The organism is Thiobacillus denitrificans, from assembly GCF_001530125.1.
Classification (GTDB): Bacteria; Pseudomonadota; Gammaproteobacteria; order Burkholderiales; family Thiobacillaceae; genus Thiobacillus; species Thiobacillus denitrificans_C.
Window position 1 is genome coordinate 146,047 of record NZ_LDUG01000048.1, and the last position, 56,582, is coordinate 202,628.

The 56,582-nt window shown below is 63.6% G+C and carries 53 protein-coding genes (1 of these 53 running past the window's edge); 25 read left to right on the forward strand and 28 right to left on the reverse strand.

Annotation, left to right across the window (positions count from 1 at the left end; all coding sequences use genetic code 11):
- The 9 genes from rseP to ABW22_RS14795 form a co-directional block, all read left to right on the forward strand.
- A partial coding sequence (rseP, locus tag ABW22_RS14755) for an RIP metalloprotease RseP (protein ID WP_059758414.1) occupies window positions 1-1,322 on the forward strand: 1,322 nt, incomplete at its 5' end.
- An 8-nt stretch (window positions 1,323-1,330) separates the two neighbouring features.
- Window positions 1,331-3,628, forward strand: coding sequence for an outer membrane protein assembly factor BamA (gene bamA, locus ABW22_RS14760; RefSeq protein WP_059758417.1), 2,298 nt, complete (start codon window positions 1,331-1,333; stop codon window positions 3,626-3,628).
- A 24-nt stretch (window positions 3,629-3,652) separates the two neighbouring features.
- The gene (locus ABW22_RS14765; RefSeq protein ID WP_059758420.1) at window positions 3,653-4,156 is read left to right on the forward strand and encodes an OmpH family outer membrane protein; all 504 of its coding nucleotides are present in this window, start codon (window positions 3,653-3,655) and stop codon (window positions 4,154-4,156) included.
- 46 nt (window positions 4,157-4,202) lie between these two features.
- Entirely contained in the window at window positions 4,203-5,234 is a 1,032-nt protein-coding gene (gene lpxD / locus ABW22_RS14770; protein ID WP_059758424.1) for a UDP-3-O-(3-hydroxymyristoyl)glucosamine N-acyltransferase, read from the forward strand.
- A 5-nt stretch (window positions 5,235-5,239) separates the two neighbouring features.
- Window positions 5,240-5,677 carry a 3-hydroxyacyl-ACP dehydratase FabZ gene (gene fabZ / locus ABW22_RS14775; protein ID WP_193393316.1) on the forward strand — a complete coding sequence of 146 codons (438 nt, stop codon included), beginning with the start codon at window positions 5,240-5,242 and terminating at the stop codon, window positions 5,675-5,677.
- Window position 5,678: 1 nt separating this feature from the next.
- Window positions 5,679-6,455, forward strand: a complete 777-nt coding sequence (lpxA, locus tag ABW22_RS14780) for an acyl-ACP--UDP-N-acetylglucosamine O-acyltransferase (RefSeq protein WP_082708916.1) — start codon at window positions 5,679-5,681, stop codon at window positions 6,453-6,455.
- Window positions 6,455-7,582: a lipid-A-disaccharide synthase gene (lpxB, locus tag ABW22_RS14785; RefSeq protein ID WP_059758430.1), complete on the forward strand. Its 1,128-nt coding sequence runs from the start codon at window positions 6,455-6,457 to the stop codon at window positions 7,580-7,582. The genes lpxA and lpxB overlap by 1 nt, the downstream gene beginning before the upstream one ends.
- Window positions 7,579-8,193, forward strand: coding sequence for a ribonuclease HII (rnhB, locus tag ABW22_RS14790; protein WP_059758433.1), 615 nt, complete (start codon window positions 7,579-7,581; stop codon window positions 8,191-8,193). Before lpxB ends, rnhB begins: the two co-directional genes overlap by 4 nt.
- An 18-nt stretch (window positions 8,194-8,211) precedes the next feature.
- Window positions 8,212-8,664, forward strand: a complete 453-nt coding sequence (locus tag ABW22_RS14795) for a CopD family protein (protein WP_059758435.1) — start codon at window positions 8,212-8,214, stop codon at window positions 8,662-8,664.
- Window positions 8,665-8,811: 147 nt separating this feature from the next.
- Here the strand turns inward: ABW22_RS14795 and ABW22_RS14800 are convergent, their stop codons facing one another.
- Window positions 8,812-9,207, reverse strand: a complete 396-nt coding sequence (locus ABW22_RS14800; protein ID WP_059758438.1) for a thioredoxin family protein — start codon at window positions 9,205-9,207, stop codon at window positions 8,812-8,814.
- Between ABW22_RS14800 and ABW22_RS14805 the strand changes: the two genes are divergently transcribed.
- Complete coding sequence (locus tag ABW22_RS14805; protein WP_059758440.1) at window positions 9,206-10,207, forward strand: sodium:calcium antiporter; 1,002 nt, start codon at window positions 9,206-9,208, stop codon at window positions 10,205-10,207. The two genes, ABW22_RS14800 and ABW22_RS14805, sit on opposite strands and share 2 nt — an antisense overlap.
- Window positions 10,208-10,217: 10 nt before the next feature.
- Here ABW22_RS14805 and ABW22_RS14810 read toward each other — a convergent pair whose 3' ends face one another.
- Window positions 10,218-11,315, reverse strand: a complete 1,098-nt coding sequence (locus ABW22_RS14810; protein ID WP_419184929.1) for a GNAT family N-acetyltransferase — start codon at window positions 11,313-11,315, stop codon at window positions 10,218-10,220.
- Window positions 11,316-11,414: 99 nt separating this feature from the next.
- Between ABW22_RS14810 and sucC the strand changes: the two genes are divergently transcribed.
- The 4 genes from sucC to ABW22_RS14830 all read left to right on the forward strand — a co-directional run bounded on the left by sucC (window position 11,415) and on the right by ABW22_RS14830 (window position 15,510).
- A complete protein-coding gene (gene sucC, locus ABW22_RS14815) occupies window positions 11,415-12,575 on the forward strand; it encodes an ADP-forming succinate--CoA ligase subunit beta (protein WP_059758448.1) in 1,161 nt (386 codons plus the stop codon).
- A gap of 85 nt (window positions 12,576-12,660) precedes the next feature.
- Window positions 12,661-13,536 (forward strand): succinate--CoA ligase subunit alpha, encoded by an 876-nt coding sequence (gene sucD, locus ABW22_RS14820; protein WP_059758453.1) that lies wholly within the window; start codon window positions 12,661-12,663, stop codon window positions 13,534-13,536.
- Between the two features lie 10 nt (window positions 13,537-13,546).
- Window positions 13,547-15,175, forward strand: a complete 1,629-nt coding sequence (locus ABW22_RS14825; protein WP_059758456.1) for an NAD+ synthase — start codon at window positions 13,547-13,549, stop codon at window positions 15,173-15,175.
- On the forward strand, window positions 15,172-15,510 hold the full coding sequence (locus ABW22_RS14830) for a P-II family nitrogen regulator (protein ID WP_059758461.1): 339 nt from the start codon (window positions 15,172-15,174) through the stop codon (window positions 15,508-15,510). The genes ABW22_RS14825 and ABW22_RS14830 overlap by 4 nt, the downstream gene beginning before the upstream one ends.
- Window positions 15,511-15,555: 45 nt before the next feature.
- On the opposite strand, the gene gtfA is transcribed toward ABW22_RS14830, so the two are convergent.
- Window positions 15,556-16,998, reverse strand: coding sequence for a sucrose phosphorylase (gene gtfA, locus ABW22_RS14835; RefSeq protein WP_059758466.1), 1,443 nt, complete (start codon window positions 16,996-16,998; stop codon window positions 15,556-15,558).
- A 435-nt stretch (window positions 16,999-17,433) separates the two neighbouring features.
- On the reverse strand, window positions 17,434-18,279 hold the full coding sequence (locus ABW22_RS14840) for an outer membrane protein assembly factor BamD (RefSeq protein WP_237763365.1): 846 nt from the start codon (window positions 18,277-18,279) through the stop codon (window positions 17,434-17,436).
- 19 nt (window positions 18,280-18,298) lie between these two features.
- Between ABW22_RS14840 and rluD the strand changes: the two genes are divergently transcribed.
- Together rluD and pgeF are read left to right on the forward strand one after the other, a co-directional pair.
- Window positions 18,299-19,255 carry a 23S rRNA pseudouridine(1911/1915/1917) synthase RluD gene (gene rluD / locus ABW22_RS14845; RefSeq protein ID WP_237763366.1) on the forward strand — a complete coding sequence of 319 codons (957 nt, stop codon included), beginning with the start codon at window positions 18,299-18,301 and terminating at the stop codon, window positions 19,253-19,255.
- 49 nt (window positions 19,256-19,304) lie between these two features.
- On the forward strand, window positions 19,305-19,982 hold the full coding sequence (pgeF, locus tag ABW22_RS14850) for a peptidoglycan editing factor PgeF (RefSeq protein WP_082708918.1): 678 nt from the start codon (window positions 19,305-19,307) through the stop codon (window positions 19,980-19,982).
- Between the two features lie 135 nt (window positions 19,983-20,117).
- Here pgeF and ABW22_RS14855 read toward each other — a convergent pair whose 3' ends face one another.
- Genes ABW22_RS14855 through nadC form a run of 3 tightly spaced genes read right to left on the reverse strand, consistent with a single transcriptional unit; the run spans window position 20,118 to window position 22,287 of the window.
- Window positions 20,118-20,978: a DNA ligase gene (locus tag ABW22_RS14855; protein WP_059758476.1), complete on the reverse strand. Its 861-nt coding sequence runs from the start codon at window positions 20,976-20,978 to the stop codon at window positions 20,118-20,120.
- Window positions 20,966-21,448 (reverse strand): GNAT family N-acetyltransferase, encoded by a 483-nt coding sequence (locus tag ABW22_RS14860; RefSeq protein WP_059758480.1) that lies wholly within the window; start codon window positions 21,446-21,448, stop codon window positions 20,966-20,968. The genes ABW22_RS14855 and ABW22_RS14860 overlap by 13 nt, the downstream gene beginning before the upstream one ends.
- The gene (gene nadC / locus ABW22_RS14865) at window positions 21,445-22,287 is read right to left on the reverse strand and encodes a carboxylating nicotinate-nucleotide diphosphorylase (RefSeq protein ID WP_059758483.1); all 843 of its coding nucleotides are present in this window, start codon (window positions 22,285-22,287) and stop codon (window positions 21,445-21,447) included. The genes ABW22_RS14860 and nadC overlap by 4 nt, the downstream gene beginning before the upstream one ends.
- A gap of 474 nt (window positions 22,288-22,761) precedes the next feature.
- On the opposite strand from nadC, the gene clpB reads away from it, so the two are divergent.
- Window positions 22,762-25,353 carry an ATP-dependent chaperone ClpB gene (gene clpB, locus ABW22_RS14870; RefSeq protein WP_059758486.1) on the forward strand — a complete coding sequence of 864 codons (2,592 nt, stop codon included), beginning with the start codon at window positions 22,762-22,764 and terminating at the stop codon, window positions 25,351-25,353.
- 106 nt (window positions 25,354-25,459) lie between these two features.
- Here the strand turns inward: clpB and ABW22_RS14875 are convergent, their stop codons facing one another.
- The 4 genes from ABW22_RS14875 to pdhA are packed head-to-tail and all read right to left on the reverse strand — an operon-like array spanning window position 25,460 to window position 30,884.
- Window positions 25,460-28,459: an FAD-dependent oxidoreductase gene (locus tag ABW22_RS14875; RefSeq protein ID WP_059758489.1), complete on the reverse strand. Its 3,000-nt coding sequence runs from the start codon at window positions 28,457-28,459 to the stop codon at window positions 25,460-25,462.
- A gap of 26 nt (window positions 28,460-28,485) precedes the next feature.
- Window positions 28,486-28,857, reverse strand: a complete 372-nt coding sequence (locus ABW22_RS14880) for a four helix bundle protein (protein ID WP_082708934.1) — start codon at window positions 28,855-28,857, stop codon at window positions 28,486-28,488.
- Window positions 28,858-28,889: 32 nt separating this feature from the next.
- Window positions 28,890-29,873, reverse strand: coding sequence for an alpha-ketoacid dehydrogenase subunit beta (locus tag ABW22_RS14885; protein WP_059758497.1), 984 nt, complete (start codon window positions 29,871-29,873; stop codon window positions 28,890-28,892).
- Between the two features lie 9 nt (window positions 29,874-29,882).
- The gene (gene pdhA, locus ABW22_RS14890) at window positions 29,883-30,884 is read right to left on the reverse strand and encodes a pyruvate dehydrogenase (acetyl-transferring) E1 component subunit alpha (protein WP_059758501.1); all 1,002 of its coding nucleotides are present in this window, start codon (window positions 30,882-30,884) and stop codon (window positions 29,883-29,885) included.
- A gap of 113 nt (window positions 30,885-30,997) precedes the next feature.
- On the opposite strand from pdhA, the gene ABW22_RS14895 reads away from it, so the two are divergent.
- The 4 genes from ABW22_RS14895 to ABW22_RS14905 all read left to right on the forward strand — a co-directional run bounded on the left by ABW22_RS14895 (window position 30,998) and on the right by ABW22_RS14905 (window position 35,178).
- Complete coding sequence (locus tag ABW22_RS14895) at window positions 30,998-32,479, forward strand: M17 family metallopeptidase (RefSeq protein ID WP_059758504.1); 1,482 nt, start codon at window positions 30,998-31,000, stop codon at window positions 32,477-32,479.
- A gap of 102 nt (window positions 32,480-32,581) precedes the next feature.
- On the forward strand, window positions 32,582-32,713 hold the full coding sequence (locus ABW22_RS18280; protein ID WP_269083913.1) for a hypothetical protein: 132 nt from the start codon (window positions 32,582-32,584) through the stop codon (window positions 32,711-32,713).
- 636 nt (window positions 32,714-33,349) lie between these two features.
- The gene (locus tag ABW22_RS14900) at window positions 33,350-34,405 is read left to right on the forward strand and encodes a hypothetical protein (protein WP_059758507.1); all 1,056 of its coding nucleotides are present in this window, start codon (window positions 33,350-33,352) and stop codon (window positions 34,403-34,405) included.
- 140 nt (window positions 34,406-34,545) lie between these two features.
- The gene (locus tag ABW22_RS14905; protein ID WP_059758512.1) at window positions 34,546-35,178 is read left to right on the forward strand and encodes an RluA family pseudouridine synthase; all 633 of its coding nucleotides are present in this window, start codon (window positions 34,546-34,548) and stop codon (window positions 35,176-35,178) included.
- Window positions 35,179-35,187: 9 nt separating this feature from the next.
- On the opposite strand, the gene ABW22_RS14910 is transcribed toward ABW22_RS14905, so the two are convergent.
- The 8 genes from ABW22_RS14910 to tal form a co-directional block, all read right to left on the reverse strand.
- Window positions 35,188-35,694 (reverse strand): DsrE family protein, encoded by a 507-nt coding sequence (locus ABW22_RS14910; RefSeq protein ID WP_237763367.1) that lies wholly within the window; start codon window positions 35,692-35,694, stop codon window positions 35,188-35,190.
- 97 nt (window positions 35,695-35,791) lie between these two features.
- Window positions 35,792-37,105: a phenylacetate--CoA ligase family protein gene (locus ABW22_RS14915; protein ID WP_059758523.1), complete on the reverse strand. Its 1,314-nt coding sequence runs from the start codon at window positions 37,103-37,105 to the stop codon at window positions 35,792-35,794.
- Entirely contained in the window at window positions 37,102-38,850 is a 1,749-nt protein-coding gene (locus tag ABW22_RS14920; protein ID WP_059758527.1) for a hypothetical protein, read from the reverse strand. The genes ABW22_RS14915 and ABW22_RS14920 overlap by 4 nt, the downstream gene beginning before the upstream one ends.
- Window positions 38,819-40,480, reverse strand: a complete 1,662-nt coding sequence (locus tag ABW22_RS14925; protein ID WP_059758532.1) for a thiamine pyrophosphate-binding protein — start codon at window positions 40,478-40,480, stop codon at window positions 38,819-38,821. Before ABW22_RS14925 ends, ABW22_RS14920 begins: the two co-directional genes overlap by 32 nt.
- Window positions 40,481-40,650: 170 nt before the next feature.
- Window positions 40,651-41,244, reverse strand: a complete 594-nt coding sequence (locus ABW22_RS14930) for a CBS domain-containing protein (RefSeq protein WP_059758535.1) — start codon at window positions 41,242-41,244, stop codon at window positions 40,651-40,653.
- Window positions 41,245-41,422: 178 nt separating this feature from the next.
- Window positions 41,423-42,259 carry an S-formylglutathione hydrolase gene (fghA, locus tag ABW22_RS14935; RefSeq protein WP_193393314.1) on the reverse strand — a complete coding sequence of 279 codons (837 nt, stop codon included), beginning with the start codon at window positions 42,257-42,259 and terminating at the stop codon, window positions 41,423-41,425.
- A gap of 8 nt (window positions 42,260-42,267) precedes the next feature.
- Entirely contained in the window at window positions 42,268-43,377 is a 1,110-nt protein-coding gene (locus ABW22_RS14940) for an S-(hydroxymethyl)glutathione dehydrogenase/class III alcohol dehydrogenase (RefSeq protein WP_059758542.1), read from the reverse strand.
- A gap of 95 nt (window positions 43,378-43,472) precedes the next feature.
- A complete protein-coding gene (gene tal / locus ABW22_RS14945) occupies window positions 43,473-44,552 on the reverse strand; it encodes a transaldolase (protein ID WP_059758545.1) in 1,080 nt (359 codons plus the stop codon).
- Between the two features lie 154 nt (window positions 44,553-44,706).
- Between tal and aroC the strand changes: the two genes are divergently transcribed.
- A complete protein-coding gene (gene aroC / locus ABW22_RS14950) occupies window positions 44,707-45,798 on the forward strand; it encodes a chorismate synthase (protein ID WP_059758548.1) in 1,092 nt (363 codons plus the stop codon).
- A 60-nt stretch (window positions 45,799-45,858) separates the two neighbouring features.
- On the opposite strand, the gene ABW22_RS14955 is transcribed toward aroC, so the two are convergent.
- A complete protein-coding gene (locus ABW22_RS14955) occupies window positions 45,859-46,809 on the reverse strand; it encodes a transporter (protein WP_157648669.1) in 951 nt (316 codons plus the stop codon).
- 191 nt (window positions 46,810-47,000) lie between these two features.
- Between ABW22_RS14955 and ABW22_RS14960 the strand changes: the two genes are divergently transcribed.
- From ABW22_RS14960 to ABW22_RS18145, 3 genes are all read left to right on the forward strand, one after another.
- On the forward strand, window positions 47,001-48,497 hold the full coding sequence (locus ABW22_RS14960; RefSeq protein ID WP_059758556.1) for a phospholipase D-like domain-containing protein: 1,497 nt from the start codon (window positions 47,001-47,003) through the stop codon (window positions 48,495-48,497).
- Window positions 48,498-48,640: 143 nt separating this feature from the next.
- Window positions 48,641-49,399, forward strand: a complete 759-nt coding sequence (locus tag ABW22_RS18140; RefSeq protein WP_237763368.1) for a hypothetical protein — start codon at window positions 48,641-48,643, stop codon at window positions 49,397-49,399.
- Between the two features lie 48 nt (window positions 49,400-49,447).
- On the forward strand, window positions 49,448-50,365 hold the full coding sequence (locus ABW22_RS18145; RefSeq protein ID WP_237763369.1) for an adenylate/guanylate cyclase domain-containing protein: 918 nt from the start codon (window positions 49,448-49,450) through the stop codon (window positions 50,363-50,365).
- A gap of 314 nt (window positions 50,366-50,679) precedes the next feature.
- On the opposite strand, the gene ABW22_RS14970 is transcribed toward ABW22_RS18145, so the two are convergent.
- The 8 genes from ABW22_RS14970 to ABW22_RS15005 form a co-directional block, all read right to left on the reverse strand.
- A complete protein-coding gene (locus ABW22_RS14970; RefSeq protein WP_082708920.1) occupies window positions 50,680-51,249 on the reverse strand; it encodes a hypothetical protein in 570 nt (189 codons plus the stop codon).
- 60 nt (window positions 51,250-51,309) lie between these two features.
- Window positions 51,310-51,618: a HigA family addiction module antitoxin gene (locus ABW22_RS14975; protein WP_059758560.1), complete on the reverse strand. Its 309-nt coding sequence runs from the start codon at window positions 51,616-51,618 to the stop codon at window positions 51,310-51,312.
- A gap of 12 nt (window positions 51,619-51,630) precedes the next feature.
- Window positions 51,631-51,909 (reverse strand): type II toxin-antitoxin system RelE/ParE family toxin, encoded by a 279-nt coding sequence (locus ABW22_RS14980; RefSeq protein WP_059758564.1) that lies wholly within the window; start codon window positions 51,907-51,909, stop codon window positions 51,631-51,633.
- An 83-nt stretch (window positions 51,910-51,992) separates the two neighbouring features.
- A complete protein-coding gene (locus ABW22_RS14985) occupies window positions 51,993-52,298 on the reverse strand; it encodes an addiction module antidote protein (protein ID WP_059758666.1) in 306 nt (101 codons plus the stop codon).
- A gap of 21 nt (window positions 52,299-52,319) precedes the next feature.
- Window positions 52,320-52,616: a hypothetical protein gene (locus ABW22_RS14990; protein WP_059758567.1), complete on the reverse strand. Its 297-nt coding sequence runs from the start codon at window positions 52,614-52,616 to the stop codon at window positions 52,320-52,322.
- 128 nt (window positions 52,617-52,744) lie between these two features.
- Window positions 52,745-53,908, reverse strand: coding sequence for an MFS transporter (locus tag ABW22_RS14995; RefSeq protein WP_059758569.1), 1,164 nt, complete (start codon window positions 53,906-53,908; stop codon window positions 52,745-52,747).
- A gap of 124 nt (window positions 53,909-54,032) precedes the next feature.
- Window positions 54,033-54,956 carry a mitochondrial fission ELM1 family protein gene (locus ABW22_RS15000; RefSeq protein ID WP_237763370.1) on the reverse strand — a complete coding sequence of 308 codons (924 nt, stop codon included), beginning with the start codon at window positions 54,954-54,956 and terminating at the stop codon, window positions 54,033-54,035.
- Between the two features lie 664 nt (window positions 54,957-55,620).
- Window positions 55,621-56,582: the 3' portion of an NAD(P)/FAD-dependent oxidoreductase gene (locus ABW22_RS15005; RefSeq protein WP_059758575.1), read on the reverse strand. It continues 310 nt past the right edge of the window; the window shows 962 of its 1,272 coding nt (coding positions 311-1,272); its start codon lies off the right edge, out of view; it ends in the stop codon at window positions 55,621-55,623.

Here is a 56,582-nt window from a genome sequence, read left to right on the forward strand (position 1 = left end):
TGGTTGCTATCGGCATTCTGGTGGTAGTGCACGAATTCGGCCACTACCTCGCCGCAAGGCTGGCCGGCGTCAAGGTGCTGCGTTTTTCGGTCGGTTTCGGCAAACCCTTGCTCAGCCGCCGCTTTGGCCGCGACCTGACCGAGTGGATGCTGTCCGCGCTGCCGTTAGGCGGCTACGTCAAGATGCTCGACGAGCGCGAAGGCGAGGTCCCGGCGGCGGAGGCGCACCGCAGCTTCAACCGCGCCACCGTGTGGCGCCGCATCGGCATCGTCTCGGCAGGGCCAATCGCCAATTTTCTGCTCGCTATCGTGTTTTACTGGGCGCTGTTCCTGCACGGCCTTCCGGCGATGAAGCCGATGATCGGCGAGCCGCCCGCCAACACCCCTGCGGCGCAGGCTGGCCTGGTGGCGGGCGACGAAATCCGCCGCGTCAATGGCAACGACACGCCGTCGTTCCAGGATTTGCGACTGAATCTGTTGCGTGCGGGGGTGGCGGGTGACGCGCTTACGCTGGAACTGGCGGATGGCCGCAGCGTGCAGCTCGATGCCGCGCCGATGCAGACCGAGAACCTGGAACACGACATCCTGCGTCCTCTGGGCATCGTACGCTACGATCCGGTGCTCGACCCGGTGATCGGCAAGGTGTTGCCGGACGGTGCGGCCGCGCGCGCAGGTTTTCAGCCCGGCGACCGGCTGATCGCCGCCAACGGCACCCCGCTGGCGAGCTGGCAGGACTGGGTGCAGCGGGTTCGCCAGCACCCGGCCAAGCCCTTGCGCATCGAATATGAGCGACAGGGGCAGCATGGTGAGTTGACCGTCGTTCCCGAAGCGGTGGACGAAGCCGGCCAGCGCGTCGGCAAGATCGGCGCTGGTCCCCAAATTGATGAGGCGATGCTGGCCACGCTGATGACCGAAGTGCGCTACGGTCCGATCGATGCGCTGTGGCACGGCGCGGTCAAGACCTGGGACATGAGCGTGTTCACGCTGGAGATGATGGGGCGTATGGTGCTGGGTCAGGTGTCGTGGAAAAACCTGTCCGGTCCGCTGACCATTGCCGATTACGCAGGCCAGAGTGCCGCCCTCGGCTGGATCAGTTTTGTCGGCTTTCTGGCGCTGGTGAGCGTGAGTCTGGGGGTGCTCAATCTGCTGCCCATCCCGCTGCTGGATGGAGGGCACCTCATGTATTATGTGGCCGAAGTTTTCACCGGTCGCCCGGTGTCCGAACGCACCATGGAAATCGGCAGCCGAATCGGCATGATTCTCCTGCTGCTGCTGATGTCGTTTGCCCTGTTCAACGATTTGCAACGCCTGATAGGCGGATGAATACAACCATGACCCTGAGCCGTTTGACGCTTGCCCTTGCTGCCCTCTTCGCCGCGCAACCCGTGTTCGCCGAGGAGCCCTTCGTCGTCAAGGATATCCGGGTCGAGGGCATCCAGCGCACCGAGGCGGGCACGGTTTTCAGCTACCTGCCGGTCAAGGTCGGCGATGTGATGACCGACGAGAAAACCGCGGCGGCGATCAAGGCGCTCTACGCCACCGGATTTTTCAAGGATGTGCGGCTGGAAGCGCGCGACGGCGTGGTGATCGTCACGGTTGAAGAGCGCCCCTCGATCGCCACGATCACCCTGTCCGGCATCAAGGAGTTTTCTGCGGACGACCTGAAGGCCGGCCTCAAGCAGACCGGCCTGGCCGAAGGCCGCGTGCTCGACCGCGCCATGCTGGACAAGGCCGAACAGGAGCTGCAGCGGCAGTATTTCAACCGCGGCAAGTACGCGGTGGAAATCAAGTCCACCCTGACGCCGCTGGAGCGCAACCGGGTCGCCGTGCAGTTCGACGTGGTGGAAGGCGACAGCGCCAAGATCCAGCAGATCAACATCGTCGGCAACCAGGCCTTCAAGGAGAAGACCCTGCTGAAAGCGTTCGGCTCCACCACGCCGGGCTGGCTGACCTGGTACACCAAGAGCGACCAGTATTCCAAATCTCGTCTGGCGGGCGATATCGAGGCCCTGCGCTCGTTCTACCTCAATCGCGGCTATCTCGAATTCAATGTCGACTCCACCCAGGTGTCGATTTCGCCCGACAAGCAGGGCATCTACATCACCGTCAACGTCACCGAAGGCCCGCAATACAAGGTGTCTGACGTCAAACTGGCGGGGCAGATGCTGGTGCCGGAAGCGGAACTGCAGAAACTCATCACCATCAAGCCAGGCGAGGTGTTCGTGCGCGACCGCCTGACCGAGACCACGAAAAAAATCGGCGACCGCCTCGGCAACGACGGCTATGCGTTTGCCAACGTCAATGCGGTGCCAGAGCTCGACAAGGAAAAGGCCACGGTCGCCTTCACCCTGTTCATCGATCCTGGTCGTCGCGTCTACGTGAACCGCATCAACGTTGCGGGCAACACCAAGACCCAGGATGAAGTGGTGCGCCGCGAAATACGCCAAATGGAAGGCGCGTATTACGATGCCGAAAAGATCAACCGCTCGCGCGACCGCCTGAACCGGCTGGGCTATTTCAACGAAGTCAACATCGAAACGCCCGCTGTTTCAGGGACTACCGATCAGGTCGACGTCAACGTGAGCGTGGCCGAGAAATCGACCGGCAACATCATGCTGGGTGCCGGTTTCTCGTCGTCCGAAGGCCTGGTGCTGTCGGGTTCGGTGTCGCAGAGCAACGTGTTCGGCACCGGCAACCGGCTATCGGCGCAAATCAACTCGGGCAGCGTCAACACCGTGTATTCGCTGTCGTACACCAACCCCTACTACACCCTCGACGGCATCAGCCTGGGCTATGACCTGTACCGGCGCGATGTCGATGCCTCCTCACTTGACAACGTCGCCGATTACAAGACCTCCACCTATGGTGCGGGTATGCGCTTCGGCCTGCCGATCAACGAACGCGACTTCATCTCGTTCGGACTGACCTACGAGCAGACTTCGCTCACCACCACGGCAACCAGTGGTGTGCAATACGATTTCGTCCAGGAATTTGGCGAAGACAACGATACATTGCGTTTGGATACTTCCTGGGCGCGCGATACCCGTAATAGTTTCCTGTTCCCGACCAAGGGCGTGTTCCAGCGGGTGGCGGCGGAAATTGGCACCCCAGCCGGCAGTCTCCAATACTACAAACTGTCCTTCCAGCACCAGCAGTTCTTCCCGCTGAGCAATAACTTCACCCTCATGTTGAACGGTGAAGCAGGAATCGGCGATGGCCTGTCGGGCAAGCCATTGCCGTTCTTCAAGAACTTCTACGCTGGCGGTACCAGCTCAGTTCGGGGCTTCAAGAATGGCACGCTGGGGCCAAAAGATGTCAACAGCGACGCGCTCGGCGGCGACAAGCGCGTGATCGCCAACGCGGAACTCTTCTTCCCCCTGCCGGGACTCAAGGATGACCAATCGCTGCGTATGTCGGCCTTTATCGATGCGGGTGCCACCTTTGGCCCTAGAGATAATGATGGCCTGTACAAAACATTTGCCTTCGGGGATTTGCGCTATTCGGCAGGGGTGGCGATTTTGTGGGTGTCGCCGCTCGGCCCGCTCAAATTCAGTTTGGCGCAACCGATTGTCAAGAAGGATGGCGACAAGACCGAAGTGTTCCAATTCACCCTGGGCAGTACGTTCTAGGGTTAGCCGTAACCGGAGTATGTGATGATGAAATTCAAGCAGCTAGTCGTTTCCCTGATTCTGGCGTCCGCCTTTGCGGCCGTCCCCGCCCTGGCCAACACCAAGATCGGTTTCGTCAACACCGAGCGCCTGTTGCGCGAAGCGCCGTTGTCGGTCGCCGCACAGAAAAAGCTCGAGCGCGAATTCGCCGCGCGCGATCAGGAATTGCAGAAACTCGCCAAGCAGGCGCGTGATCTGCAGGCGCAGCTCGACAAGGACGGCGTGACCATGTCGGACAGCGAGCGCAAGACGAAGGAACGCGACCTTGGCAATCTCAACCGCGACCTGCAGCGCCAGGGCCGCGAATTCCGCGAAGACCTCAACCTGCGCCGCAATGAAGAGCTGGGGCAGATACAGGAGCGCGCGCGCAAGGCGATTCAGGACATTGCCCGCGCTGAAAAATTCGACCTGGTCGTCGAGCAGGCAGTCTACGTCGATCCCAAGACCGACATCACCGATCGGGTGATGAAGGCACTCGGCGGAAAATAAGCCCGCCGTCAAAACACAACTCGATTGCAGAAAATAAACCGATCCGATGGCCGCAACCCTGACTGAGCTGGTCGCCCGCTTTGGCGGAGAGCTCGTGGGCGATGGCGCGCGGACGGTAAGCCAGGTGGCCCCGCTGGATCGCGCCACGCCTGACGAGATCGGTTTTATCTCGCAGGGCAAGTATCTGTCCCAACTGGCCGATACGCACGCCGGCGCGGTGATTCTGCCGGAGGACGCGCGCGACGCCACCGATCTGCCGCGCATCCTCACCTCCAATCCCTACCTGTATTTCGCGCGCGTGTCGGCCCTGCTCAATCCGCCGCCGCGACCGCCTGCGGGGGTTCATCCCGCGGCGACGGTCGCGCCGGATGCGGAGATCGCCGCCGACGCCAGCATCGCCGCTGGCGCGGTGGTCGGCAGCGGCGCGGTGATCGGCGCCCGCACGGTGATCGGCCCCAACTGCGTTGTCGGCGACCATGTCCGCATCGGCATCGACTGCCTGCTGCACGCCAATGTCACCCTGTATCACCGCTGCGAAGTGGGCGACCGTGCCATCCTGCATTCCGGCTGCGTCATCGGCGCCGACGGCTTCGGCTTTGCGCCGAACGAGGGCTGTTGGGAGAAAATCCCGCAGATCGGCCGCGTGCTGATCGGCGACGATGTCGAGGTCGGTGCCTGCACCACCATCGACCGCGGTGCGCTGGAAGACACGGTGATCGAGGAAGGCGTCAAGCTCGACAACCTGATCCAGGTCGCGCACAACGTGGTGATCGGTGCGCATACCGTGATTGCCGCCTGCACCGGCATCGCCGGCAGCGCCAAAATCGGACGCCACTGCATGATCGGCGGGGCGGCGATGATCTTCGGCCACATCGAGATCGCCGACGGCACCCGCATCTCGACCAACACGCTGATCACCAAGTCGCTACCGAAGGCAGGCACCTACACCTCGGCGCCGCCGTTCACCGAACACGAGGTCTGGCAGAAAAATGCCGTCCACATGCGCAACCTCGACAAGCTGGTGAACCGCATCAAGCAGCTTGAAAAACGAATCAACGAACTGGAAAGCAAATTATGAGCGTGATGGACATCGAGCAGGTCATGCAGTACCTGCCGCACCGCTACCCCTTTCTGCTGATCGACAAGGTCATCGAACTCGAACTCGGCAAGACCATCACCGCGATCAAGAACGTCACCATCAACGAGCCGTTTTTCCCCGGCCATTTTCCCGTCTCACCGGTGATGCCGGGCGTGCTGATTCTGGAAGCGATGGCGCAGGCGGCGGCGATCCTGTCGTTCAAGACCAAGAACTACACGCCGGAGGATATCGGCATCGTCTATTTCGCCGGCATCGACGGCGCGCGTTTCAAGAAGCCGGTCAAACCGGGCGATCAGCTGGTGCTCAAGGTCGATATCGTGCGCGAAATGCGCGGCATCTGGAAATACACCGCACGCGCCGAAGTGGATGGCGCGCTGGTCGCCGAGGCGGAACTCATGGCAACCCTGCGCGACAAGCCCTGACATGGCGTTGATCCATCCCACCGCGCTGGTCGCCGCGGGTGCCCGGCTTGCCGACAACGTCGAGATCGGGCCTTACACGATCATCGGCGAACACGTCGAGATTGGTGCCGGCACCACGGTCGGCGCCCACGCCGTCATCACCGGCCACACCAAAATCGGCGCGCACAACCAGATATTCCATTTCGTCTCGCTCGGCGAGGCGCCGCAGGACAAGAAATATGCCGGCGAGCCCACCCGGCTGGAAATCGGCAACCACAATGTGATCCGCGAATTCTGCACCTTCAACACCGGCACCGTGCAGGACCGCGGCGTCACCACTATCGGCAATCACAACTGGATCATGGCCTACGTTCACATCGCGCACGATTGCGTGGTGGGCGACCATACGATCTTTGCCAACAACGCATCGCTGGCGGGTCACGCCGAAGTGGGCGACTGGGCGATTCTGGGCGGCTTCACCGGCGTGCACCAGTTCTGCAAGATCGGCGCCCACGTGATGACCGGCATCTCCAGCGTCGTGTTCAAGGATATCCCGCCCTTCATCATGGCCTCCGGCCAGCCTGCAGCGCCGCATGGCCTCAACAGCGAAGGCCTCAAGCGGCGCGGGTTTTCCGCCGAGGCGCTGGCCGCCCTGAAGCGCGCCTACAAGATTCTCTATCGCGAAGGCAACACGCTGGCCGAAGCCCAGGCCAAGCTCGCGCCCGAGGCGGCGCAGCACGCCGAAATACAGCAGCTGCTCGATTTCATCGCGCGCGCCGAGCGCGGCATCATCCGGTGATGGACCTCGGTGTGGTCGCCGGCGAAGCGTCCGGCGACCTCCTCGGCGCGCACTTCATTGCCGCGCTGAAACAGCGGCATCCCGGTTTGCGCGCTGCCGGCATCGCCGGCCCACGCATGGTCGAAGCCGGCGTCGAAGCGGTCTATCCGAGCGATAAACTGGCCGTCAACGGTTACGTCGAGGTGCTGCGCCACCTGCCCGAACTGCTGTGGATCCGCTCGCGCATCACCCGCTACTTCCTGCGCGAGCGGCCGCGCGTTTTTGTCGGCATCGATGCGCCGGATTTCAACTTCACCCTGGAAGCGAAGCTCAAGCAGGCCGGCATTCCAACCGTGCATTTCGTCAGCCCGTCGATCTGGGCGTGGCGTCCCGAACGCATCCACCGCATCAGGCAGGCGGTGTCGCACATGCTGGTGGTGTTTCCGTTCGAGGCGCAGATCTATCGCGACGCGGGCATCCCCGTCACCTACGTCGGCCATCCATTGGCAGACGTGATTCCTTTGCAACCCGATACCGCTGCAGCACGAATGACTTTGGGCCTGGCAGCCGGCCCGGTGATCGCACTGCTGCCGGGCAGCCGGCTCTCTGAAGTGACGCGTCATGCGCGGCTGATGCTCGACGCGGCGGTGCGCATTCGCCAGCGCCATCCCGACGCGCAGTTCGTGCTGCCCGCCGCGAACGCGGCGGCTGCCCGGCTGGTCCGGCAGGCAATGCAGGGACTCGATCTGCCGCTGCGGGTTCTGGATGGCCAGTCGCACACCGCGCTGGCGGCTTGCGACGTGGCGCTGGTGGCCTCCGGCACCGCCACGCTCGAAGCCGCGCTGTTCAAGAAACCCATGGTGATCACCTATCGCGTGCCTGCGCTCACCGCGTACCTGATGCGGAAAAAGGCGCTGTTGCCGTGGATCGGGCTGCCGAATATCCTGGCGCGCGACTTCGTGGTGCCGGAACGGGTGCAGGAAGCCGCCACCCCCGAGAACCTGGCAAATGATGCACTGGCCTGGCTGGACGATGCGCCGCGCCGGGAAGCTGTCATCGAAACCTTTCGCGCCATGCACTTGAGCTTGCGGCAGGATGCCAGCGCCCGTATTGCCAAGGCGCTTGAGCCCTATCTGGAGCGCGCATGACGCTTCGCCCGCCTGTCATCCTGCATGTCGGCCCATGGGGGCTGTGCGGCGTCGACGAGGCCGGCCGCGGTCCGCTGGCGGGGCCGGTGATGGCAGCGGCAGTCATGCTCGACCCCGCTCAGCCGATCGATGGCCTACGCGACTCCAAGAAACTTTCCGCCGCCGCGCGCGAGCGCCTGGCCGGCGAGATTCGCCTGCGCGCCGCTGCCTGGTGTGTGGCCGAGGCCAGCGTCGCCGAAATCGACCGGCTGAACATTCTGCACGCCACCATGCTGGCGATGCAGCGCGCCGTGGCTGGGCTGGGACGTGCGCCGGACGAAGTCTGGGTGGACGGCAACCGCTGCCCCGACTGGGCGTGGCGCTCGCAGGCGGTGGTCAAGGGCGACGACAAGGTGGCCGCGATCGCCGCCGCCTCGATTCTGGCCAAGACCGTGCGCGACCAGTTCATGGGCACGTTGCACGATGAATATCCGGCCTACGGATTTGCCCGCCACATGGGTTACGGCACAGCCGCGCATCTGGCGGCCTTGCAGGAACACGGCGCCTGCCCCCAGCATCGGCGCAGCTTCGGCCCGGTTAAACTCGTTCTCGATCAAGCCACCTTATTCTGAAATCAGAAAGGAAACTCCATGGCCCTGTCTTTGTTTCTGCATGTATTGGGGGTCGTCGTCTGGGTCGGCGGCATGTTCTTCGCCTACATGGCGCTGCGCCCGGTGGCCGCCAGCGTGCTCGAACCGCCGCTGCGGCTCACCCTGTGGGCCGGCGTGTTCGGTAAGTTTTTCCCCTGGGTGTGGGCGTCGGTGGCGCTGATTCTGCTGACCGGCCTGCACATGCTGGTGAAAGTCGGCGGCATGGCCGCGTCGCACTACGCCATGGCCATGCTGGTGCTGGGCGTGGTGATGATGCTGATTTTCGCGCACGTGTTCTTCGCGCCCTACACGAAACTCAAGCGCGCGGTCGGCGAGCAGAACTGGAAAGCCGGCGGCGCCGCGCTGGCGCAGATTCGCATGCTGATCGGCATCAACCTCAGTCTGGGCCTGCTAACCATTGCCGTGGTGTTCCTTGGACGGGGGCTTGTTTAAGCCATACGCCCCCGTTCTTGCTTGGTGTGATGTGGATCGGAACGAATTCGCGGCGAGGGCGCCGCTCCTACAAGCGACCTTGTAGGAGGCCCGCCCTCGGGCCGATTGGTTTGTCAGTGCGATATACAAGGTACACGGCAAGAATCTTCAGGGCTCCTCCTGCGGCGGCGCTGCCAGCAGGCTTTGAACAGCCTGCCTGATGGCGTCCGGCCGCGCCTCGCACTGCAGTTCGGCATGGAAGTGGCCATCTCGAAAGAGGTATACCGTCGGCAGATGAAAGATGTCGAAGCAGCGCGCCACCCCGGTGGCTTCGCTGACATCGACCTCAAACAGCGCGTGAGCCAAACCGGATAGCGCATCCGGCAGCAGGCGTTTCCACGCCCGGCATGCCCCGCAGTGTGGCGCGCTGAACAGCACCACGGCGATGCCGGAAGACGCGGCGAGACGGGCATGAAAGTCGCCCTCGGTCAGGCGTGAAAAAGCGGGTAGGACGGCGGCATCCGGGCTGCTAGAATCGCGGCTTTCCTCCTGGCTGGCGCTCATGCTGTTTCTCGAACTCTTCGGTTTTCTGCTGCTCATCCTGGTGGCGGCGGAAATCTTTGTCAACGCGCTCGAACACCTGGGCGAAAAACTCAACATCTCGGAAGGCGTGACCGGTTCGCTGTTCGCCGCGGTCGGCACCGCTATGCCGGAAACCCTGGTGCCGCTGCTGGCGATCTTTGCCGGCACCGGCAATACAGCGGTCAACCAGGAAATCGGCGTCGGCGCGATTCTCGGCGCGCCGCTGATGCTGTCGACGCTGACGCTGTTCCTGATGAGCGTGGCGGTGGTGAAGCGTCGCGGCCTGCTGGGCCACTTCACCCCGGAGAAGACCGGCCTCAAGCGCGACCTGGACTTCTTCCTGATGGCGTTCCTGCTGGCGTTTGTCGCCATGTTCATCCCGCATGGCGAAGGCTGGGTACGTGCGGGCATCGCCTTTGTCATGGTGACGATCTACTTTGTCTACGTCATGCTGACCCTGCGCGCGTCGGCCGGGCTGGTGGAAGGCGGCCACGCCACCGAGGCGGGCTCGCCGATGCTGCTGACCCGCCTGGGTGTGCCGCAGAATCTGTTTTTCATCCTGGTGCAACTGGCACTGGGCCTGGCGCTGCTAATCACCGGCGCCAAGGGCTTTATCCACGGCGTGGAAGCCGCTGCGCCCATCATCGGCATTTCCGCGCTGCTGCTGTCGCTTTTGATCATCCCGATCGCGACCGAGCTGCCGGAAAAGGTGAATTCGATTTTGTGGATCCGCAAACGCAAGGACACCCTGGCTTTCGGCAACATCACCGGCGCGATGGTATTCCAGGGCACGCTGTTGCCCGCCATCGGCATTTCGCTGACGCCGTGGGCGCCGCAAAAGGAAGTGCTGCTGGGCGTGCTGATCACGCTGATCGCAGCATTCTGGCTGCGCTGGGCGGCGTTGAACGGTGGCCTGCGCGTGTGGCACCTGCTCGTCAACGGCGCCTTGTATGTAACCTATCTGACCGCCGTTCTGGTCTGAGCGATACCCCTTAGCCGGGCGGCTCGCGGCGGAACGGCCCGTCGAGTTCGTCCATGTAGTGGCTGATGGCGTCCGTTTCGCGTTCTAGGAAGCGGTCGACCGCCTCGCGGAATTCGGTGTTTTCCAGCCAGTGCCAGGAATGCGTGGCGGTCGGAACCAGCCCGCGCGCGAGCTTGTGTTCGCCCTGTGCGCCACCTTCGAATACCTTCAGGCCGTGGACGATCGCGTATTCGATGCCCTGCTGATAGCAGGTCTCGAAGTGCAGGCCGGGCACGTATTCCAGCGTGCCCCAGTGGCGGCCATACAGCCGCTGGACATCCTTGATGCAGAACGAGCAGGCGATCGGCCCACGGTCTTTTTCGGCCACGATCAGCACCAGACTGTCCGGCATCGTCTCGCGCAGCGCCGCGAAGAAGGCGCGGTTGAGGTGCGGTTCGCTGCGGTGGCGGGCGTAGGTGTCGGCGTAGCAGCGGTAGAAATGGTCCCAGTCGGCGTCGGTGCTCTCCGCGCCTTCCACCCAGCGAAATGTCACCCCAAGCTTGTGCAGCTTCTTCCTTTCCTGGCGGATCTTCTTGCGCTTGTCGTGCGTCATCGCCGCGAGAAAATCGTCGAAGCTGCCATAGCCCGCGTTGTTCCAGTGGAACTGGAAGCCGCTGCGGTGCAAGAGAGGTGTGGCCTCGAGCGCAGCATGGTCGGGCTCGGTGGGGAACAGGATGTGGAACGACGAGCAGTTCAAGTCGCGGGTGAGCTTCAACGCGGACTGGATCAGCGTGGCGCGGTCGGCGTCGTTTTTCGCCAGCAGGCGCGGGCCGGGCACCGGCGAAAACGGCACACAGCACACCAGCTTGGGGTAATAGGCAAGGCCGTGGCGGCGGTAGGCGTCGGCCCACGCCCAGTCGAACACGAACTCGCCCCAGGAGTGGTGCTTGACGTAGAGCGGCATTGCGGCGTCGAGCCGGCCGCTCCTGAACAGCGCCAGATGCACAGGCTCCCAGCCGATGTGGGCGCCAACGCAATCGGTGGCTTCTAGCGCATGCAGAAAGGCGTGCTGCAGGAAGGGCGAATCGCCGGCCAGGGCGTCCCAGGCATCCGGATCAAGGTCCGCCATGCGCGTAACGACGCGGACAACTGTTTCTGCGTCTTCGGCTTCCGTCGCGGGGGGCTTTGCTTCAAAATGCACGTTTTGGCGAGTTTCCATCGAAAAACAATGAACCTGCATGAATATCAGGCCAAACAAATATTACGGTCGGGCAACATTACCACGCCGCGCGGCATCGCCGCAGCGAGTGCCGATGCCGCAGTAGAGGCCGCCGGCGAACTGGGCGGCGACGCCTGGGTGGTGAAGGCGCAGATTCACGCCGGTGGGCGCGGCAAGGTGGGCGGGGTCAAGGTCGTCAAGCGCCTCGACGACGTGCGCGCCATGGCCGAATCACTGCTCGGCAAGCCGCTGCTGACCAATCAGAACGCGCCTGACGGCCAGCCGGTGAACCTGGTGCTGGTGGAAGAGACGCTGCCGATCGCCCGCGAGTTGTACCTGTCGCTGCTGGTCGACCGCGAAACCGAACGCGTCGCCATCGTGGCGTCCGCCGCAGGCGGCATGGATATCGAGGACGTGGCCCACGCCACCCCGGAAAAGGTCCTGACCGAAACCTGCGACCCGCTGCTGGGCGTGCAGGATTTCCAGTGCCGTGCGCTGGCCTTCGCGTTGGAACTGAAGGGCGAGGCGTACAAGGATTTCTGCCACCTGCTGCCGCAGCTGTATCGCGTGTTCATCGCCAACGATCTCTCCCTGCTCGAAATCAACCCGCTGGTGGTGACTGCCGACAACCGCGTGCTGCCGCTCGACTGCAAGATGAGCGTCGACGACAACGCGCTGTATCGCCGCAAGGCCCTGAGTGAGCTGCGCGACGACAGCCAGATCGACGCAAAGGAAGCGGCAGCCAACGCGGTCAACGTCAACTACGTCGCGCTTTCCGGCAACATCGGTTGCATGGTCAATGGCGCCGGCCTCGCGATGGCGACGATGGATCTCATTCAATTGGAGGGCGGCACGCCCGCCAACTTCCTCGACGTCGGCGGCGGCGCCACCCCCGAAACGGTGGCGCAGGGCTTCAAGATTATCCTGCTCGACCCCAATGTGCGCGCAGTGCTGATCAATATTTTCGGCGGCATCGTTCGCTGCGACGTGATCGCCGCGGGCATCATCCAGGCGGTGAAGGAAGTCGGCGTGAAGGTGCCGGTGGTGGTGCGGCTGGAGGGTACCAATGCCGAGCTGGGCCGCAAGCTGCTGGCCGAATCGGGGCTGGCGATCATTGCGGCGGCGAGCCTTACCGATGCCGCCAAACAGGCTGTGGTGGCGGCGCAATGAACAAAACAATTAACCACAGAGGCACAGAGACACAGAGTTTTTCTTTGGGTTTCTCCGTACCTCTGTGTCTCTGTGGTGAAGATTTATGAGCATTCTGGTTAACAAAGACACCCGCGTCATCTGCCAGGGCTTCACCGGTAAGCAGGGCAGCTTCCATTCCGAACAAGCGATCGCCTACGGCACGCGGATGGTCGGCGGCGTCACCCCCGGCAAGGGCGGGCAGACGAACCTTGGCCTTCCCGTATTCAACACCGTGCGCGACGCAGTGCGCCAGACCGGCGCCAGCGCGACGATGATCTATGTGCCGGCCGCGTTTGCCGCCGACTCGATTCTGGAAGCGGCCGATGCCGGCATCGAGGTGATCGTCTGCATCACCGAAGGCATCCCGGTGCTCGACATGCTGAACGTCAAGGCTGCGCTGCGTGCCAACGGCGCCATGCTGATCGGCCCCAACTGTCCCGGCATCATCACCTCGGGCGAATGCAAGATCGGCATCATGCCCGGCGTCATCCACCAGAAAGGCAAGATCGGCATCGTCTCGCGCTCAGGCACGCTGACCTACGAAGCGGTGCACCAGACCACGCAGTTGGGGCTGGGGCAGTCGACCTGCGTCGGCATCGGCGGCGACCCGATCAAGGGGCTGGATTTCATCGATTGCCTTGAAATGTTCGAGGACGACCCGCAGACCGAAGCGGTGATCCTCGTCGGCGAAATTGGCGGCAGCCGCGAGGAGGAAGCCGCCGAATACATCCGCTCGAGCATGAGGAAACCCGTCGCCGCCTACATCGCCGGGCGCACCGCGCCCAAGGGCAAGCGCATGGGGCACGCGGGCGCGATCATCGCCGGCTCTGCCGGAACGGCTGATGCAAAAATTCGCGCGCTGGAGGTGGCGGGGGTGGTCGTCGCGCAAAGCCCGGCAGGGCTGGGCGAAGCGGTGCAGCAGGCGCTGGCGGCGCGATGAAGCCCATCCGATGAAACTCGGCATCGCCCAACTCAATCTCACCGTCGGCGACATCGCCGGCAACGCGGCCAAACTTTTGGCCGCGGCGAACGAAGCACACGCCGCCGGTGCGGCCCTGCTGCTCACCCCCGAGATGTCGATCTGCGGCTACCCGGCCGAGGACCTGGTGCTGCGAAGCGATTTCACCGCGGCATGTGCAGCGGCGGTTGAGAAATTGGCAGCGGGGGCGCCGCCCGAACTCGCGCTGATCGTCGGCTATCCTGAGCGTAGCGACGACGGACTGTTCAATGCCGCGGCGCTCCTGCGCGGCGGCCGGGTCGAGACGGTGTACCGCAAGCATCACCTGCCGAACTACTCCGTGTTCGACGAGCAGCGCGTGTTCGACCGTGGCGACGCGTCCTGCGTGTTTGCCTGCGGCGGCCTGAATTTTGGCCTCAACATCTGCGGCGATATCTGGGAACCGGGGCCGGCGACGCGCGCGCTGGAAGCCGGCGCCGACTGGCTGCTGGTGCCGAACGCCTCGCCCTATCACCTCAACAAGGCGCGCGAGCGCCTTGCAGTGGCGCGCTCGCGGCTGGTCGAAGCCGGCCTGCCAATCATTTACGCCAACCTGGTGGGTGGGCAGGATGAACTGGTGTTCGACGGCGCGTCGTTTGCGTTGAATACCGACGGCGAGGTCGTGGCACAGTGCCCGGCCTGGCAGGAAGGGCTGTTCTATCTCGAACTTGCCGGCGACACCTGCAGCGGCTCGCAGCATGCCCTGCCGGGCGAGGAGGCCGCCGTCTACGATGCACTGGTGCTGGCGGTGCGCGATTATTTTGGCAAGAACGGTTTCAAGGGTGTGCATCTGGGCCTGTCGGGCGGCATCGATTCGGCGTTGACGCTGGCGATTGCGGCCGATGCGATCGGACCGGACAAGGTACACGCGGTGATGATGCCGTCGGATTACACCGCCTCCATCAGCGTCGAGGATTCGCGCGACATGGTCAAAAGGCTCGGTGTGCGCTACTCCGAAATCGCCATCAAACCGATATTCGATTCCTTCGTGGCGCAGCTGGCGGGCGAGTTTGCGGGCCTGGCGGCCGACACCACCGAAGAGAACCTGCAGGCGCGTACGCGCGGCACGCTCTTGATGGCGCTGTCCAACAAGTTCGGCACACTGGTGCTGACCACCGGCAACAAAAGCGAGATGGCGGCCGGCTACGCCACGCTCTACGGTGACATGGCGGGCGGCTTCGCCGTGCTGAAGGACGTGGCGAAAACGCGGGTGTATCGGCTGGCAAATTATCGCAACAGTCTATCTGCGGTGGATGGATTTCAAGTCATTCCGCAGCGCATCATCGACCGCCCACCGTCGGCTGAACTGCGGCCCGACCAGACCGATCAGGACAGCCTGCCACCGTACGACGTGCTCGATGCCATTCTGGAAGCCTATGTCGAGCGCGACCTGTCGGCGCGCGACATTGTTGCGCAGGGGTTCGATGCCGCTATCGTGCGCCGGGTGATCCGCATGGTCGACCTTGCCGAGTACAAGCGCCGTCAGGCGCCGCCCGGTCCGCGCATCACGCCGCGCAATTTCGGCAAAGACCGGCGCTACCCGATTACCTCGAAATACCGACCCGAAGGAGACCTGCCATGAAGAAAATCGAAGCCATCATCAAACCGTTCAAGCTCGACGAAGTGCGTGAAGCCTTGTCAGAAATTGGCGTGACCGGCCTGACCGTCACCGAGGTCAAGGGCTTCGGCCGCCAGAAAGGCCACACCGAGCTGTATCGCGGCGCCGAATACGTGGTGGATTTTCTGCCCAAGGTGAAGCTGGAAGTGGTCGTCGCCGCCAGCCTGCTGGAACGCGCGATGGAGGCGATCATCTCTGCCGCGCGCACCGGCAAGATCGGCGACGGCAAGATTTTCGTCAGTGACATGGAACAGGTGGTGCGCATCCGCACCGGCGAATCGGGCGAGGCCGCGATTTAATCCGGAAGCGGGCCGGGCATGCCCGCCCCCGCTCTTCCGGCCGATTCACCAGCGCATGGTTAGCCAGCGCTTGGACTTGACGTCGACGTAGCCGACGGTTGCCTTCTTGAAATTGAGGTCGACGAACAGTTCGCAGCGAAACTCGCCGTGACGCCAGCACATGGCCACGCTGCTGTCGTTGGAATACATCAGGTGGAAGACGCCATCGAAAGCGGGGTAGCTGCAACGGAATTCCATCAGTTTGAGCAGCCGCCGCACCACCGGCGCCTTGACCGCCTCGTCGACCTCATCGAGGGTGTAGTGGTGGCGGTTGATGTCGCGCAACTCGCCGGTGGCTTCCATGAGTTCGATATCGTTGCAACCCGCCAGCAGGCCGACGTAGTAGACCTGCGGAATCCCCGGCGCGAAGAACTGGATCGCGCGCGCGGCGATATAGGCGTCGTCGCTGCGCTTGAGCGCGTCGTAATAAGTGCAGGTGAGCTGGTAGATCGCCCCCACGCTGTGCACGTTGGCGGCCGAGCGGCGCAGGATGGGATCGGCACTGCGCTGGCTGACGTTGTCGACCACCGCCTGGATTTCCGCCTTGGGCAGGATGCCTTCCACGTCCGGGATGCAGATGCCGTCGTGCGTGTCGAGCACGGTGAGCTGGTTGCGCGGGCACATGCGCAGCCACTGCTTGAGGTAAACGCTGTTGGCATCGAGCAGCGAGTAGAGCAGCAGTGGCGCGAGCGCGAAGCCATACGGATGCATGCCGTGCAGCGCGATGGCGTACTGGAAGCTGGAATGGTCGTGCACTTCCGGCAGCGTTTCGGCGCCGTTTTCGCGCGCCACGCCGTCGATCCACTTGAGGAGGTCGTAGACGTCCGGCTCGACGAGGAAGCAGCTGGTGCCGATCTTCTTGGTGGTGTAGCCGAAGGCATCGAGGCGAAACAGCTTCACCCCGCGCGCGGCGAGGAACTTGATGGTGTCCTCCATCAACGCATAGGTCTTGGGTGAGTTGAAGTTGAGATCGATCTGGTGTTCGGTGAAGGTGCACCAGACGCGGCCGGTGGTGCCGTCGGCGAAGGTCACCTCGCGGAAAGGCTCCTTTTCCTTGCGGATGTGGATGCGCGCCAGGTCGTCAGGTGAAATGGGGCCCAGCTGATCAACGTGCACGAACAGGTCGGCGTGCTCCGAATCGTAGCCCTTGGCGATGAAGTCCTTGAACTCCTCGGACTCGTCGGAGATGTGGTTCAGTGTCAGGTCCAGGCACAGATCGAAGCGGCTGGAGATTTTCTCGATGTCGGCCCAGGTGCCGTACTTGGGATCGATCTCCTTGTGGCTGAGCGGCGAGAAACCGCCATCGGCATTCGACGGGTAGGGCGGCAGGATGTGCACGCCGCCGATCACGCGCGAGAAGTGCCTGTCGATGATGGTGTACAGGTCTGCGAGATTGTTCCCCATGCGGTCGGGGTAGGCGATCAGCTGGATCTGGTTGCGTAGCGTCATTGGTTTTGATGTGTTCCTGATTGGAAACCTGTGGCCGGAAGCGCCAGGCAAGCTTGGCAGTGGTCCATTGGTCCGCGTTTGAGCCGGAATGTTCCGATGCCGCACCAATGCGTCCACGCTGGAAAATCCGGCAGCGGATTCGATGGGCCTGGAAAGTGTGCGTACGGTAGGGTAACCCACTCAACCCGAGACCGCCTGACGGCATCCGGCAGAAGAGCGGCTGCCGTGGTCTCCCGGCACGTCGCACGTCGCCGCCCGGCGCGGTCTGCAGATCAACGATGCACACGGTGCGGCGGCGGCAGGCTCGCGCAGTTGGGCTGATGCGCGAGCGCATCAGCACTGCGAAAATATTACGAAGAATCGAATGCGAACCCAGCTCGCCAAGAGCTGGTTCCTATTGAAGCGGCAGCAGGATTCGGCTGCCGCAGGGCGGAATCACCAGAAGCGGTACCAGGCCTTGCCCTCGGTGCTGACGCCCTTGGCATACTTGCTACTGGGGAAGTTCAGCGTCAGCACGCGCTGCGCATCGTCGCGCAGGTCGGTGAGTTCCAGCTTGTCGTAGGCCACCACCATGATCGCCAGCGCCTCTTCCAGCGCGGGGGCTTCAGGGTAGGTTTTCAGCACTTCCTTGGCGCGGTTGGCGGCAGCCACCCAGGCTTTGCGTTTCAGGTAATACTTGGCGACGTGGACCTCGTTGCCGGCCAGCGCGTTGACCAGGTATTTCATGCGCGCGGTCGAGTCGTCGGCGTACTTGCTGTCGGGGAAGCGGGTGACCAGCTCCTTGAACGCCAGGAACGCATCGCGCGCGGCCCGGGGATCGCGCTCGCTCAGGTCCTGATTGACCAGATTGCCCAGCAGGCCGAGATCGTCGTTAAAATTCGCCAGGCCCTTGAGATAGTAGGCGTAATCGACGTTAGGATGATTGGGGTGCAGCTTGATGAAGCGGTCGCACGCGGCAATCGCGGAAATCGGCTCGTCGTCCTTGTAATACGCGTAGGCGACTTCCAGTTGGGCCTGCTGCGCATAGCGGCCGAAGGGGTAACGCGACTCTAGCGTTTCGAAAAGCTTGACGGCGCGTTCGTAATTGCCGCTGTTGAGATTATCCTTGGCTTCGGCATAGATCCTTTGTGCCGACCAGCCCGCGGTTTCATCCTTGATCTCGGGCAACAGGCCGCAGCCTCCGATGGTGAGTGCGGCGGCCAGCAGCAGGCTGCCCAGCACCCGATTGAGGCCAGGCGCCCGATTGAATATATTAAAACCGGAAGAACGTTGCTTAAGCATGGAAAAAGACACAGAAAATATGTCGAGTGATTATAAGGGAAATCCAGAGGGCGACATCCGCAAGCTGGTGATCCCCGACGAGCAGGGCGGTCTGCGCCTTGACCAGGCGCTGTCCGCCTTGCTGCCCGAGTTTTCGCGCAACCGCATCCAGAACTGGATCCGCGCACGCAAGATCTCGGTGGACGACGCCTTTGGCACCACCCGGATGAAAGTCAGCGGCGGCGAATCGGTGCGGGTCGAAATCGAGCCTGATCCGAACGCCACTCCCGATGCGCCCGAGGCCATCCCACTCGATATCGTGTTCGAAGACCCGATGCTGCTGGTGATCAACAAGCCGGTCGGCCTGGTGGTGCACCCCGGCAGCGGCAACCGCCAAGGCACGATGCTGAACGCGCTGCTGCACTGGGTGCCACAGGTGGCCGAACTGCCGCGCGCCGGCATCGTGCATCGACTCGACAAGGACACCTCCGGCCTGCTGGTCGTTGCCAAAACGCTCATGTCGCACACCGATCTGGTGCGCCAGCTGCAGGCGCGCACCGTCAAGCGTGAATACCTCGCCCTGGTGTATGGCGAGGTCGACCACGCCGGTACCGTCGATGCGCCGCTGGCGCGCGACCCCCACAACCGCACCAAGCGTACCGTGCACACCATGGGCAAGGAAGCGGTCACGCATTACGAAGTGGTCGAACGCTTTCCCGGACTCACCCTGCTGCGCTGCAAGCTGGAAACCGGGCGCACCCACCAGATCCGGGTTCACATGCAGCACATCGGCCATCCGCTGGTCGGCGAATCGGTCTACAGCGCCAGCCGCCGCAGCCACCTCAAGATCCCGTTCCCGCGCCAGGCGCTGCACGCCGAACGGCTGGGCCTGATCCACCCGGTCACGCAGGAATTCATGCAGTGGGAATGCCCGTTGCCGCCCGATTTCGCCTTACTCCTGCAAGCGCTGCGCGACGACATCGTCTGGGAAGCGTAAGCGGATGATCCTGCCCGACTGGCCCGCGCCTGCCCGGGTAAAAAGTCTGATGACCACCCGCGCGGGCGGCGTGAGCCAGGCACCCTGGCGCAGCCTCAACCTCGGCGACCATGTCGGCGACGATCCCGCCCATGTCGCGGCCAACCGCGCGCGCCTGCGCCGGCAGCTGCCCGCCGAGCCGGGCTGGCTCAAGCAGGTGCACAGCGCCCGCGTGGTCGAACTCGGGCGCGAGCCGAATCCGCAAGCCGACGCCGCATTTACCCGACAACCGGCGCAGGTCTGCGCCGTCCTCACCGCCGACTGTCTGCCGGTGCTGTTCTGCGACCGCGCCGGCAGCGTTGTCGCCGCCGCGCATGCCGGCTGGCGCGGGCTGGCGGGCGGCGTGCTGGAAGCCACCGTGGCCGCGATGCAGGTGCCGCCGGGTGAAGTCCTTGCCTGGATGGGCGCTGCCATCGGCCCGCAGGCGTTTGAAGTGGGCGATGAGGTGCGCGAGGCGTTTGTCGCACAGCATCCGGAGGCTGCTGTCGCCTTCCTCCCGCATCCTGCGTCAACCCCGGGGAAATGGCTTGCCGATATTTACCAGCTCGCGCGCATCCACCTCAATCACGCCGGGGTGCAGGCGATCCATGGGGACGGGCGCTGTACCTTCAATGAGGCGAACAGCTTCTATTCCTATCGTCGCGACGGCGTCACCGGCCGCATGGCCTCGCTGATCTGGCTGACGTAAACGCTAGGGCGACGCTGATTAATTCGATATAGCCGTCATTGCGAGCGAAGCGCGGCAATCCAGCGCATTGATCAAGCAGGCATTTCTGGATTGCAGCGTCGCTGCGCTCCTCGCAATGACGAATTAATCGTTTCCCTAGAAATCCTCGCGCACGCGCAGGTAGCGCGGAAAGCGCGGCAGGCCGTTTTTCGTCAGGTGCTGGTAGCGATACGTGATGCGCGTGCCGAGCGGCGGCGGCTGGCGGCGCAGCGCATCGGTGAGGCCGCTGCCGATGCGGAAGCGCTTGCCGTCCGGCATCTCCATGGTCAGCGCACCGGTCATCCCCTGATATTTCCCCTTGCCCGGCACATGGCCGACGATGACCGCCTCGGTGTCATGCCACGGCTTCAGCTTCAGCAGCGCATCGCTGCGGCCCGTCAGATAGGGCGCGTCGGCGCGGTGCAGCATCAAGCCTTCGCCGCCCGCGCGCACCACGGCGTCGAGCTGTTTCATCAGCGTGGCGCGATCGGTCACGCGCGCTTGTCCGACGGCCTGCAGCCAGGGCTGCTTCGCCTGCGCGACGAGTTGCTGCATCTGCGTAACCCGATCAGTGAAGCTGCCCGCCGCGCCGGGCAATTCAAAAATCAGATAGCGCACCTGCCGCCATTCGGCATCCAGCGGTTCGACTTTGCGCACCGTGCCCGACAGCGCATCGAACTGGTCGCGGCCGATCCACAACTCGCCGTCCAGCGGCTGCGCCGGGAAACCGGCGGTAAACCACGCCGGTGCGGGAACGATGCCGCCGCCGCGAAAGCGCAGGCTGCGGCCGTCCCACTGGGCGCGCACGCCGTCGAATTTCTCGCTGACCCAATACTGGGTGACATCGACGTCGGCGGCGTACACCTCGGCCAGCAGCATGGCCGGGGCAGCCGGCGGCGAGTCGCTCCATGCCGGATGCGGCAGCCACGCGGCCCACGCCAGCGTCAGCGCGGCCAGTGCGTGCTTCAGGCCAGCCATTTCTGCATGAACTGCGCATGGCCCATGGCGGGGTCGAGCCGGTAGGCGGCGAACCCCAGCCGCTGATAGAGCGCGCGGGCGGACGCATTGCCGGCCAGCACTTCGAGCGTGAGCTTGCAGGCATCGCGTTCGCGGGCGATCGTCTCGACCTCGGCGAACAACTGCGTCGCAATGCCGCGGCCGCGATGGCTCACCGCGACCACCACGTCGTGCACGTTGACGAGCGGCTTGCAGGCAAAGGTGGAAAAGCCCTCGATGGCGTTGATGAGGCCGACCGGGGTGATACCGTCGAACGCCAGCACGCTGAAGATGAAGGGGCGTGCGGCAAGCGATGCGACCAGATTGCCGCGTGCGAAGTCGGACAGCGGTTCGCCGCCGCCGGCCGGGTCGCGCGCGTAGGCGTCCAGCAGATCGACCAGTGCGGCGGCATGCGCCGGGTTGTCGTAGCGGACGCGAACGCCCTTGATCATTGCGTGTCGATGCGCATCGACAAATCCACCGCGCGGATATGCTTGGTGAGGCTGCCGACGGAAATGCGGTCGACCCCGGTTTCGGCCACCGCGCGCACGGTGTCCAGCGTGATGTTGCCGGAGGCTTCGAGCAGGGCGCGGCCATGGGTGACCTGCACCGCATGGCGCATGTCGGCGAGGCTGAAGTTGTCGAGCAGGATGAGCGGGGCGCCGGCACTCAGGGCCTGTTCGAGTTCGTGGATGTTTTCCACTTCGATCTGTACGCTGACCTTGCCCTCGGCCAGATGGAACGCGGCTTCCAGCACCTGCGCGATGCCGCCCGCTGCGGTGATGTGGTTTTCCTTGATCAGGATGCCGTCGTAAAGGCCTGTGCGCTGGTTCTGCCCGCCGCCGATGCGCACCGCGTATTTTTCGGCGATGCGCAGGCCGGGCAGGGTCTTGCGGGTGTCGAGAATGGCGGCATGCGTGCCGCGCACGGCCTCGATATAGGGCCGGGTGGCGGTGGCCACCGCCGACAGGGTCTGCAGGAAATTCAGCGCCAGGCGCTCGGCGGTCAGCAGCGCACGCGCGTTGCCGCTGATCTCGACCAGCACGCTGCCGGCGGCGACGGCGTCACCCTCGTTCACCTGCCATTCGATGACACAACCGAGGTCGAGTGCCTGAAAACAGGCGTCGAACCATGGCCGGCCGGCGATCACGGCGGCCTCTCGGCTGATGACGCGCGCGCGCGCGGTTTGCGTCGCGGGGATGAGCCGGGCGGTGAGGTCGCCGCTGCCGACATCTTCCTCCAGCGCGCGCGCGACATCGGACAAAACCTGTTCTACATTCAATTCAGACATGGCGGGTTGAAATCGGCCGAAATGCCACTATTTGGAAAGCACTGAATATACCCTAGGGAGACGCTGATTAATCCGTCTTTGCGAGGAGCGAAGCGACGCGGCAATCCAGAAATGCCCGCTTAATCAATGCGCTGGATTGCCGCGCTTCGCTCGCAATGACGGCTATATCGAATTAATCAGTGTTTCCCTAGAGCCTATTTCAGCAGGAATCATGCCCCGAGTTGAGACCAGGATCGGATGGATGCAAGGCGCAGTGCGCCGGCAATGGTCATCCATTGCCAAGCACTGCAACGCCGCAGACGCCGATCCTGGTCTCAACCCGAAGGGCCGGTTGCCTGCGGGCGCTTGGCCGCGTTGCGGGTCGCTTATTTGGAACGACCAAACTTCGCTCCCCGCGCCTTGCCCTGCATCCCGCAGGCAACCGGCTCGGGGTATGATTCCTACTGAAATAGGCTCTTAGACACGAGGCCACTTATGCGTTTTGACAAACTCACCACCCAGTTCCAGCAAGCCTTTTCCGACGCGCAAAGCCTCGCCGTCGGCGGCGACCATGCCTACATCGAACCGCAGCACCTGCTGCTGGCGCTGCTGAATCAGGAAGGCGCCGGCGCGGCGGCCATCCTGTCGCGCGCCGGCGCGCAGGTGCCCGCGCTGAAAGCGGCGCTGACCCAGGCGCTGACGCGCCTGCCCAAGGTCGAAGGCCAGGGCGGCGAAGTGGCGATTTCGCGCGACCTCAACAACCTGCTGAACCTGACCGACAAGGAGGCGATGAAGCGCAACGACGCCTACATCGCCTCCGAGCTGTTTTTGCTGGCGGCGCTGGACGACAAGGGCGAAACCGGCCGCCTGCTGAAGCAGCACGGCGCGCAGAAGGCCGCGCTGGAGCAGGCGATCCAGGCCGTGCGCGGCGGCGAAAACGTGCAGTCCCAGGAAGCCGAAGGCCAGCGCGAGGCGCTCGCCAAATACACCCTCGACCTCACCGCGCGTGCGCGCGAGGGCAAGCTCGACCCGGTGATCGGGCGCGACGACGAAATCCGCCGCTCGATCCAGATCCTGCAGCGCCGCACCAAAAACAACCCGGTGCTGATCGGCGAACCCGGCGTCGGCAAGACCGCTATCGTCGAAGGCCTGGCGCAGCGGATTGTGAATGAAGAAGTGCCGGAAACCCTGAAAGGCAAGAAGGTGCTGGTGCTGGATCTGGCCGCACTCCTGGCCGGTGCCAAATATCGCGGCGAATTCGAGGAACGGCTGAAAGCCGTGCTGAAGGAGCTGGCGATGGATCCGGGCCGCTACATCATGTTCCTGGACGAACTGCACACCCTGGTCGGCGCGGGCAAGGCCGAAGGCGCGATGGACGCTGGCAACATGCTGAAGCCGGCGCTGGCGCGCGGCGAACTGCACCTGATCGGCGCCACCACGCTCGACGAGTACCGCAAGTATGTCGAGAAGGACGCCGCGCTGGAGCGCCGCTTCCAGAAGGTGCTGGTCGACGAACCCAGCGTCGAATCGACCGTTGCCATTCTGCGCGGTCTGCAGGGGCGCTACGAACTGCACCATGGCGTGAAAATCACCGACCCGGCAATCGTCGCTGCCGCTGAATTGAGCCATCGCTACATCACCGATCGCTTCCTGCCCGACAAGGCCATTGACCTGATCGACGAGGCCGCAGCGCGCGTCAAGATGGAAATCGATTCCAAGCCCGAGGTGATGGACAAGCTCGAGCGGCGCATGATCCAGCTGAAGATCGAGCGCGAGGCGGTCAAGCGCGAGAAGGACGAGGCGTCCAAAAAACGCCTGCAACTCATCGAAGACGAGTTGCTGACCTTGCAACGCGAATACAACGATCTGGAAGAAATCTGGAAAGCCGAAAAGGCCCAGGTGCAGGGCAGCGCCCACATCAAGGAAGAAATCGACAAGCTGCGCGGCGAAATGGTCGAGCTGCAGCGCCAGGGCAAGCTCGACAAGGTCGCCGAGATTCAATACGGCAAGCTGCCGCAGCTGGAAGCCCAGCTGAAGCACGCCGAATCGGCCGACACCAAGCTCGTGTTCAAGTTGCTGCGCACCGAAGTCGGTGCTGAGGAAATCGCCGAGGTCGTCTCGCGCGCGACCGGCATTCCGGTCTCCAAGATGCTGCAGGGCGAGCGCGACAAGCTGTTGCACATGGAAGACAAACTGCACAGCCGCGTGGTGGGACAGGACGAAGCCGTGCGCGTCGTCTCTGATGCCATCCGTCGTTCACGCGCCGGCCTGTCCGACCCCAACCGGCCGCTCGGGTCGTTCCTCTTCCTCGGCCCCACCGGCGTCGGCAAGACCGAGCTGTGCAAGACGCTGGCCGAATACCTGTTCGATTCCGCCGACCACATGATCCGCATCGACATGAGCGAATTTATGGAGAAGCACTCGGTTGCCCGCCTCATCGGCGCGCCGCCCGGCTACGTCGGCTATGAGGAAGGCGGCTACCTCACCGAAGCGGTGCGCCGCAAACCCTACTCCGTCATCCTGATGGACGAGGTGGAAAAGGCGCACCCGGACGTCTTCAACGTGCTGCTGCAGGTGCTCGACGACGGCCGCCTGACCGACGGCCAGGGCCGCACCGTCGACTTTCGCAACACCGTGATCGTGATGACCTCCAACCTCGGCTCGCAGATGATCCAGACCATGAGCGGCGACGACTATCAGGTCATCAAGCTCGCCGTGCTGGGCGAAGTGAAGTCCTACTTCCGCCCCGAGTTCATCAACCGCATCGACGAAGTCGTCGTGTTCCACGCACTGGACGAGAAACACATCGCCAGCATCGCGCGCATCCAGCTGCAAGGCCTGGAAAAACGCCTGGCGCAGATGGAGATGCAGCTCGACATCACCGAAGCCGCCCTCGCCGAAATCGCCAAGGCCGGCTTCGATCCTGTGTACGGGGCGCGGCCGCTCAAGCGCGCCATCCAGAGTGAACTCGAAAACCCGCTGGCGAAGGAAATCCTGTCCGGACACTTCGCGCCCAAGGACACCATCCGTATCGATGCGCAGAACGGGGTGTTCAGTTTCGAGAAGGCCGCGTCACAACCGGCTTGATCGGGCTGGGACGGTAATGCGAGAGGGTGGGGTTACCCACCTTGCATTTATGCTGGAAACGACAAGGGCCGCGAATGCGGCCCTTGTCGTTGGAGCTTGCGAAGGATTATTTTTTCGCGGTGCGCCGCAGGCGGTTCAGCAGTCGGCGCGCCAGTTCGCCGAACAACTCGGTCTGCGTCGGGTGCGGGAAGATTGCCTTGGCGACCTGGGTCAGCGTCATCTCGCCCGCCACCATCATCACGCCGATACCGATCAGGGTGTCGGTGTGGTCGGCGAGGTAGTGCACGCCGATGATGCGGCCGGTGGCCTTGTCGGCCACCAGCTTGATCATGCCTTCAGTTTCGCCGGTGATCATCGCCTTGGCGTCGATGCTCATCGGCATCTTGGCCTCCACCGCGTCGATTCCCTTTGCCTTCGCCTGCGTCACGGACAGGCCGACGAAGCCGGCCTGTGGGCGCGAGAAGGTGACGCCGCAGTCGCGGTCCTGGTCGTATTCGGATGCGTGCCCCAGCAGGTTGTTTGCAGCGACGCGGCCCTGGGTGGCGGCGGTGTGGGCAAGCATGTATCCGCCGATCACGTCGCCCACTGCGTAGATGTTCGCCGCGCTGGTCTGGCAGCGCGCGTTGACCTTGATCGCCGCGCCGTCGAGCTCGACGCCGACCTTGTCCAGGTTCAGCTTGCTGGTGTCGGGGCGCTTGCCGGTGGCCATCAGGATGACGTCGCAGTCGAACACCGACTCGACGCCTTCCTTGTTGGCGTAGCGCAGCTTCATCGCGCCGGGCTTGCCGCTGGCTTCCTTGATGTCAGCGTTGGTAACGACGGTTATTTCCTTCTCCAGCGAGGCGATCAGCGTTTTACCAATTTCCTCCTCGATTTCGGCGAGGATGCGCTCGTGGCGCTCCAGCATCAGCACTTCGGTGCCGAAGTCGCGGAAGATCTGCGCCATCTCGACACCGATGACGCCGCCGCCGACGATGCCGAGTTTCTTCGGCGGGCTGGCGAGGTTCCAGATGGTGTCGGAGGTGACCACGCCGCCGGTCGCCAGGTTTTCGCGCGCGCCGGGAATCGGCGGCATGAAGGAGGGGGCGCCCGTTGCAATAACCGCCGCGCCGAAGCTGACGGTGTACGGCTCGCCCTCGACCGGGGTGATCTTCAGCGTGTGGGCGTCGACGAATTCGCCGTAGCCTTCGCGCACGTCGATCTTCATGCCCTTGTCTGCCTTCAGCGCCATCTCGCCGCGGCTCGTCTGCACCCAGCGGCGGTGCTTCTCGACCTGTTCCCAGTTGAGCTTCGGCGTGTTGGTGCCGTCGACGCCCATCTCGGCATCGTGCGCGCGGTTGCGGATGACGTCCGCCGCGGCGCGCCAGGCCTTGGACGGGATGCAGCCGCGCCACAGGCATTCGCCGCCGGGGAAGGGCTCATTGTTGACCATCATGACACGGACGCCATGGTCGGCGAGGTCGCGCGCGCAGTCCTCGCCGCCAGGGCCGCCGCCGACGACGACGACCGGGAAGTCCCAATTACCCTCGGGGATGGGCGACAGCGGCGCGCTGGTGGTGGTTGCGCCGGCGACGGCTTCAGCTGCCGCCGCTCCACCCGACATCCAGGCTTCGGGCGCTTCGATGGTCTGCTTCAGCGTGGCCAGATACAGCGCCACGTCGGCACCGTTCAGCACGCGGTGGTCGCCGGTAATGGTGAAGGGTGTGCCCTGCGGGCCATTCGCTGCAATCGCCAGGATCGCGGCGATGCCGGGGGTGGGGATCGCGGTGAAGTGCGACACGCCCAGCATGCCCATGTTGGAGATGGTGAAGGTGGGGTTGGAATATTCGGCGGGTGCCAGCTTGCGCACGCGGGCGCGCTCGACCAGACCGGTCCAGTCGGCCTGCAGCGCTTCCAGCGGTTTCTTCTCGATGCCATGCAGGATCGGCACCACCAGGCCGCCGTCGTTCGACATCACGGCGACGCCGAAGTCGTGGTTCGTGCGCTCGACCAGCTTGTCGACCGGCTGGTAGGCCCAGTTCATGCGCGGGAATTTCGCCATCGCCACTGAACAGGCCTTGGCGATCGCCACCGTGACCGAAACCTTCTTCGCCTTGGCGGCGGCGGTCAGTGCGGCGGTGTTGATGTTCATCGTGACGTTGAAGGTCGGCAGCGTGAGCGAGGCGGTCATCGCGTGGCTCACCGCCTTTTCCATTGAGGTCATTTTGCGACCCTGGCCCGGCACGTCGACCTGCGGCAACGAGTGCGCGACCTCCTGCATCGACGGGCGCGCGCGCGCCACATCGGCGGCGACGATCATGCCGGACGGGCCGGTGCCGGCGAGGCCGCTGAGGTTCACCCCCAGCTGCGCCGCCACCTTGCGCGCATAGGGGCTGGCCTGGCGGCCTTGCGGACGGCCCACCGGCGGCAGGGTGCCGGCGGCGGACACCTGTACGGGTGCGGCCTTCGGCATGGGGATGTGTGCCGGCCTGTCGGCCGCAGGCGGTGCGACCTTGTGCGTGTCCTTGACCTTGTGGTCGGCGCTGATGATGACGCCGGTGTCGTTGGCCTTGGAGGCGTCGTCGACGATGAAGCCCATCGGGTGGCCGACCTCGACCACGCTGCCGATGTCGGCGATGGGGCCGGAGAGGAAGCCGTCCTGGAATACCTCGACGTCCATGATGGCCTTGTCGGTTTCCACCGTGGCGACGATGTCGCCGCGCTTGATCGCATCACCCGGCTGTTTTTCCCAGGTGACGACGACGCCTTCGGTCATGGTGTCCGACAGCTGCGGCATCACGATCGGCGTGCCGGCATGGTGCGGAATCATTTCGGTCTGCGCCTGTTCCGCCACCACTTCGTCGGCGGCGATTGCCACGTCGCCTGCGGTATCGGTGATGTAGCCGAGCGCGGCGCCGACGGCGATGGTCGCGCCGACGTCAGCCAGCGGGCCGGCCAGATAGCCGGCCTTGAACACTTCGACGTCCATGATGGCCTTGTCGGTCTCGACCGTGGCGACGATGTCGCCGCGCTCGACCTTATCGCCGGCCTGCTTTTCCCAGGTGACGACCACGCCCTCGGTCATGGTGTCCGAGAGCTGCGGCATCGTGATGGCGTAATGATTCATAGGATTCAGGGGTCAGGATTCAGGGGTCAGGGAGTTGGCGATAGTTTGGCGGTCAGTGCGCTTCTCAGACCGTGCAACATACGGCCAACCTCGTTGGTCTGCTCAAGCAGACAAAGCAACACGGCTTGGGGGATGTAACCCAGCCGGTGCGCGAGTTCAAGCTGTGTTTCTGCTTCAGCAAGCGAACCCTGTGAAATCGATAGAAAACGCAAGTAATCCTTCGTCGAACTTCTTGCGTGACCTTCGGCAATATTGGAGGGGATGGAAACGGCTGCACGCTGGAGTTGATTGGCCAGTGCATAGGTTTCCCTGAAAGGGAAGGATTCAGTAGTTCGGTAGATGCTTTCTATCAGTTCCATTGCTATCTGCCAGACTTTCAGATCACGGTAGTTTTTCACGCCCTGCCCCCTGAATCCTGACTCCTGATCCCTCATGCCTTGCCAAACAGCTTCAGAACGGCCTTCACCACATCCTCGTGATCCGGGATGGCCGCTTTTTCCAGCGTGTGGTTGTAGGGCTGCGGCACCAGCGCCGAGTGGACGCGCACGGGGGCGGCATCCAGTTCGAAGAAGCACTCCTCATTGATGGTGGCGATCACTTCGGCGCCGACCCCGACCGGCGCTTCGTCTTCCTCGGCGATGACGACGCGGTGGGTCTTGCTGACCGATTTCCTGATGCCGTCGCGATCCAGCGGCGAGAGCGAATACAGGTCGACGACCTCAGCCGAAATGCCATACTGCTTGTCGAGGATTTCGGCGGCCTTCAGGCACCAGTGCACCGAGATGTTGTAGCCGAAGAGCGTGACGTCGGTACCGGCGCGCGCGACGTCCGAGCCTTCCAGCGGATGGAAGTATTCGCCGTCGGGCACTTCGCCCTTCATGTTGTACATGAGTTCGTGTTCGTTGATGAACACCGGGTCGTCGCAGCGGATCGCCGACTTCAGCAGACCGTAGGCCTGCCTGGGGTTGGACGGCGTCACCACGCGCAGGCCGGCGATGCCCATGAACACCTTTTCCATGCGCGCCGAGTGCTGCGCGCCGAGCTGGTGCGCAGCACCACCGGCGGAGCGGAACACGCACGGCGCGGTCAGCTGGCCGCCCGACATGTAGCGAATCTTGGCGGCGGAGTTGAACATCTGGTCCATCGCCAGCCAGGCGAAGTTGACTGACATGATCTCGATGATCGGGCGCACGCCGAGGAAGGAAGCGCCGATGCCGAGACCGGTGAAGCCGCCTTCGGAAATTGGCGTGTCCATCACGCGCAGCGGGCCGTATTTTTCGTACAGGCCCTTGGTGGCCTTGTAGGTGCCGCCGGCCACGCCGATGTCTTCGCCCATACAGATGACCATCGGGTCACGCGACATTTCTTCGTCGTGGGCGCGTTGGATCGCTTCCCACAGCATGATTTGAGCCATGTTTTTTCCTTAAGCTGCTTTGCCGGTGAGCCAGGGTTGCTGGCTTTCACGGTCGGCTAGAACGTATTTTTCGAGGTCTTCGACGCGCGGTTCGGGCGATTCCTCGGCGAACTTGGTGACTTCGTTTTCGATGTAGGCGTCGGTTTCCTTTTCGATCGTCTCGTAGTCGGCCATGGTCATCGCGCCCGCCGTAATCAGACGGTCACGCAGCATGAGGATGGGATCGCGCTGCTTCCAGACTTCTTCCTCCTCGCGCGAGCGGTAGCCGCGCGAATCGGACATCGAGTGGCCGCGATAGCGGTAGGTCATCAGTTCGAGGAAGAAGGGGCCGTTGCCCGCGCGTACGTGGTCCACCGCTTTGCGCGCATGCTCGTACACGATGTCGATGTCCTGGCCGTCGCATTCGTCAGCCGGGATGTTGTAGGCGGCGACGCGCTTGTGCTGGTGCACCACGGCGGTGGAGCGCTCGATCGAGGTGCCGATGCCGTACAGGTTGTTTTCGCACACGAACAGCACCGGCAGTTTCCACAGCGCGGCCATGTTCAGGGTTTCGTGGAACACGCCCTGGTTGTTGGCGGCGTCGCCGAGGAAGCAGATGGCGATCTCGTCGCCGCCTTTCAGCTGGATCGCCTTGGCGATGCCGGCGGCCAGCGGGAAGGGGCCGCCGACCAGTGCATAGCCGCCCATGAAATGGTGTGCCGCATCAAAGATGTGCATCGAGCCGCCGCGCCCCTTGGAGGAACCGGTTTCCTTGCCGTACAGCTCGGCCATCACTTCCTTCGGGTCGGCGCCGCACTTGATCGCGTGGACGTGGTCGCGGTAGCCGGTGATCACGTAATCGTGGCCGGGACGCGCGGCTTCCATCACGCCGTTGCAGCAGGCTTCCTGGCCGGGGTAGAGGTGGAGAAAGCCGCCGATCTTGCGTTCGATATAGGCCTGATAGCAGCGCTCTTCAAAACGGCGGTGCAGCACCATTTCGCGCAGCACGCGTTTCTTGTCATCAATCTTCATTCGGTTACCCTTGTTGGATGGGGTCAGAAAATGCGCTGTAAAAAATCAAAAGCACGTAATTATCCGGTAAACCCCGCCAACCATCAAGAAAACGCCAGCCCCGAGGAACCATCATGCTGCCTAAACTGACTGAAAACAAACATGAAATTACTGTAAAAATACTGCAGGCAGCGGGCCATGTGCTGCTGCTGTTGCCGGTTTCGAAATCCCTGCCCGATGTGCCGGGCAGTGTTGAACTCAAAGCCACGATGAAGCGGCGCGACCTCAAAATCGACGCGCTGACCAAGTCGCCGGTGGCGGTTCAACTGCCCGGCGGCACGCTCGCGGTTTACGCCATGCTCAAGGCCGACGCCAGCACCTTCGAGACCCACGAACAGGTGCGCCGTGCACTGGCGCTGCTGCTGGCCGAGCATCCTAAGGCGCTGACGCTGGCCGTGTTCGGCGAGGCCGAGTTCACGACGCGCGCGGCGGAAGCCGCGGTCTACACCGCGCTGGTCAATGCCGTGCCGTTGCCGTCGAGAAAGTCCAAGACCGATGCGGTCCTTAAAACTGTACAGCTGTTTGGCCACCAGTCCGCCGACGGCTTCGCCCGCGTGCAGGCGCTGGCCGAAGGCAACGTTCTCACCCGCAGCCTCACCGTGCAGGGGCCGGACGAACTCACGCCCGGCGTCTACCGCAAGCGCATCAAGGCGCTGGCCAAACAATACGGCTGGACGGTCGAGGAATACGGCTTCGACAAGCTGAAGAAGATGGGCGCCGGCGCGTTCTGCGCGGTGGCGCAGGGCTCGCCCGCGAAGGATGCGGCGATTGTTCGGATCAGCTACAAGGGGCCAAAAGGCAAGGGGGCAGGCGTCAGGGGTCAGGGGTCAGAGAAGAAGGTGGCATTCGTTGGCAAGGGCATCTGCTTCGATACCGGCGGCCACAACCTCAAGCCCGCCAAGTACATGCAGGGCATGCACGAAGACATGAACGGCTCGGCGGTGGTGCTCGGCATCCTCGCCGCCACCTCGAAAATGAAACTGCCGGTCGTGCTGGAAGGCTGGGTTGCGCTCGCCGAAAACCACATCAGCCCGCAGGCCTACCGGCAGAATGAAGTGATCACCGCCTTGAACGGCACCACCATCGAAGTCGTCCACACCGACGCCGAAGGCCGCATGGTGCTGGCCGATACGCTGACGCTGGCAGCCAAGGCCAAGCCCGACCTCATCGCCGATTTCGCCACGCTCACCGGCTCCATGCACTACGCGCTCGGCAGCCGCATGTCCGGCGTGTTCGCCACCTCCAGCGCACTCGCCCACCAGGCCTCGCGCGCCGCCACTTCAAGCGGCGAGCGCATCGTCGTTTTCCCGTATCCCGAGGATTACGACAGCAGCCTCGATTCCACCGTGGCCGACGTCAAGCAGTGCAGCATGGAAGGCGAAGCCGACCACATCCTCGCCACCCGTTTCCTGTCGCGCTTTGTCGGCGACACGCCGTGGCTGCATATGGACCTGTCGGGCCATAGTTGCAAGGGCGGGCTGGGCGCGGTGATGAGCGACGCCAACGGGTTCGGGGTGGCGTGGGGGGTCGCGTTGCTGGAAGGCTTGCCGGGCTGAGACATCGCGGTTGATGCCGTTTGCCCTGAGCGAGTCGAAGGACGCCTGGTGCTCGCTCGGGGCTCCGCTTGACGCCATCTGCTTAGCCGGGGTGAGATGGACATGCAGCACGACATTCGACTCCTCAGCCTGCAGGGCGGAGCAATGACCGCGTGTCTGCAGAACGCGTTGCCTGATGTGGGCTTCCCAGATACGGCCATTATTTTTTATGCCTATGTCACTGCTAGTTGTTGAAGTCATGTCTTGTCCCCTCTGATGAGGCGCCTATCCTTCGGTCTCCTGCAGGGGTCTGCTGTTGTAGGAGGCCCGCCCCCGGGCCGATGCCATGGCGGTTGCGACGGTGCGCAAATCGGGGCGAGGGCGCCCCGCCCACAGCGCTGGCCAATACCAAAAGGCCTCGCCGCCAGGGGTGTGCTGTTGTAGGAGGCCCGCCCTCGGGCCGATGCCGTGGCGGTTGCGACGGCGCGCAAATCGGGGTGAGGGCGCCCCGCCCACAGCGCTGGCCAACACCAGCAAATAACGATGAAAGAGCTTTTTTTAGGCTCTTTAACCGTTACCTGTTGAACCCGACAATAAATTTAAGATTTCAATTTAAAAACAAGTGGTTATGACTAACAGCCAACAACAATTTTCACAACAAATTTAATGGCCTGCATGAAACCAACAGCTAACGATATAAAGAGCCTTTCAAAAACCAGGCAAGCCTGGAAGCGAGTATGTTGTGTGGAGGCATAAGGCGGCGTCGAAGCGCCAAATATTTATCGAAATGATTAAGGGGTCGTCATGTTTTGTTTTAAGAAATGGGTAAGTCCGGTGCTCTCGGTTTGTTGCCTGGCTTTGGCTGGCCCGGCTACGGCCGTTGAATTCGCTGTGAACGGCGATGTGCGAACGGGATTTTTCTCGCTGCACCGCGACGACCGTAACGGCACGGAAGACGCAACCGACGAACTTCGGTTGCGCGTGCGTCCCGGGGTCAGCGCCAAATTCAACGAGCAATGGCTGGCGCAGGTTCGCTTCGCCGGGCGTTATTCCACGGATGACCGCAACGAGTTGCACTTCGAGATTTTCAACAGCATTCCTGCTGATGACGGCTTGCGCCGCGGCGATTCCACGCTGGACGAGGTCTATGTCGAATATCGCCCGGATCCTGCCTGGCAAGTGCGCCTTGGCCGCTTCCAGAGCAAGGCCGAACTCGCTGGCGTGGCCAAGAAGTCGCTGGACCGGAATGACAGCCCGAACACCGACATCACCTGGACCGATGGTGTTCAGGTCAAGCACACACCCGTGAGCGGCTGGGTCACGACTGCGATCGCCCAGTACAACGACAGTGAGGGTGCAACCCAGGTGCGCCGTACTCCGCTTGATTTCAGGGACGATGGCAGCCGCGTGTCCTATTTTGTCGGTCTTGAAAACACGCAACAGGCCGGACCGCTCGTTCAGCGCGCGGTGGATGTCACCTGGCTGCCAGATGCCCTGCACAGCGGCGGCGTTGGCGTGGGCCCGGTTGACGACTACTGGGGCCTGGTCGGCCGACTCGCCGGGCAGTGGCCGATGCGTGGCAGCACGAAATTCATGCTGGCAGGCGAAGTGGGCTACGCCCCGAACACGCCGCTACGCAGCGTGGTGAGAACCGGCACGTCAGGTGACGCCGATGGACTCGCGGCACAGATCACGTTCAATTTTATTGATATTGTACCCAAACACAGCGCAGGGCTCGTGTTCGGCCGTGCGGGCGATGGCTGGCTCTTGTCTCCGGATTTTGGGCCCAATGCCAATCTCGTCGAGTTGCGCTACAAATGGGCCATCGACAAGAAACAGGCATTAGAGGCGCGCGTCCGGAATCGTGAGGATATTCATCAGCGAGTCGGCAGTTTGCACAAGCGCGAGGATGTCGATTTCTATGTGCGTTACACGTTTAAAATTTAATATCACTGGCCTGCCAATATTGATTTGACACATTGGGTTGCCCATAGGCAGGACGACGATATCCAGCAAAGCGAGCCTCCTTCCCGCGCATCGTTTTGAGGGCGGGACTTTCTTTGCATCCCCGACCATTCCCTTTCACTATGGAACCCCTCTACACCGACGATACCCTGCTGGTGTTCGATAAGCCCAGCGGCCTGCTCGCGGTGCCGGGGCGCGGCGCCGACAAGCAGGATTGCCTGAGTGCACGGGTGCAGGCCCGCTATCCCGATGCGCTGATCGTGCACCGACTGGACATGGCCACTTCCGGGCTGATGGTGATGGCGCGCGGCGCGGCGGCGCAGCGTGCGCTTTCCAGGGTATTCGCCGCGCGCGAGGTCAACAAGCGCTACATCGCGGTCGTGGCCGGCCGCCTGGAAGCGCCGCCGCAAGGCTGGGGCATCATCGATCTGCCCATCATCGTTGACTGGCCGAACCGACCCTTGCGGATCGTCGATCACCCATTAGGAAAACCGAGCCTGACCCGCTGGCGCGTGCTGGGGCATGATGAAATCGGTTTGAGCACCCGTGTCGAACTCGAGCCCGTTACCGGCCGCTCGCACCAGCTGCGCGTCCACCTGCGCGAACTGGGTCATCCGATCCTGGGCGATGCTCTCTATGCGCCACCGGACGTGCAGGCCCTGGCCGGGCGGCTGCTGTTGCACGCCTGGTCGCTGCGCTTCGTCCATCCGCTGACGGGGGAGGCGCTTGCGTTTGAATCTGCGGCGCCATTTTGACCGCGCGCGTCAGCGCGTTTTCAGCATCGCGGACCGGGGCACCACCAGCCGCACATAGTCGAGTGCTTCGTAGTTGCGGATTTGCGTCGGGCCGGTGGGTGCGACGTCGATGTAGGCCGGGAAATCCTCGGCTGCGAGCCCGCGCCTGCCGGCGTAGGTTTCGCAGACATGCACCGGAATGCCGTCGTCGCGGCTGAGGCTTTCCGCAATCTGGTGGATCGCCTGGTTGCCGGCGCGTTGTCCGGTCTGCAGGGCAAACATTTCCTGACCGTGCGTCACCAGCGCCATCGGCAGGCCGGGGTGGCGCGCTTTCAGGCGTTGTGCGGCCTGTTTCACCCAGGGCAGCGCCACCTCCAGCGCGCCCGGGTCGCGGTCGACGATTTCAAACACCACCCCGGGCGGCGCCACCGGGCGCGCCAATAGCTCGTCGAGCGTGGCGGGGGCGGCGACGGCTGGGCCGGACAGGGCAAGCAGGGCGATCCAGAGGGGCAATAAACGGTTGAGCAGGGAAGTCATGGGGTTCGGGGTCAGAGTGGGCTCTGCTGTAAGTGGCATGGGAAAGGGATTTGGTTCCGTGGTACGTGGGTGGAATGCTCGGCTTGTAGGGTGGATTTTATCGGTGTCCGGGATGCGCCGCCCCAAGGCCGATCACAAACCGGTGCTTGCCCGAAACCGTTCGCGGGATGTCGTCCAGGTAATTTACTTTCAACGCCGTCAGCACATCCACATCCCTGCGGATGCTTGCTTCAAGTGACGCCAGCGTTTCGCTACCCAGCGGCTGTGGGGTGACCAGGTTCAGTTCGAGCTGGTCAAGGTCGCGCTGCACCCACTGGTATTGCCGGATCTGCGTCTGCCCGTACAGCAGGCGGTTGAAATACGAGGGGTGGACGGTCTTGCCGCTCGGGGTGCGGACGAGGTCGTTCTGCCGGCACAGGTCCATTTCCATCAGCGGAAACGGCAGGCCGCAACCGCATGCGCCGTCGAGCAGCCGGCCGGAATCGCCGATGTCGTAGCGGATCATCGGCATCAGGCGGTTGGTGAGCGAAGTGACCAATAGCCGGTTTTCATTCTCCAGTGGCACCGATTCGAGATACACCATGTCGGTGAAGACGTGCATCCTGCCGAGTCGGCATTCGCAGGCAATGTTGGGGATTTCGCGGCTACCGTACTGGTTGAACACTTTGCAGCCGAAAGCCTGCTGCATGCGCTGGCGTTGTTCGTCGGTGAGCACTTCCGCAGTGGAGTACACGCCTAGCAGGGTCTTCGGCATGGCGAGGCGGTTTTCAATTACCGCGTGCGCGATTTCCGCCAGTACTGACGCGTAGCCCTGTAGCAGCACCGGCCGGTAACGCTGGATGAAGCGCGCCCATTCGACGAGTTTTTCCTCGGTGTATTCGAATGCGGAAATGGTGTGCTCTGCTGCGATGAGGTCGCCGAGTTGCGCACCGAACACGCCGTCGGGGGCGACGTCCTGCCGCGCGCCCCAGAAGTTGAGGATTTTCTGCCCCGGCCGCCAGCCCGACAGCCTATAGCTGCGCATCATGCCGGCGCGCATCAGCTCGTGCTTGGCGTTGTCGTACCAGAAGGCCAGCGGTTTTCCGGTGGAGCCGCCGGTGTGGCCGACCTTGGCATGGCTTCGGTCGGCGGTGTCTGCCAGCAGGTCGTTCAGGCGCCGGATCACGTCGTTTTTTTTCAGGATGGGCAGGGCGTTGGGATCGAAGCGGCTGCCTTGCAGAAGGGGCGCCAGCGTTTCCGCGTAGTAGGGCGTGTGGGCGGCAGCGAACTCGACGATATCGGCCAGGTCGCGCTGCTGTTTGGCCAGCAGTTCGTCGCGGCGCAGCGCCTGCGTGTGCAGCAGGGGGCCGAGATGCGCATAGCGCAGCGGATGGCGGCGGCGGTGCAGCCAGTGGCGCAGGCGGGCGATCATCCCTGTGCTGTGAGTGCCGCCAGCGCTTGGCTCCAGGCGCGTCGGTCTGCGTCAAACCGGGTGAGGGCGGCGAGCTGGCGTTGGCGCCAGCGTTGCCAATTCTCTTCCGAGGCGATGCACGCATGCCCCGGCGAATCCGCGCCGAAGTTGCGCTGCATGTTGTCAAGGAATACCCGGAACTGCGCGAGCGCTTGGCCATGTGCTCGCGCGTGCCACCAGTGCGCCGGCTCGTTCAGCATGCAGGTCAGCGCATCGAGATTTTTCACGATCCCGGCGTGCCGCGTGCGGTATTGCTGCGCCAGTTCGGCGTGCACAGCGTCGAGCGTGGCGGCAATGGTTTCACTGGACAGTGCCTGCTGCGGGAAGCCCAGCGCGGCCAGCCGCTCGACCGTGAACAGCATCACGTCGCCGAAAAACTGTCGCTCGAATTCGTCGGACAGGTCGATCGCATCGGCCTCGGTGACGACACCAGGCCTGAATTCGGCCTCGCCGGTCGCGTCGAGTGTGCGGGTATGCAGCATCGGCAGGTTGGCGGAGATGAACTTGTCACCCAGCTCGGTCTTCATCAGCCGCCCGAGCGTGGGGCCGGACATGCGCAGGCGCAGCGGCGCGAAGGGGATGAACCAGCTCAATGCCCGCGGGCGGAAGACGTAATTGCCGGTGTAAACCGTGCGCGCGGGCTGGGCGCTGTCGAGTGCGGGCTGGTGGCGATACCAGGTGATGCGGGTGGGGTGCTCGCCGTGGAAGAAGCGCTTCAGCCGCTGCGCGAAGTCGCCGAAGCAGTCGGCGTTGTTCGGCGTGCCCATCAGGTTGCAGCGATAGCGATAGGCGTCGGCCGGGTTCTCAAAGCCGAACAGGCCGGCCATGTCGTGATACGCGGCGTCGGCATCGGGCGTGTTCGCGGCGTTCTGACGGTAAGGCCGAGCCGGATCACTTGCCGCCATCTCGCGCAGGAAACCGGCCACGTCGTCGAGGAAATTGCCGGCCATGACGGCGGGCGAGACGGGCGGGTCGCCGACGACCTTGCCGGTGAGCACGTCGGCGTCGGTCGCGCTGAAGATCGTGTCGAGCTGGGCGAAGAAATTGACCGCGCAGACGTCGCTGTCCGCCGTTTCCACCTTCACCTTGAACTGCTGGTCGGCGTCGAGCGTGTAGAAGAGCAGCGGTGCGTCGGTTTCCTGCAACCGGGCCAGTTCCAGGTAGGCGATATTGCGCATCCTCGCCTGGCCCTTGTGGCCGAAGGCGTCGCGCGGCGCATCGCCTACGATGGTGCTGAGATCGGCCATGCCGGCGAGCGAATCCATCAGTTCAAGCTGTTCGGCCAGGCCGAAATAGTCGATAGCCAGGCCCTGGGCGTCGAATTCGCGGGCCATCGCCCGGTTTTCGGCGATGAGCCCGGCGTCCTCGCTGTCGTCGGCGAGGATGACTGAAACCTTGCGGAACCGGCCGTCCTGCATTCCGCCGTAGCCGTACAGACGGCACAGCTCAAGCAGGCTGGCGAGGCAGCGGCGCAGCTGCGTCGGGCTGTCAGCCACCGGGATGACGAGGACGAAGTGATGGCGGCGGTCGTCGCCGCGCGCGGCGATCAGCGCTTCCAGCCGCCGCCAGGCCGATTGATACGAAGCCAGCAGCGATGCGTTGAAGCCGCCTTCCCACAGCGCAGTTTCGAAGCGAATGATGACGGCGCGCTGCGCCGCGATCTGCTCGTCGGGGCTAGCGAGCCGACAGGTAGCGCGGGAAGGCATGTTTGTCGAGCAGGATTTCGATGAGGTTGATCGTGCCGGTCAGGTCGGCCTCGGCAAACAGCCGGTCGAGGTCCGCCTCGGTTTCAATGCGATAGTGATTCACGCCGAACGACTGCGCGAGCAGGCCGAAGTCGGGGTTCGTGAAATCGCAGTCGATGTAGCGTTCGCCGTAGAGCTGGAACTGGTTCTTGCGGATGAGGCTGAGCGTGCCGTTGTTGATCACCACCACGTTGAGCGGGATGCCGTAGTTCACCGCCGTCATCATTTCCATGCAGCACATCTGGAAGCCGCCGTCGCCGAGGATGGCGAAGGTGGGGCTGTCCTTGGCGAAGCAGCGCGCGCCGATGGCGGCGGGAATCGCATGGCCGAGCGACGAGATGCCGGAATTGGGGAAGTAGTGGTTGCGGTCGGAGACGTCAAAGTAGCTCTGCGCAAAGATGATGTTGTCGTCGAACACCAGCGCGTTGTGCGGGAAGCGCTGGGCGAGCCCTCTGAAGAACGCCTGCATCAGGCGGAAGGGTTGCGCCTGCGCGGCGCTGTCGTCCGCGGGCTGCGAGACGGCGGCCTGGTGGCCATCGAGCAGGTCGCGGGACTTGGGCGGCATGTCGTCGGCTTCCAGCACGTCGAACACGTCTTCCATCACCGCGAGGATGTCGCCGCAAATGGACACGTCTGGCTGGAACACGCGGCCGATCTGTGCAGCGTCGCGGTCCACCTGGGCGATTTTCTTGCCACGCAGCAGTTTCGCGTCCCACAGGTAGCTGGTGCGCTCGTTGAAGCCCGCACCGAGGAAAATCAGCAGGTCGGCGTGATCGACGAGATAGCGGTAGGCCTCGCCGTTGGACGTCACGCCGAGGCAGCCGAGCGACAGCGGCGTGCCTTCGGCCACCACGCCCTTGGCCTTGAGACTGGTGGTGACCGGAATGTTGAACCGTTCGGAAAAGGCGGCAACGACATCACGCGCGCCGGCCTGGATGCAGCCGTAACCGGCGACGATCACCGGATGATGCGCGGCGCGCAGCAGCTCGGTGAATTCGGCGGTGGGCGTTGTGTGTCGGATCGCCGCCTTGCCGGGGAAATGAATCTGCTCAATCACGTCTTCATCGATCATTTCCTTCTGCACGTTGTAGGGGATCGACAGCAGCACCGGGCCCGGCTCGCGCCCGAGCAGCGCCTGCGTGGCCTGGTTCAGTACCTGGCCGAGGTAGTCGGTGCGCTCGACCAGCTTGTGATAGCGGGTGATGCTGGCGAACAGCGCGCCCTGGTCGATGGCGCCGCCTTCGCCCGAGCTTTCCTGCAGCCCGCCGCGGCCGAAGATGTAGGTCGAGGTCTCGCCGGTGATCGCCAGCACCGGCAGCCGTTCGGCGTAGGCGTTGGCGATGCCGGTGATGAGGTTGGTCGCGCCCGGCCCGGCGGTGGCGATGCAGGCGGCCGGCCGGTGTGACACACGCGCCAGGCCGCCCGCCATGAAGGCTGCGCCCTGTTCGTGCTTCACCAGCACGCTTTTCACCTTTGAATCATGCAGGCAGTCGTAGATCGGCAGCACGTGCGCACCCGGCATGCCGAAGATGTGGTCGATGCCCAGGCGCTCCAGATACCGGACGATCAGTTCGCTGACGGAAATATTCATGTGCTGTACTTGCTATCGTGTTCTGCAGGCGCGCGCGGGTGACGCGCCCGGAAGTCCGGGATTTGAGCACAAGAAGCCGTGCGGGAAAACCTTGGATGTTGCGTGAAGCCCGAACCGGCACCGCAAGCCATGCGGGCGCTGCACCTGCGGGCAGCCGCAGGCGCGGCGGCTCAGGCGTGCGCGAGATGCTGCTCGATTTCGATGAAGGTGTTCGCCACTTCGGTGGTCTCGACGGTGACGCCCAGTTGCTTGCTCAGCTGCGACAGGGACAGCAGGCCGCGCACCATTTGCTGGCCGTCCACATTTTCGATTACCAGCGCGTGCTGACGGCCGCGTGCCTTGAGCGTTTCCAGCACGTGGCCGACGCGGCTGTGGATGATGTCGTCGAAGTCGACCGCTTCCAGGCGCTCCACCGGGGTCATGATGTCGGCCACCAGCACTTCGTCGCGGCGGATGCCGTGGCTTTGCACCACCTGCATCGGTTTTTCCCCGTGAATGTCGGTGCTGGTGACCAGGCCGGCGACGCGATCCTCGCTATCCATGACGAACAGCAGGCGCACCTTGCGGCGGATCATGCGCTCTTCCGCCTGCTTGATGGTGTCGCCGGGGGTGGCGATGAAGGCGGTCAGGCGGCGGAAATCGGTCATCACGTCGAGCGCCGGATTATCCAGCCCGACTCGCTCCGGTAACACACAGGCGGGGCGAAGCAGGCCGGCGATCTTGTCGAGATTGCGGGAGGGCAGACGGGTATACGTTGTGGTCATGGCGGGTCTCCTTTCCATGGTTCCTGAATGCCACGCACACCTGATTCGTGGTGTGGATGGGTAATAGAGTAATCGTGTTCCCGGCAACCCCGCCTGTCCACTCAAGATTTTTATGCGGGATATAAATTGTTCTTGCTTGATCCGGCGCGGTACCGGGCGTAGCGCCGTCGATCCGCTTTCACGACGCCATCGCCCGTGCATGAAACGCCAGATGCTCGCCGATGAAGGTGGCGATGAAGTGATAGCTGTGGTCATAGCCGTCCTGCATCCTCAGCGTGAGCGGAATGCCGCGCGCGGTGCAGGCGGCTTGCAGGTTCTGCGGAAACAGCTGTTCGGCCAGAAATTCGTCGGCGGTGCCATGGTCGATCAGCGCGGACGGCAACGGCGCACCGACCTTGATCAGGCAGGTGGCGTCCCAGGCTTCCCAGGCATTTTTGTCATCGCCGAGATAGGCGCCGAAGCAGCCCTGTCCCCACGAGCTGACCACCGGATTGCAGATGGGCGCGAAGGCCGAGACCGAGGCATACATGCCGGGGTTTTTCAGCGCGCAGATCAGCGCGCCGTGACCGCCCATCGAGTGGCCGCTGATGGCGCGCCTGCCGGGGATCACCGGGAAGCTTGCCTCGACCAGCGCAGGCAGTTCGCGAGTGACATAGTCGTACATCTGATAGTGCGTCGACCACGGCGCCTGGGTGGCGTTGACGTAGAAGCCGGCGCCCTGGCCGAGGTCGTAGCGCTCGGGCACGTCGGGCACGTCGCCGCCGCGCGGGCTGGTGTCGGGCATGACGAGGATCAGCCCCAGCTCGGCGCAGTAGCGCTGCGCGCCGGCCTTCACCCGCACGTTGTCGTCGGTGCAGGTGAGCCCCGACAGCCAGAACACCACCGGCAGCTTCTGCGTGGCCGCCTGCGGCGGCAGGTAGACCGAGAAGGTCATCGTGCAGTGGCAGGTTTCGGATTCGTGTTGCCAGCGTTCGAGCCAGCCGCCGAATTCCTTGATTCTTTCAACTTGTCTCATCACCGACCTCAGAAAATGATGACCGAGCGAATGCTCTTGCCTTCGTGCATCAGGTCGAACGCGCGGTTGATGTCTTCCAGCGGCATGGTGTGGGTGACCAGCTTGTCCAGTTCGATCTTGCCGGCCAGGTAGTTGTCGACGTAGCCCGGCAGTTGGCTGCGGCCCTTGACGCCGCCGAACGCGGAGCCTTTCCAGGTTCGCCCCACCACCAGGTTGAACGGCCGGGTGCAGATTTCCTTGCCGGCGCCGGCGACGCCGATCACGGTCGACACCCCCCAGCCCATGTGCGTGCATTCGAGCGCGTCGCGCATCACGTTCACGTTGCCGATGCATTCGAACGAGTAGTCGACGCCGCCTTTCGTCAGGTCGCGGATGTATTCCGAGATCGAACCGTTGACCTCGCGCGGGTTGATGAAATCGGTCGCGCCGAGGGCTTTGGCCATCTCGAACTTGTCGGAGTTGAGGTCAATGGCGAGGATGCGGCCGGCCTTCGCCATCACCGCGCCCTGGATCGCCGACAGGCCGATGCCGCCGAGGCCGAACACGGCGACGGTCGAACCGGGTTCGACCCTGGCGGTGTTCAGCACCGCGCCGATGCCCGTTGTCACGCCGCAGCCGAGCAGGCACACCTTGTCCAGCGGCGCGGCGGGGTTGATCTTGGCGAGCGCGATTTCCGGCACCACCGTGTATTCGGCAAAGGTCGAGCAGCCCATGTAGTGGAAGATCGGCTTGCCGTTCTTCGAGAAGCGGCGGGTGCCGTCGGGCATGTAGCCGGTCCACACGGTGGACGCAATCGACTGGCACAGGTTGGTCTTGGGCGAGGCGCAGTATTCGCAGTGGCCGCATTCGGGGATGTAGAGCGGGATGACGTGATCGCCCGGCTTCAGCGTTTTCACGCCGGGGCCGCATTCCACCACGATGCAGCCGCCTTCGTGGCCGAGGATGCAGGGGAACGCCCCTTCCGGATCGTCGCCCGACAGGGTGAAGGCGTCGGTGTGGCAGACGCCGCTGGCGACGACCTGCAGCAGCACCTCGCCTTCGCGCGGACCCTCGACGTCGACTTCCTCGATCGACAGCGGTTTCTGGGCTTCCCAGGCAACGGCGGCACGAGCTTTCATGGCGAATCCTTATTCTGACATGTGAACGGTAGCGGGTGCGAAGCCCCGGTTTCGATGATGCCGCATCGGCCGCGTGGCGACAACGCGCAACAGCCCTACGCGGTCTGTTCGAGCAATTGGGTAAACGACGCCTCGAAGCTGTCCACCCCGTCGACCTGCAGGCGTTCGCCGACGGTGTCCATGCTCACGCCCAGGTGCGCGAGCGCGGCAAGCTGCGCGGCGGCCTCGTCCGCTCCGGCTGCAAGGGTGAGCGCCGGCTTGCCATGCTCGACCAGCGCGGCGAGCGTCTTGTCGGGCAGGGTGTTGATGGTTTCGCCGCCGATCAGCGGTTCGACGTACAGCAGGTCGGGGTAGTCCGGGTTTTTCACGCCGGTGCTTGCCCACAGCAGATATTGCGGCGTTGCGCCCTGTTGCGCCAGTGCGGCGAAGGCTTCGCCGTGGAAGGTTTGCAGATAAGCCTGATAGGCGAGCTTGGCCATCGCCACCGCGGCGCGGCCGCGCAGCGACAGCGCCTCCTGCGTGCCGATGGCGGCCAGCTGCTTGTCGACCAGGGTGTCGACGCGCGACAGGAACAGGCTTGCCACCGCCTTGCTGCGGCGCACGTCGCCACCGGCTGCGGCACGCGCGGTGAGGCCGCGGATATAGGCATCGAACACCGCCCGGGTCTGCGCAATCGAGAACAGCAGGGTCACGTTGACGTTGATGCCGAGCGTGGTCAGCGCCTCGAACGCATTGAGGCCCTCGGGCGTGCCCGGCACCTTGACCAGCAGGTTGCGGCGGTCGACCGCGGCGGACAGGCGCTGCGCTTCCTTCACCGTATGCGCAGCATCGTAGGCCCAGCGCGGCGCGACTTCCAGGCTGACGTAGCCGTCGTTGCCACCACTGGCTTCATAGGTGGGCAGCAGCAGGTCACAGGCGGCCTGGATGTCGGGGATGACCAGTGCTTCGTAGCGCTGCTCGGCGTCCAGCTCGCCGGCCTTCAGCCGAGCCAGGTCATCGGCGTAATAGGGGCTGCCGGCCAGCGCGTTCTGGAAAATCGACGGATTCGAGGTCACCCCCGACACGCCGCTCTCCGCAATCAGTCCGGCCAGCGTGCCGTCGCGTAGCAGGCTGCGCGACAGGTTGTCGAGCCAGAGGCTTTGACCGAGGGTGGTGACGTGCTGGGCGGCATTCATGGGCGGTCCTTTTTGTTGAGTTGGGTTCAGGGTAACAGTCAAGGATAGAACGGTCTTGTGACAGCAAGTTCAGCGACCCGCGCCGGCGGCGGCCAAAGCCACGCCTGTGCTAGACTTCGGCGCATTCTTTCGGCTCTTTTCGCGGCTTATTCCCATGTCTGGCAGCACCCTCGGCAAACTGTTCTGTGTCACCGTGTTCGGCGAATCGCACGGCCCCGCCATCGGCTGCGTGGTCGACGGCTGTCCGCCCGGGATGGCGCTCAATGAGTCCGACATCCAGCATGATCTCGATCGTCGCAAGCCGGGTACCTCGCGCCATGTCACCCAGCGCCGCGAATCCGACACTGCCGAAATCCTCTCCGGCCTGTACGAAGGCAAGACCACCGGCACGCCGATCGCGCTGCTGATCCGCAACGAGGACCAGCGCAGCAAGGACTACGGCAACATCGGCGAGACCTTCCGACCCGGCCACGCCGACTACACCTATACGCAGAAATACGGTTTCCGCGACCCGCGCGGCGGCGGCCGCTCATCGGCACGGCTGACCGCGCCCATCGTCGGCGCCGGCGCCATCGCCAGGAAATGGCTCAAGGAAAAATACGGCATCGTGATTCGCGGCTACATGAGCGCACTGGGCCCGGTCGACATTCCCTTCGTATCGTGGGACGAAGTGAACAACAATGCCTTCTTCTCGCCCAATGCCGCGATCGTTCCCGAGCTCGAGGCCTACATGGACGCGCTCAGGAAATCCGGCGACTCGGTCGGCGCCAGGATCAGCGTGGTGGCCGAGAACGTGCCGCCCGGCTGGGGCGAGCCGCTGTACGACAAGCTCGACGCCGACCTCGCTCACGCGCTGATGGGACTGAACGCGGTGAAAGGCGTGGAAATAGGCGACGGCATGGACGCCGCGCGGCAGAAGGGTACCGAGCACCGCGACGAAATCACCCCCGAGGGTTTTTTGAGCAACCATTCCGGCGGCGTGCTCGGCGGCATTTCATCCGGCCAGGCCGTCGTCGCCCACATCGCGATCAAGCCCACTTCGTCGATGCGGCTGCCCGGCCGCTCGATCGACCTTAACGGCCAGCCGATCGAGGTCGTCACCCACGGCCGCCACGATCCCTGCGTCGGCATTCGCGCCACCCCCATCGCCGAGGCGCTGATGGCGATCGTGCTGATGGACCACGCACTGCGCCACCGCGCGCTGTGCGGCGGCGTCGCGAGCGCGACGCCGGTGGTGCCGGGCTGACCCTACGCTACCCGCACGGGCAAACGGGGCTTGCGGCGGCTGAAGCCGCAACAAGCACGCTCAGTTCAGCGTCAAGGACAGCCCGAGCGATACCGCGTAGTCGTGGGTGAGCTGAATCCCGTTCACGTTCTGGTAGACCGGCAGTTCAAGCTGGCCGTAGACGGAGAGCTTCCTCGACCAGGCATAGGACAGGGCCGGAACCAGCGCCACTTCGGTGCGTCCGCTGTCGTCCGGCTCCGCATTGGCGCCGCGGTCGCGTCCCACATGAAGCAGGGTGCCCTGCAGGATCAGATCCAGTTTTCCGCCGACCGGGATCTGCCAGCCCGCCTGCACGCTGGCGCGCCAGCCCGGCCGGTAGCCGTCCCGTTGGTTGAGCGGCGCCTGCAGCGTCAGGTTGGTAAACAGGCTGCCGGTCATCGACATCGGCGCGTAGGCCAGTCCGCCGCCCAGCAGCAGGTCGGTGGTGCCGCTACCAGGCTGAACGCTGCGCTCCGCCTCGTCGCCCTCCGCATTGCGGACATCGATTTTGCCGGTGGGCAGCTTCAGCCCGCCCTGCAGGCTCCACGACGTTTCGCTTGCATGCTGCGCGGCAGGCCGGTGACGCAATGTCACGCGCGCATCGCCGATTTCGTCAAATCGCCAGGCTTCCGGAATCTGCGCCCCGTGATGGTGGTGAATGTGCAGGTGGTCGCGGTTCGAATAGGGCAGCACCAGGCCGGCGCTCCACTCGGGTGAAAACCCGACTTCCAGCCCGAGCAGTGCATTGCGGTTGACCGTTTTGGTTTCTACGTGATGTGAACTGACCGTGTTTCCATCGATTTTTTTCGTGCCGGTTTTCAGCTGGTCCTGCTTGAGATATTCCATCTGGCCCCAGACGCGCCAGCCTTGCGTCACCCCCTGGGTCAGCGACAGCCAGTCGTTCGATGCGGAACAGAATGCAGCGCCGCAGCTCGCGTGCGCACCGGCGCTCACGCAGCATCCGGCGAGCACCAGCGCAGGTAATGTCTTCATCGGTGTCTCCCCCTTTTTTTGTCCGGCACATTGTAGGGATGCGGGCGAGGTCCGCCGTGCGGCATATTGCCGCGCGGGTGCGTGAGTACCATGCGCTTGTATCGCTTCGTACCAGGCGAGTGCCGCTACAATCGCACCAGCGCGCGGTGCGCGATGGCGTCGCCGGACTGCGCATACCGGGGAGACACAACATGAACAGGGCAAAACGTTTCATCGCGGCCGGACTGCTGGCGCTGCTGCCGTGCGTATCCGGGCCGACCATGGCCGCCGCGTCGCCGATGGCCTTCATCGACAAGCAGATCGCTGCACACCCGGGCGAGACGGGAATCTACGTGCTCGATACCGGCGCGTCGGCCCTGCTGGCGCGCGCCTGGCTGGCCGACCACGCGCAGCAGTCGATCGAGGTGCAATACTTCATCTGGAGCAGCGACAACATCGGCATCCTTGCCACCGAGGCGCTGTTGCGTGCGGCCGATCGCGGGGTGAAGGTGCGCGTCATCGTCGACGACCTGCTGATCGACGCGCCCGACAAGACGCTGCTTGCGCTGGCCAGACACCCCAATGTCGACATCCGCATCTACAACCCCAAGCACCAGGTCGGCACGCCGTTCTACAAGCGCGCGCTCAACGTGGTGACGGACTTCCGCGGCGTCAACCAGCGCATGCACGACAAGACCTTCATCGTCGACGGCAAGGTCGGGATCACCGGTGGCCGCAACATGGCCGACGAGTACTTCGATTACGACCGCGAATACACCTTCCGCGACCGCGACGCGCTGGTGGTAGGCGCGGCGGCGCAGGCGATGCGGGCGAATTTCGAGGCCTTCTGGGCGAGCCCGCTCGCGGTGCCGGTGGAATCGCGCTTCGACGGCCTGGGCCTGATGAAAAAGAACGTCAAGGTGGCCGATGCCGAGGTGCAGCAGGTCTACTGCGAGCTGCACGCCTATGCGCAGCACCCGGAAAACTTCGCGCCGGAAGTGCAGGCGGCCATCGCGGCCACGCCCGCCGCCTTCGAGCGCCTGGCGCGCGACATGGCCTGGGGCCGGGTCGACTTCATTCACGACATGCCGGGCAAGAACGGCCGCCGCTGGAGCCTGGGCGGCGGCGGCCAGAGCACGGACGCGCTGGCGAAGCTGGTGTCCGGCGCGCAGGAGTCGATCGTGATCCAGTCGCCCTATCTGGTGATGTCGAACAAGGCGAAGGCGCTGTTCAAGGACGCCGTCGCGCGCGGCGTCAAGGTGCGCATCCTCACCAACTCGCTCGCCTCCACCGACAACATGCAGGCCTTCTCCGGTTACCGCAACCAGCGCAAACAGCTGCTGAAAATGGGCCTCGATATCCGTGAATACAAACCCGACCCCGTCAACCGAAGCACCTTGATGTCGCGCGCCAACCCGCCCGAGACGCCGCCGCTGTTTGCGCTGCACGCCAAGAGCATGGTGGTCGACGGCATGACTGCCTACATCGGCACCTTCAACTTCGATCCCCGCTCGGAAAACCTCAACACCGAAGTCGGCGTGATCGTGCACCACGCCGGGCTGGCGCAGCGGCTGCGCGCGATCATGGAAGCCGATATGCACCCGGACAACAGCTGGAGCGCGGCGGAAGAACCCGACCAGTACGTGCCGCTGACCCAACGCGGGCGGGTGCGGTTGTGGCAGTTGCTACCGTTGAAGCCGCTGCTGTAGCGCACGTGAAATCGTCATTTCGCGCACTCGAAGTACATAAACGCGGCGAAGCAATCTAGACTGCATGCGGAATGATTAAATTCTTGATCGCCACGGCGCTATGCGCCTCGCGATGACGAGTCGGCGTTTTTGCGGAGAGCCCCATGCGATTGCCCATCAGCTTGAAAATATTCAGCATCACCATGGCCCTGCTGGTGCTGATGGTGGTCGTCACCTGGCTGTCGGTGCTCAACTTCCGCCAGCTCAACAACCAGGTACGCGCGCTGTCCGACTGGTACCTGCCGCTGCAGCAGCAGGTGGCCAGCGTCGAAATCCTCATCCGCCAGCAGATCGTGCACATGGAGCGGGTGATGGCGGGCATGGAAGTGGCCAGGCCCGACCCGGAGTTTCTCGCCAACGAATCGAACGGCTTCGACATGCGCGGCGTCAACGCCGACCAGATCGTCGATTCCTCGCTGCGCATGCTGGGCGAGGCCCAAGCGCAAAAGGACATCGAACTCGACCGCCCCACGCTCGCCGTGCTGGGCGAGCAGCTGCCCGCGATCCAGACCGCCCGCCAGCACTTTCACATGACCTTCCGCCTGTTCCAGATCGAAGCGCAGGAGGGCACCCCGCGTTCGCAAAAAATCGTCCGCGAAACCCTGCTGCGCGAGAAGGACACCGTCGACATCGAAATCGGCAAGACCATCGACATTCTCAACAAGCTGACCCAGGACACCGCTACCGAGGCCAAGAAAGAGGAGAAACGCGCCACCACGCTTAACTGGATCATCACCGCGCTCGCCACCGCGCTCGGCTTCCTCTCCGCGGTCTTTTTCACACGCTCGCTGGTCGGACCGATCAAGCGCCTGCTGGGCGGCACGCGCGCGGTGGAAGATGGCGACCTGGAGGTTGAAATCTAGGTCCAATCGCGCGACGAGATCGCCACGCTGGCCACGTCCTTCAACCACATGGTCGTCGGCCTGCGCGAGAAGGAGCGCATCCGCGCAACCTTCGGCCAGTACGTCGACCCGCGCATCGTCAAGACCCTGCTGGAAAACCGCATCGGGGAGGACAAGGGCGAACGCCAGGTGATGACCGTGTTCTTCTCCGACCTGGAAGGCTTCACACGGATGTGCGAAGGCCTCACGCCGGACGCCGCGGTGCGCTTCCTCAACCGTTATTTCTCCATGATGTCCGAGGTCGTCCGCAGCCAGCAGGGCATCGTCGACAAGTACATCGGCGACTCGGTCATGGCCTTCTGGGGCCCACCCTTCACCGACCCCGCCGACCACGCGCGCCTCGGCTGCATCGCAGCGCTCGACCAGATGGCGCGGCTGGAAGCCTTCCGTGCCTGGCTGCCCGAAATGTTCGGCGTCCGCGACAACCTGCCCGTGGTCAACGTCCGCATGGGCATTGCCAGCGGCGAAGTCACCGTCGGCAACATCGGTTCCGAAACTTCGCGCGGCTACACCGTCATCGGCGACACCGTGAACCTCGCATCACGCCTGGAGCAGGCCAACAAATTCTACGGCACGCGCATCCTGGTCAGTGAGGCGACGCGTACCCTCGCCGGCGACACACTGGCCTTCCGCGAAATCGACAGCCTGCGCGTCGCCGGCAAGCAGGAAACGGTGCGGGTGTTCGAGTTGCTGGGGATGGCAGACGAATTGAGCGAAAGCGGCCGACAACGAATCCAGGCGTACGAAGCCGGGCTGGCGCGCTACCGCGCGCAGGACTGGGATGCGGCCGAAGCGGCGTTCCGCGAATGCCTGACGTATGCGCCGGACGATCGCCCCAGCCAGGTCATGCTGGCGCGGGTTGCGGTGTTTAGGCAGAAGCCGCCGGAGGCGGGGTGGGGTGGGGTTTGGGTGGCGGCGAGTAAGTAAGTTGCGCCAGCTTGTTTTGTCTGACGTTAGCTGGCAGCATGAGACGACGCCCAGAATCCTTGGCTCGCCTTCGACAGTTGATCATCGAGCATGTCCCAAGCGAATCCAGTGTTACGAATAAGCAGACCAACCAGTTCTACCAGCCTCTGCATTCGTTCAATCGTGGCGCGCAGGTCACCCCACTTGATGCCTAGGGAGACGCTGATTAATCCGTCTTTGCGAGGAGCGAAGCGACGCGGCAATCCAGAAATGCCTGCTTAATCAATGCGCTGGATTGCCGCGCTTCGCTCGCAATGACGGTTATATCGAATTAATCAGTGTTTCCCTAGTGTTCCAATATCAACGAACTGGTACTTGTCTATGGCGAACCTCACCTCGGTGTGCGCGGACACCTTGTCACGAACTGTTCGGAAGGCCTTGAGCGTCTTACTCGTTGATAGCTGAGCCCATAGCTCTGTCGCTTCGCAGTAGAGCTGGCCAAACTGGCTACGCCGCTCTGCCTCTTCGCGCTGTTCCATCCGACGAAGAGCTTCAATTACTTCCGGCTCTGTTTCCTCTTCGATCGAAGGGATCTTCCATACGGCGAATCGCTCTCGAAGAACCGTTTGCACGGTCTCGTCCGTCAAGGCGCGTACGAGATTGCTCAAACTCGGTGTTCTTTCGTCATCGTCGAGCGTCAGCTTTGCTATATCTTGAGCGCACGACAGAAAGAGAGAATGTTTGAGAACACGAAAACCTCGCGCTTGTCGTCCCGAGCCTCGCTCACGGGTAACCGTTTTGCTGAATAGCATCGGCTCAAGCATTGCATATCTCTCGCGCAACTGGATGAATGCGTCAAGGAGGTGAACTGCATGAGCCTCAAGCTTATGAATCTGAGTTGGCATGAGGACTGAGTGGGCTACCCCGCGTGACCAATCAGGACATCACGGTTTCACCGCCGATGATCACGCCGCCCGCTCCATCGGCGAAACATCCTGCTTGATCCGTTCGCCGTTCTCGGTCAGGGCGATTTTCATGTCGTAGTCCGACTGCAGGCCCAGCCAGAATTCGGCGCTGGTGCCGAAGTAGCGGGCCAGGCGCAGGGCGGTGTCGGCGGAAACGGCGCGGCGCTCGCGCACGACATCGTTGATGCGCGGCGCGGGCACGCGCAGGGCGATGGCCAGCGCGCTGGCCGATAGCCCCATCGGAACCATGAACTCCTCGCGCAGGATTTCGCCCGGATGGATCGGGCGCATACCGTTCACAATCGACATCTTGGTCTCCTGTCAGTGGTAATCGACGATTTCCACGTCATAAGCGTTGCCGTTCTCGAACCGAAAGCCAATACGCCATTGATCGTTGATGCGTATGCTCCAGGTTCCCTTCCTGTCGCCTTTGAGCTTTTCCAGCCTGTTCTGCGGGGGGACGCGCAAGTCTTCCAGCTGGGCGGCCCGGTGCAGCATCTGCAGCTTGCGTTCGGCGACAGTCCTGATATTCACGAAGCGTTTGACCGTAGTGCCAGCAAACAAGGCCTGGGTGTCTGCGCATTTGAATGACAGAATCATGCATTCAACATATAACGTATCGCGTTAAATGTAAATAGGTACAAGAGGCGCACAATCTGGTTTCGACGCGCGTAGCGGGCGTCTCAAGCCGCTTCCGCATGCAGCCTCACCCCCAGCGCTCGCGCAACCTCGAGCACGGTCGCAAAGCTCGGGTTGCCGTTTTCACTGAGCGCCTTGTGGAGACTTTCCCGACTGAGTCCGGCGTCGCGTGCTACGTGCGACATATCTTTCAACTGTGCAATATCACTCAAGGCGCGGACAATGCTCGCGGCATCGTCAGCCGCTTCAGCAAGCCAGGCGTCGAGGTAGGCCGCAATTTCCTCGGGTGTGCGTAACTGCTCGGCCAGGCTGTAGGGCATGGTCTTGGTCTTGCCAGTTGTGTGCGCCATTTCGGTCTCCCGCAACACCTGCTATTCGACCACACCCTCATCCCCATGACACGTACACCCCGGATCATTGCTGGTGGAGTTGTCGCAGCACACGATCTTGCCGGCGCGGCAGCCGCAGATGCCTTTGTGGGCCTTGCAGCAGGCTGTCTGGATCTGGGCGAGTTGCATGCCCTTGGCATTCGCGAGGCAGGCTTCGGTTGAAATCGGTTTTTGCTGCATAGCAGCAGGCGTGCGGTCGACGGCTGAATCGGCGGCGGCGGGGAGCAAAAAACAGGCTGGGACAAATGCCAGCAGGGCGAGCAGGGTACGGATGCGCATGGAAGTCTCCTTGGCAGAAAAGGGCTGCCTCACTATAGCCGACTGGGCCAGCTTGGTGTGTTCGGCGCCTGTGGATAAGCGAGCGTACTGGATTGCTTCGCTTTGCTCGCAATGACCGGCAGGTGGTATTACGCGTCGCGCAGCAGCAGCCCCAGCATCAGCGCGGCCGTCACCAGGATCGCCGCCAGCAGGGTGAAGGCGCTGGCGTAGCCGGCGACGCCGACCATGAAGCCGGTGAGCACTGGGCCGATCGACTGGCCGACGTCCATCACCGTGCGCAGCACGCCCATTGAACTCCCGTAGTGACCGTCTTTGGTGAGGTCGGCGACGAGCGCGGCGGTGGACGAGGTGACGGTGGCGAAGCCGAGGCCGAACGCGAGGCTCAGCACCGACAGGCCGACGAAACTGGGGAAATAGGGCAGCAGCACGACGCTCGCCGCGCCGATCAAGAGGCCCGGCAGGATGACGCGGCGGCGTCCCACGTGGTCGGACACCCGACCCATCAGCGGCTTGGCGAACACGATGCTGAGAAGCTGCGCACCGAGAATGATGCCGATCTGCCACGCGGGAATGCCGAGCGAGGCGGCGAACAGGGCGAGGAAGGCCTCGATCGCGCCGAACACCAGGTACTGCGCCGCCTCGACCAGACTCACCAGCATGATGCCGCGGTCGCGCAGCACCGTTCTCAGGCTGGCCCAGAAATGCGGCAGCTCCCGTTTCTTCGAGGTGGCTGGCGGCGTGTCGTCGCGCAGCAGCAGCCCCGCGCCCAGCGCCAGCACGCCGGCGATCGCGCAGGCGATGTACACCGCGCCGAAGCTCGCCAGCGAGATCAGGGTGCCGCCGAGAAACGGCGCGATCGAGCGGCCGACGATGGTGACCGAGGAATAGGTGGACAGCCGCGCCGCGCGGTCGGCGCTGTAGCGCTCGGCAATCGCCGCGCTCGCCACCGTGCCAAAAATTGCGGTGGCGAAGCCGTGATAGAAGCGCACCGCCATCAGCTGCCAGGCGGTTTCGATCACCAGATACAGGAAGGGCGCGGTGGCGAACACGACCAAGGACGCCAGCAGCATGCGCCGCTTGCCCAGATGGTCGGACAGCGCGCCGGCGGGGTAGCTGATGAGAATGCCGGGGATCGTCGAGGCCATGACGATCCAGCCGATTTCCGCCGGCGTGGCGTTGAGCGACAGCGCGAACAACGGCAGCACCGGGGTTTTCGACAGCGTGGAACTGAAGATGGCCAGCCCGCCGATGAGCGCGATGAGGACGAAGAACGAGGGATGGAAAGATTTCATCAGGCAGCGTGCGTGGGGTTTTTTAGGCGAATGTGGTGCGAAGTCGCGCCGCATGCGAAAAAATCATGCGCATGCTGAACCATTCATACGGGAAAACACTGAGCTTCCCGCAACGACGAATAAATCAGCGTGTCCTTGGCCACTTGAGTATCCAGTCGGCACAGCGATCCGCTTCGGCCAGCGGGTGCGTGTTGGGGTGCAGGGTGCCGTGGGCGCACCAGTTTGCAAAGCGGGTAATGCGCTGCGCGTCGGCAAGGTGCGCAATCGCCCGGCCGACGCGGCTTCTCGGGTTGACCGGCAGATCGAACACGCCGACCTCGGCACCCGCCGACAGCGCCTCGAACACCATCGAGGCGCTGTCAGGCGTCACCCACACCGTGCTGCTTTGGGCCAGCTGCTCGGGCAGCCAGCCGGGTGAGGTGGCCGTGTGGGGGACGACGCTCAGATTGGAATGTTGCGGCAGCAGCGCCAGAAAATCCGCCGGGGTGCGGCGCGAAGTGGTCAGCGTCCAGTGCGTTTCCGGCGTGCGCGCGAGGATGCTTTTGATCTGCACCTGCACGGCGTCGCTGTCCCATTCGAAATGCGGCGACGTGCCGCCGATCAGGAACAGTCCATGGTTTGAATCACGGGTCATCGATGGGCGGATGCGGTTCAGCGCCCCCTCGCTCACCAGCGTGTGCGCATCCGCCGCAACGCCATCGTGCTGGGGAAGAATGCACAGATCGAACCCGCGGCGCGGCAGGCTCGGCTTCATCAGCACCACGGCGCGTCCACCGTGCGCGTGGCGAGCGGCCAGCAGCGTCATATGGGTAGCGTGGCCCGCGCCGATGATCAGGTCGGGTTTGGGGAGCGTGTTGTCGGGTAAGCGTTTCAGCAGCAGCGACAGCCAGGCGCGCCAGGCCGGCAGGGCGGGGCGGGTATGAATCTCGGTCGGCGTCGCGCGCGCCAACGCCTCGGCCAGGCCCAGCGACTGGTTCACGTGGCCCGGCTTGCCATCACTGACGATCCAGATGACCAATGGCGGATGCACCCCGGTCGATTCAGACAAAGAACCGCCCCGTATCCTTGTATGGCTCATCCCGTGTATGGGTCAGCTGCGCTTTGGACGAGCGAGCCAGATCGAACCCGGTATTGTGTTCATTAAGCGACAGACGGGCGAGAGCGTGGGGCATGAAGGCGCTACATGGACTTGGGTGGCGCAAAGTTTAAACCGAGATTGTTCATTATGGCGATGTGTAGGAGGGGCGCCCTCGCCCCGAATTTCGCACCGCTGAAATATCACGGCTTCGGCTCGGGAGCGGGCCTCCTACAACAGCGGGCATTATGGCGATGTGTAGGAGGGGCGCCCTCGCCCCGAATTTCGCACCGCTGAAATATCACGGCTTCGGTTCGGGAGCGGGCCTCCTACAACAGCGGGCATTATGGCGATGTGTAGGAGGGGCGCCCTCGCCCCGATTTGCGCACCGTCGCAACCTCCACGGCTTCGGCTCGGGAGCGGGCCTCCTACAACAGCCCCCTGGCGGCGAGGCCTTGTCGAGCACTTGCCCTTTGCGTCTTGCGGCGCATCGAGGCTGAAGCCGCTCCTACGGCGGCGCCTGCGGGATGCCGAAGGACAGGGGCTTCATCAGGGGGCAAGACATGACCCCAACAACCAACAGTGACATAGCCATATGGGTTAAACATCTTGCGATGGCAGGATGCGTGGCGGCGCACTATAGAGTTTCAGCCCACCTGCGTTCAAGCGCGGCCTGCCAGCGATAAGGCGCAGGGTCGAAGGCGGGTGTTCGGCCTTCCATCACGTCAACCAACAGTTCCGCCGAGGCGGGCGCCAGCGTCACCCCATAACGGTAATGCCCCGTGTTGACGAACACGTTCTCGAAATCCGGATGCCGGTCGATAACCGGGATATTGTCCGGCGAACCGGGGCGCAGCCCGGCCCAGTGCTGCACCGGCTGTATGGTGGCCAGCGCGGGCAGCAGTTCGGCGGCCTCAAGGTGCAGGCGTTGGCGCGTCGCGTCGTCGGTCGATTTATCGAAGCCGACGTCTTCCAGCGTGCTGCCCACCAGCACATGACCATCGCGGCGCGGAATCAGATACAGCCCGTTGCGATACAGAATCGTGTCCAGCACGCCCGGTTCCAGCTTGAACAGCAGCATCTGGCCGCGAATCGGGCGAATTTTTGGCATGGCCGCCAGCCCGGCCAGCCCCAGCCCAGCCCACGCCCCGGTGGCCAGCACCACGGCGTCCGCCGGGAACGTCTCCGCTGCCGTCTGCACTGCCGTCACCCGTCCGCCCTGCGTCAGCACCCCGGTGGCCGGGCACTGTTCGCGTATCACCCCGCCCAGTTGCACCACCGCCGCGCGCAATGCCGCCACCAGGCGCGGGTTGCGCACCTGCGCGATGCCAGGCAGCCAGATGCAGTTTTCTTTAGGGACACACTGAACAATTCCGTCATCGCGAGGCGCGAAGCGACGTGGCGATCCAGAAGCCTTTGATTCCGCTGACACGCTGGGTAGCTTCCCGCTGCGGCCTTCGGCCTCGCGTCTAAAGGCAACAGCGTTCGCAATGACGGAAATTGAGTTGCACAATATTGCCTTCGGCACGGCGGGCGCCAGATGCGGCGTGTCCAGGCAGTCCCGCTCCGCCATCATCCCGTGCGCAGCACACCAGGCCA

Bases quoted from the DNA above. Each gene is read 5' to 3' on its own strand.
- bamA (WP_059758417.1), top strand. From the start codon at position 1,331: ATGACCCTGAGCCGTTTGACGCTTGCCCTTGCTGCCCTCTTCGCCGCG.
- ABW22_RS14765 (WP_059758420.1), top strand. From the start codon at position 3,653: ATGATGAAATTCAAGCAGCTAGTCGTTTCCCTGATTCTGGCGTCCGCC.
- lpxD (WP_059758424.1), top strand. From the start codon at position 4,203: ATGGCCGCAACCCTGACTGAGCTGGTCGCCCGCTTTGGCGGAGAGCTC.
- fabZ (WP_193393316.1), top strand. From the start codon at position 5,240: ATGGACATCGAGCAGGTCATGCAGTACCTGCCGCACCGCTACCCCTTT.
- lpxA (WP_082708916.1), top strand. From the start codon at position 5,679: ATGGCGTTGATCCATCCCACCGCGCTGGTCGCCGCGGGTGCCCGGCTT.
- lpxB (WP_059758430.1), top strand. From the start codon at position 6,455: ATGGACCTCGGTGTGGTCGCCGGCGAAGCGTCCGGCGACCTCCTCGGC.
- rnhB (WP_059758433.1), top strand. From the start codon at position 7,579: ATGACGCTTCGCCCGCCTGTCATCCTGCATGTCGGCCCATGGGGGCTG.
- ABW22_RS14795 (WP_059758435.1), top strand. From the start codon at position 8,212: ATGGCCCTGTCTTTGTTTCTGCATGTATTGGGGGTCGTCGTCTGGGTC.
- ABW22_RS14805 (WP_059758440.1), top strand. From the start codon at position 9,206: ATGCTGTTTCTCGAACTCTTCGGTTTTCTGCTGCTCATCCTGGTGGCG.
- ABW22_RS14800 (WP_059758438.1), bottom strand. From the start codon at position 9,207: ATGAGCGCCAGCCAGGAGGAAAGCCGCGATTCTAGCAGCCCGGATGCC.
- ABW22_RS14810 (WP_419184929.1), bottom strand. From the start codon at position 11,315: ATGGCGGACCTTGATCCGGATGCCTGGGACGCCCTGGCCGGCGATTCG.
- sucC (WP_059758448.1), top strand. From the start codon at position 11,415: ATGAACCTGCATGAATATCAGGCCAAACAAATATTACGGTCGGGCAAC.
- sucD (WP_059758453.1), top strand. From the start codon at position 12,661: ATGAGCATTCTGGTTAACAAAGACACCCGCGTCATCTGCCAGGGCTTC.
- ABW22_RS14825 (WP_059758456.1), top strand. From the start codon at position 13,547: ATGAAACTCGGCATCGCCCAACTCAATCTCACCGTCGGCGACATCGCC.
- ABW22_RS14830 (WP_059758461.1), top strand. From the start codon at position 15,172: ATGAAGAAAATCGAAGCCATCATCAAACCGTTCAAGCTCGACGAAGTG.
- gtfA (WP_059758466.1), bottom strand. From the start codon at position 16,998: ATGACGCTACGCAACCAGATCCAGCTGATCGCCTACCCCGACCGCATG.
- ABW22_RS14840 (WP_237763365.1), bottom strand. From the start codon at position 18,279: ATGCTTAAGCAACGTTCTTCCGGTTTTAATATATTCAATCGGGCGCCT.
- rluD (WP_237763366.1), top strand. From the start codon at position 18,299: ATGTCGAGTGATTATAAGGGAAATCCAGAGGGCGACATCCGCAAGCTG.
- pgeF (WP_082708918.1), top strand. From the start codon at position 19,305: ATGACCACCCGCGCGGGCGGCGTGAGCCAGGCACCCTGGCGCAGCCTC.
- ABW22_RS14855 (WP_059758476.1), bottom strand. From the start codon at position 20,978: ATGGCTGGCCTGAAGCACGCACTGGCCGCGCTGACGCTGGCGTGGGCC.
- ABW22_RS14860 (WP_059758480.1), bottom strand. From the start codon at position 21,448: ATGATCAAGGGCGTTCGCGTCCGCTACGACAACCCGGCGCATGCCGCC.
- nadC (WP_059758483.1), bottom strand. From the start codon at position 22,287: ATGTCTGAATTGAATGTAGAACAGGTTTTGTCCGATGTCGCGCGCGCG.
- clpB (WP_059758486.1), top strand. From the start codon at position 22,762: ATGCGTTTTGACAAACTCACCACCCAGTTCCAGCAAGCCTTTTCCGAC.
- ABW22_RS14875 (WP_059758489.1), bottom strand. From the start codon at position 28,459: ATGAATCATTACGCCATCACGATGCCGCAGCTCTCGGACACCATGACC.
- ABW22_RS14885 (WP_059758497.1), bottom strand. From the start codon at position 29,873: ATGGCTCAAATCATGCTGTGGGAAGCGATCCAACGCGCCCACGACGAA.
- pdhA (WP_059758501.1), bottom strand. From the start codon at position 30,884: ATGAAGATTGATGACAAGAAACGCGTGCTGCGCGAAATGGTGCTGCAC.
- ABW22_RS14895 (WP_059758504.1), top strand. From the start codon at position 30,998: ATGCTGCCTAAACTGACTGAAAACAAACATGAAATTACTGTAAAAATA.
- ABW22_RS18280 (WP_269083913.1), top strand. From the start codon at position 32,582: ATGCAGCACGACATTCGACTCCTCAGCCTGCAGGGCGGAGCAATGACC.
- ABW22_RS14905 (WP_059758512.1), top strand. From the start codon at position 34,546: ATGGAACCCCTCTACACCGACGATACCCTGCTGGTGTTCGATAAGCCC.
- ABW22_RS14910 (WP_237763367.1), bottom strand. From the start codon at position 35,694: ATGACTTCCCTGCTCAACCGTTTATTGCCCCTCTGGATCGCCCTGCTT.
- ABW22_RS14915 (WP_059758523.1), bottom strand. From the start codon at position 37,105: ATGATCGCCCGCCTGCGCCACTGGCTGCACCGCCGCCGCCATCCGCTG.
- ABW22_RS14920 (WP_059758527.1), bottom strand. From the start codon at position 38,850: ATGCCTTCCCGCGCTACCTGTCGGCTCGCTAGCCCCGACGAGCAGATC.
- ABW22_RS14925 (WP_059758532.1), bottom strand. From the start codon at position 40,480: ATGAATATTTCCGTCAGCGAACTGATCGTCCGGTATCTGGAGCGCCTG.
- ABW22_RS14930 (WP_059758535.1), bottom strand. From the start codon at position 41,244: ATGACCACAACGTATACCCGTCTGCCCTCCCGCAATCTCGACAAGATC.
- fghA (WP_193393314.1), bottom strand. From the start codon at position 42,259: ATGAGACAAGTTGAAAGAATCAAGGAATTCGGCGGCTGGCTCGAACGC.
- ABW22_RS14940 (WP_059758542.1), bottom strand. From the start codon at position 43,377: ATGAAAGCTCGTGCCGCCGTTGCCTGGGAAGCCCAGAAACCGCTGTCG.
- tal (WP_059758545.1), bottom strand. From the start codon at position 44,552: ATGAATGCCGCCCAGCACGTCACCACCCTCGGTCAAAGCCTCTGGCTC.
- aroC (WP_059758548.1), top strand. From the start codon at position 44,707: ATGTCTGGCAGCACCCTCGGCAAACTGTTCTGTGTCACCGTGTTCGGC.
- ABW22_RS14955 (WP_157648669.1), bottom strand. From the start codon at position 46,809: ATGAAGACATTACCTGCGCTGGTGCTCGCCGGATGCTGCGTGAGCGCC.
- ABW22_RS14960 (WP_059758556.1), top strand. From the start codon at position 47,001: ATGAACAGGGCAAAACGTTTCATCGCGGCCGGACTGCTGGCGCTGCTG.
- ABW22_RS18140 (WP_237763368.1), top strand. From the start codon at position 48,641: ATGCGATTGCCCATCAGCTTGAAAATATTCAGCATCACCATGGCCCTG.
- ABW22_RS18145 (WP_237763369.1), top strand. From the start codon at position 49,448: ATGGTCGTCGGCCTGCGCGAGAAGGAGCGCATCCGCGCAACCTTCGGC.
- ABW22_RS14970 (WP_082708920.1), bottom strand. From the start codon at position 51,249: ATGCCAACTCAGATTCATAAGCTTGAGGCTCATGCAGTTCACCTCCTT.
- ABW22_RS14975 (WP_059758560.1), bottom strand. From the start codon at position 51,618: ATGTCGATTGTGAACGGTATGCGCCCGATCCATCCGGGCGAAATCCTG.
- ABW22_RS14980 (WP_059758564.1), bottom strand. From the start codon at position 51,909: ATGATTCTGTCATTCAAATGCGCAGACACCCAGGCCTTGTTTGCTGGC.
- ABW22_RS14985 (WP_059758666.1), bottom strand. From the start codon at position 52,298: ATGGCGCACACAACTGGCAAGACCAAGACCATGCCCTACAGCCTGGCC.
- ABW22_RS14990 (WP_059758567.1), bottom strand. From the start codon at position 52,616: ATGCGCATCCGTACCCTGCTCGCCCTGCTGGCATTTGTCCCAGCCTGT.
- ABW22_RS14995 (WP_059758569.1), bottom strand. From the start codon at position 53,908: ATGAAATCTTTCCATCCCTCGTTCTTCGTCCTCATCGCGCTCATCGGC.